Annotated in this window: 58 protein-coding genes and 3 tRNA genes (2 of these 61 running past the window's edge); 21 read left to right on the top strand and 40 right to left on the bottom strand. The window is 67.1% G+C overall.

Annotated features, from left to right (window positions below; translation table 11 throughout):
- The 9 genes from ABIB49_RS01370 to ABIB49_RS01330 form a co-directional block, all read right to left on the bottom strand.
- Positions 1–268 carry the 5' end (the start) of a carbohydrate ABC transporter permease gene (locus ABIB49_RS01370; protein WP_226773412.1) on the bottom strand. The gene continues 620 nt to the left of window position 1, outside the view, so only the first 268 of its 888 coding nucleotides appear in the window; the start codon lies at positions 266–268; the stop codon falls past the left edge of the window.
- Positions 265–1,302 carry a carbohydrate ABC transporter permease gene (locus tag ABIB49_RS01365; protein ID WP_226773413.1) on the bottom strand — a complete coding sequence of 346 codons (1,038 nt, stop codon included), beginning with the start codon at positions 1,300–1,302 and terminating at the stop codon, positions 265–267. The genes ABIB49_RS01370 and ABIB49_RS01365 overlap by 4 nt, the downstream gene beginning before the upstream one ends.
- A 7-nt stretch (positions 1,303–1,309) precedes the next feature.
- A complete protein-coding gene (locus ABIB49_RS01360; RefSeq protein ID WP_253031390.1) occupies positions 1,310–2,599 on the bottom strand; it encodes an ABC transporter substrate-binding protein in 1,290 nt (429 codons plus the stop codon).
- 253 nt (positions 2,600–2,852) lie between these two features.
- On the bottom strand, positions 2,853–3,464 hold the full coding sequence (locus ABIB49_RS01355; RefSeq protein WP_253031391.1) for a hypothetical protein: 612 nt from the start codon (positions 3,462–3,464) through the stop codon (positions 2,853–2,855).
- Positions 3,461–4,135 (bottom strand): DUF6286 domain-containing protein, encoded by a 675-nt coding sequence (locus ABIB49_RS01350; RefSeq protein ID WP_354156590.1) that lies wholly within the window; start codon positions 4,133–4,135, stop codon positions 3,461–3,463. Before ABIB49_RS01350 ends, ABIB49_RS01355 begins: the two co-directional genes overlap by 4 nt.
- Positions 4,132–4,509: a hypothetical protein gene (locus tag ABIB49_RS01345; RefSeq protein ID WP_282359540.1), complete on the bottom strand. Its 378-nt coding sequence runs from the start codon at positions 4,507–4,509 to the stop codon at positions 4,132–4,134. Before ABIB49_RS01345 ends, ABIB49_RS01350 begins: the two co-directional genes overlap by 4 nt.
- Positions 4,506–4,697, bottom strand: a complete 192-nt coding sequence (locus ABIB49_RS01340) for a hypothetical protein (protein WP_226773418.1) — start codon at positions 4,695–4,697, stop codon at positions 4,506–4,508. The genes ABIB49_RS01345 and ABIB49_RS01340 overlap by 4 nt, the downstream gene beginning before the upstream one ends.
- Entirely contained in the window at positions 4,694–5,158 is a 465-nt protein-coding gene (locus ABIB49_RS01335) for an Asp23/Gls24 family envelope stress response protein (protein ID WP_354156589.1), read from the bottom strand. The genes ABIB49_RS01340 and ABIB49_RS01335 overlap by 4 nt, the downstream gene beginning before the upstream one ends.
- A 109-nt stretch (positions 5,159–5,267) precedes the next feature.
- Entirely contained in the window at positions 5,268–5,723 is a 456-nt protein-coding gene (locus tag ABIB49_RS01330; protein ID WP_282359538.1) for a hypothetical protein, read from the bottom strand.
- A 358-nt stretch (positions 5,724–6,081) separates the two neighbouring features.
- Here ABIB49_RS01330 and ABIB49_RS01325 point away from each other — a divergent pair, with 358 nt between their 5' ends.
- From ABIB49_RS01325 to ABIB49_RS01305, 5 genes are all read left to right on the top strand, one after another.
- Positions 6,082–6,408, top strand: a complete 327-nt coding sequence (locus ABIB49_RS01325; RefSeq protein ID WP_282359537.1) for a hypothetical protein — start codon at positions 6,082–6,084, stop codon at positions 6,406–6,408.
- A gap of 668 nt (positions 6,409–7,076) precedes the next feature.
- Positions 7,077–8,258, top strand: coding sequence for an NAD-dependent formate dehydrogenase (locus ABIB49_RS01320; protein ID WP_282359536.1), 1,182 nt, complete (start codon positions 7,077–7,079; stop codon positions 8,256–8,258).
- A gap of 118 nt (positions 8,259–8,376) precedes the next feature.
- Positions 8,377–9,291: a LysR family transcriptional regulator gene (locus ABIB49_RS01315; protein WP_253031397.1), complete on the top strand. Its 915-nt coding sequence runs from the start codon at positions 8,377–8,379 to the stop codon at positions 9,289–9,291.
- A gap of 178 nt (positions 9,292–9,469) precedes the next feature.
- The gene (locus tag ABIB49_RS01310; protein WP_282359534.1) at positions 9,470–9,940 is read left to right on the top strand and encodes an HPP family protein; all 471 of its coding nucleotides are present in this window, start codon (positions 9,470–9,472) and stop codon (positions 9,938–9,940) included.
- Positions 9,941–10,132: 192 nt separating this feature from the next.
- A complete protein-coding gene (locus tag ABIB49_RS01305; protein WP_282359533.1) occupies positions 10,133–10,255 on the top strand; it encodes a hypothetical protein in 123 nt (40 codons plus the stop codon).
- A gap of 303 nt (positions 10,256–10,558) precedes the next feature.
- Here ABIB49_RS01305 and ABIB49_RS01300 read toward each other — a convergent pair.
- From ABIB49_RS01300 to ABIB49_RS01280, 5 genes are all read right to left on the bottom strand, one after another.
- Positions 10,559–10,634: transfer RNA gene (locus ABIB49_RS01300), tRNA-Phe, on the bottom strand.
- Positions 10,635–10,682: 48 nt separating this feature from the next.
- Positions 10,683–10,756 (bottom strand) — tRNA-Asp (locus tag ABIB49_RS01295).
- A gap of 96 nt (positions 10,757–10,852) precedes the next feature.
- Positions 10,853–10,925, bottom strand: a tRNA-Glu gene (locus tag ABIB49_RS01290).
- Between the two features lie 148 nt (positions 10,926–11,073).
- Positions 11,074–11,712 carry an FMN-binding negative transcriptional regulator gene (locus ABIB49_RS01285; RefSeq protein WP_282359532.1) on the bottom strand — a complete coding sequence of 213 codons (639 nt, stop codon included), beginning with the start codon at positions 11,710–11,712 and terminating at the stop codon, positions 11,074–11,076.
- 52 nt (positions 11,713–11,764) lie between these two features.
- Entirely contained in the window at positions 11,765–12,367 is a 603-nt protein-coding gene (locus tag ABIB49_RS01280) for a LysE/ArgO family amino acid transporter (RefSeq protein WP_282359531.1), read from the bottom strand.
- Positions 12,368–12,436: 69 nt separating this feature from the next.
- Here ABIB49_RS01280 and ABIB49_RS01275 point away from each other — a divergent pair, with 69 nt between their 5' ends.
- From ABIB49_RS01275 to ABIB49_RS01260, 4 genes are all read left to right on the top strand, one after another.
- Positions 12,437–13,318 carry an ArgP/LysG family DNA-binding transcriptional regulator gene (locus ABIB49_RS01275; RefSeq protein WP_282359530.1) on the top strand — a complete coding sequence of 294 codons (882 nt, stop codon included), beginning with the start codon at positions 12,437–12,439 and terminating at the stop codon, positions 13,316–13,318.
- Positions 13,319–13,424: 106 nt separating this feature from the next.
- A complete protein-coding gene (locus tag ABIB49_RS01270; protein ID WP_282359529.1) occupies positions 13,425–14,417 on the top strand; it encodes a DMT family transporter in 993 nt (330 codons plus the stop codon).
- Between the two features lie 21 nt (positions 14,418–14,438).
- Entirely contained in the window at positions 14,439–14,900 is a 462-nt protein-coding gene (locus ABIB49_RS01265) for a metallopeptidase family protein (protein ID WP_354156588.1), read from the top strand.
- 279 nt (positions 14,901–15,179) lie between these two features.
- Entirely contained in the window at positions 15,180–16,682 is a 1,503-nt protein-coding gene (locus ABIB49_RS01260; protein WP_354156587.1) for a C40 family peptidase, read from the top strand.
- 37 nt (positions 16,683–16,719) lie between these two features.
- On the opposite strand, the gene ABIB49_RS01255 is transcribed toward ABIB49_RS01260, so the two are convergent.
- The 5 genes from ABIB49_RS01255 to ABIB49_RS01235 all read right to left on the bottom strand — a co-directional run bounded on the left by ABIB49_RS01255 (position 16,720) and on the right by ABIB49_RS01235 (position 21,759).
- Positions 16,720–17,520 (bottom strand): ABC transporter permease, encoded by an 801-nt coding sequence (locus tag ABIB49_RS01255; protein ID WP_282359593.1) that lies wholly within the window; start codon positions 17,518–17,520, stop codon positions 16,720–16,722.
- A 106-nt stretch (positions 17,521–17,626) separates the two neighbouring features.
- Positions 17,627–18,619: an ABC transporter ATP-binding protein gene (locus tag ABIB49_RS01250; RefSeq protein ID WP_253031404.1), complete on the bottom strand. Its 993-nt coding sequence runs from the start codon at positions 18,617–18,619 to the stop codon at positions 17,627–17,629.
- A 19-nt stretch (positions 18,620–18,638) separates the two neighbouring features.
- Positions 18,639–19,802 carry a LolA family protein gene (locus ABIB49_RS01245; protein WP_226773428.1) on the bottom strand — a complete coding sequence of 388 codons (1,164 nt, stop codon included), beginning with the start codon at positions 19,800–19,802 and terminating at the stop codon, positions 18,639–18,641.
- A gap of 123 nt (positions 19,803–19,925) precedes the next feature.
- Complete coding sequence (locus tag ABIB49_RS01240) at positions 19,926–20,663, bottom strand: hypothetical protein (protein WP_226773429.1); 738 nt, start codon at positions 20,661–20,663, stop codon at positions 19,926–19,928.
- Positions 20,664–20,721: 58 nt separating this feature from the next.
- Positions 20,722–21,759, bottom strand: a complete 1,038-nt coding sequence (locus tag ABIB49_RS01235; RefSeq protein WP_226773430.1) for a universal stress protein — start codon at positions 21,757–21,759, stop codon at positions 20,722–20,724.
- 363 nt (positions 21,760–22,122) lie between these two features.
- Between ABIB49_RS01235 and ABIB49_RS01230 the strand changes: the two genes are divergently transcribed.
- Positions 22,123–22,737, top strand: coding sequence for an NAD(P)/FAD-dependent oxidoreductase (locus ABIB49_RS01230; protein ID WP_226773431.1), 615 nt, complete (start codon positions 22,123–22,125; stop codon positions 22,735–22,737).
- A 6-nt stretch (positions 22,738–22,743) separates the two neighbouring features.
- On the opposite strand, the gene ABIB49_RS01225 is transcribed toward ABIB49_RS01230, so the two are convergent.
- Positions 22,744–23,373, bottom strand: coding sequence for a copper resistance CopC family protein (locus tag ABIB49_RS01225; protein ID WP_282359526.1), 630 nt, complete (start codon positions 23,371–23,373; stop codon positions 22,744–22,746).
- A 111-nt stretch (positions 23,374–23,484) separates the two neighbouring features.
- Here ABIB49_RS01225 and ABIB49_RS01220 point away from each other — a divergent pair, with 111 nt between their 5' ends.
- Positions 23,485–24,927: an NCS2 family permease gene (locus ABIB49_RS01220; RefSeq protein ID WP_226773433.1), complete on the top strand. Its 1,443-nt coding sequence runs from the start codon at positions 23,485–23,487 to the stop codon at positions 24,925–24,927.
- Positions 24,928–25,106: 179 nt separating this feature from the next.
- Positions 25,107–26,075 (top strand): formimidoylglutamase, encoded by a 969-nt coding sequence (gene hutG, locus ABIB49_RS01215; protein ID WP_226773434.1) that lies wholly within the window; start codon positions 25,107–25,109, stop codon positions 26,073–26,075.
- Here the strand turns inward: hutG and ABIB49_RS01210 are convergent.
- The 15 genes from ABIB49_RS01210 to ABIB49_RS01140 form a co-directional block, all read right to left on the bottom strand.
- On the bottom strand, positions 26,056–26,955 hold the full coding sequence (locus tag ABIB49_RS01210) for an HAD family hydrolase (protein ID WP_226773435.1): 900 nt from the start codon (positions 26,953–26,955) through the stop codon (positions 26,056–26,058). The two genes, hutG and ABIB49_RS01210, sit on opposite strands and share 20 nt — an antisense overlap.
- Positions 26,952–29,585 carry a phosphoribosyltransferase domain-containing protein gene (locus ABIB49_RS01205; RefSeq protein ID WP_226773436.1) on the bottom strand — a complete coding sequence of 878 codons (2,634 nt, stop codon included), beginning with the start codon at positions 29,583–29,585 and terminating at the stop codon, positions 26,952–26,954. Before ABIB49_RS01205 ends, ABIB49_RS01210 begins: the two co-directional genes overlap by 4 nt.
- A 38-nt stretch (positions 29,586–29,623) precedes the next feature.
- Positions 29,624–30,808 (bottom strand): HpcH/HpaI aldolase/citrate lyase family protein, encoded by a 1,185-nt coding sequence (locus tag ABIB49_RS01200; protein ID WP_226773437.1) that lies wholly within the window; start codon positions 30,806–30,808, stop codon positions 29,624–29,626.
- Between the two features lie 47 nt (positions 30,809–30,855).
- Positions 30,856–31,683 carry a hypothetical protein gene (locus ABIB49_RS01195; RefSeq protein ID WP_283480322.1) on the bottom strand — a complete coding sequence of 276 codons (828 nt, stop codon included), beginning with the start codon at positions 31,681–31,683 and terminating at the stop codon, positions 30,856–30,858.
- Position 31,684: 1 nt separating this feature from the next.
- The gene (locus ABIB49_RS01190; protein WP_283480453.1) at positions 31,685–32,227 is read right to left on the bottom strand and encodes a TerD family protein; all 543 of its coding nucleotides are present in this window, start codon (positions 32,225–32,227) and stop codon (positions 31,685–31,687) included.
- A gap of 8 nt (positions 32,228–32,235) precedes the next feature.
- Positions 32,236–32,763: a hypothetical protein gene (locus tag ABIB49_RS01185; RefSeq protein ID WP_282359523.1), complete on the bottom strand. Its 528-nt coding sequence runs from the start codon at positions 32,761–32,763 to the stop codon at positions 32,236–32,238.
- A 34-nt stretch (positions 32,764–32,797) separates the two neighbouring features.
- Positions 32,798–33,985, bottom strand: coding sequence for a toxic anion resistance protein (locus tag ABIB49_RS01180; protein WP_253031416.1), 1,188 nt, complete (start codon positions 33,983–33,985; stop codon positions 32,798–32,800).
- 29 nt (positions 33,986–34,014) lie between these two features.
- Positions 34,015–34,596: a TerD family protein gene (locus ABIB49_RS01175; RefSeq protein WP_226773441.1), complete on the bottom strand. Its 582-nt coding sequence runs from the start codon at positions 34,594–34,596 to the stop codon at positions 34,015–34,017.
- A 64-nt stretch (positions 34,597–34,660) separates the two neighbouring features.
- Complete coding sequence (locus tag ABIB49_RS01170; RefSeq protein WP_226773442.1) at positions 34,661–35,242, bottom strand: TerD family protein; 582 nt, start codon at positions 35,240–35,242, stop codon at positions 34,661–34,663.
- Positions 35,243–35,278: 36 nt separating this feature from the next.
- A complete protein-coding gene (locus ABIB49_RS01165) occupies positions 35,279–35,869 on the bottom strand; it encodes a TerD family protein (protein WP_226773443.1) in 591 nt (196 codons plus the stop codon).
- A 48-nt stretch (positions 35,870–35,917) separates the two neighbouring features.
- On the bottom strand, positions 35,918–37,030 hold the full coding sequence (locus ABIB49_RS01160) for a DUF475 domain-containing protein (protein WP_226773444.1): 1,113 nt from the start codon (positions 37,028–37,030) through the stop codon (positions 35,918–35,920).
- 189 nt (positions 37,031–37,219) lie between these two features.
- Positions 37,220–37,456: a hypothetical protein gene (locus ABIB49_RS01155; RefSeq protein ID WP_226773445.1), complete on the bottom strand. Its 237-nt coding sequence runs from the start codon at positions 37,454–37,456 to the stop codon at positions 37,220–37,222.
- Between the two features lie 149 nt (positions 37,457–37,605).
- Positions 37,606–39,228, bottom strand: coding sequence for a histidine ammonia-lyase (gene hutH / locus ABIB49_RS01150; protein WP_226773446.1), 1,623 nt, complete (start codon positions 39,226–39,228; stop codon positions 37,606–37,608).
- A complete protein-coding gene (gene hutU / locus ABIB49_RS01145) occupies positions 39,225–40,928 on the bottom strand; it encodes a urocanate hydratase (protein WP_282359522.1) in 1,704 nt (567 codons plus the stop codon). Before hutU ends, hutH begins: the two co-directional genes overlap by 4 nt.
- A 159-nt stretch (positions 40,929–41,087) precedes the next feature.
- Positions 41,088–41,939 (bottom strand): IclR family transcriptional regulator, encoded by an 852-nt coding sequence (locus ABIB49_RS01140; protein ID WP_226773448.1) that lies wholly within the window; start codon positions 41,937–41,939, stop codon positions 41,088–41,090.
- A 401-nt stretch (positions 41,940–42,340) separates the two neighbouring features.
- On the opposite strand from ABIB49_RS01140, the gene ABIB49_RS01135 reads away from it, so the two are divergent.
- Positions 42,341–42,556 (top strand): hypothetical protein, encoded by a 216-nt coding sequence (locus tag ABIB49_RS01135; protein WP_226773449.1) that lies wholly within the window; start codon positions 42,341–42,343, stop codon positions 42,554–42,556.
- A 17-nt stretch (positions 42,557–42,573) separates the two neighbouring features.
- Positions 42,574–42,813 carry a helix-turn-helix domain-containing protein gene (locus tag ABIB49_RS01130; protein ID WP_226773450.1) on the top strand — a complete coding sequence of 80 codons (240 nt, stop codon included), beginning with the start codon at positions 42,574–42,576 and terminating at the stop codon, positions 42,811–42,813.
- Here ABIB49_RS01130 and ABIB49_RS01125 read toward each other — a convergent pair.
- Positions 42,810–43,559: a 3-hydroxybutyrate dehydrogenase gene (locus tag ABIB49_RS01125; protein WP_226775899.1), complete on the bottom strand. Its 750-nt coding sequence runs from the start codon at positions 43,557–43,559 to the stop codon at positions 42,810–42,812. The two genes, ABIB49_RS01130 and ABIB49_RS01125, sit on opposite strands and share 4 nt — an antisense overlap.
- 141 nt (positions 43,560–43,700) lie before the next feature.
- Between ABIB49_RS01125 and ABIB49_RS01120 the strand changes: the two genes are divergently transcribed.
- Positions 43,701–44,618 (top strand): LysR family transcriptional regulator, encoded by a 918-nt coding sequence (locus ABIB49_RS01120; RefSeq protein ID WP_226775898.1) that lies wholly within the window; start codon positions 43,701–43,703, stop codon positions 44,616–44,618.
- A gap of 31 nt (positions 44,619–44,649) precedes the next feature.
- Here ABIB49_RS01120 and ABIB49_RS01115 read toward each other — a convergent pair whose 3' ends face one another.
- Positions 44,650–45,570 carry a spermidine synthase gene (locus ABIB49_RS01115; RefSeq protein WP_226775897.1) on the bottom strand — a complete coding sequence of 307 codons (921 nt, stop codon included), beginning with the start codon at positions 45,568–45,570 and terminating at the stop codon, positions 44,650–44,652.
- 212 nt (positions 45,571–45,782) lie between these two features.
- Between ABIB49_RS01115 and ABIB49_RS01110 the strand changes: the two genes are divergently transcribed.
- The 5 genes from ABIB49_RS01110 to ABIB49_RS01090 all read left to right on the top strand — a co-directional run bounded on the left by ABIB49_RS01110 (position 45,783) and on the right by ABIB49_RS01090 (position 50,078).
- Positions 45,783–46,613, top strand: coding sequence for a hypothetical protein (locus tag ABIB49_RS01110; protein WP_226775896.1), 831 nt, complete (start codon positions 45,783–45,785; stop codon positions 46,611–46,613).
- A gap of 8 nt (positions 46,614–46,621) precedes the next feature.
- Positions 46,622–47,023, top strand: coding sequence for a phage holin family protein (locus ABIB49_RS01105; protein WP_282359520.1), 402 nt, complete (start codon positions 46,622–46,624; stop codon positions 47,021–47,023).
- 18 nt (positions 47,024–47,041) lie between these two features.
- Complete coding sequence (locus ABIB49_RS01100) at positions 47,042–47,650, top strand: DUF3618 domain-containing protein (RefSeq protein ID WP_226775894.1); 609 nt, start codon at positions 47,042–47,044, stop codon at positions 47,648–47,650.
- 84 nt (positions 47,651–47,734) lie between these two features.
- On the top strand, positions 47,735–48,907 hold the full coding sequence (locus ABIB49_RS01095) for a YihY/virulence factor BrkB family protein (protein WP_226775893.1): 1,173 nt from the start codon (positions 47,735–47,737) through the stop codon (positions 48,905–48,907).
- Between the two features lie 163 nt (positions 48,908–49,070).
- Positions 49,071–50,078, top strand: coding sequence for a zinc-dependent alcohol dehydrogenase family protein (locus ABIB49_RS01090; protein WP_226775892.1), 1,008 nt, complete (start codon positions 49,071–49,073; stop codon positions 50,076–50,078).
- Here the strand turns inward: ABIB49_RS01090 and ABIB49_RS01085 are convergent.
- Entirely contained in the window at positions 50,070–53,276 is a 3,207-nt protein-coding gene (locus tag ABIB49_RS01085; RefSeq protein WP_354156586.1) for an HAD family hydrolase, read from the bottom strand. The two genes, ABIB49_RS01090 and ABIB49_RS01085, sit on opposite strands and share 9 nt — an antisense overlap.
- A 78-nt stretch (positions 53,277–53,354) precedes the next feature.
- A complete protein-coding gene (locus tag ABIB49_RS01080) occupies positions 53,355–53,939 on the bottom strand; it encodes a polysaccharide deacetylase family protein (RefSeq protein ID WP_354156585.1) in 585 nt (194 codons plus the stop codon).
- 154 nt (positions 53,940–54,093) lie between these two features.
- On the opposite strand from ABIB49_RS01080, the gene ABIB49_RS01075 reads away from it, so the two are divergent.
- Positions 54,094–54,387 carry a hypothetical protein gene (locus ABIB49_RS01075; protein ID WP_354156584.1) on the top strand — a complete coding sequence of 98 codons (294 nt, stop codon included), beginning with the start codon at positions 54,094–54,096 and terminating at the stop codon, positions 54,385–54,387.
- A gap of 26 nt (positions 54,388–54,413) precedes the next feature.
- On the opposite strand, the gene ABIB49_RS01070 is transcribed toward ABIB49_RS01075, so the two are convergent.
- A protein-coding gene (locus ABIB49_RS01070) for an SDR family oxidoreductase (RefSeq protein ID WP_354156583.1) crosses the window boundary here: on the bottom strand, positions 54,414–54,473 show its final stretch. Its footprint extends 1,056 nt past the window's final position; the window shows 60 of its 1,116 coding nt (coding positions 1,057–1,116); its start codon lies off the right edge, out of view; its stop codon occupies positions 54,414–54,416.

The following is a 54,473-nucleotide window of genomic DNA, read 5'->3' as shown; positions in this document are numbered from 1 at the left end:
GCAGTGCCTGGCCGAAATGGTTCCCGAATGACGTGTCGAACGCCGTTTGGAAGTTGTCCAGCGTCACGTGCGTCGGCAGCAGGGAGGTGTCGTAGGTGTAGCCGACGTCGCGGAACGCCGTGACGACCATCCAGTAGGCCGGCGCCAGGCACCAGATGAGGATAACGGCCGCACTGATATATGTGCGCCCCTGGGTCCACTTCTCGCGGTTTTGCGCGGTCTTCCGGCCCCGGTCCTGCTCTGCGCGGAGTTCGGTCGCGGCTGTCATTTCTTCCCCTTAGCTGCGCCGGTTTGCTGCTCCACCACATTCGCTCCGAGGAAGCGTACAAAGATGAAAGCCACAAGAAAGATGATGATAAATGTGATGGTGGACAGGGCCGCCGCAGCGTTGAAGCCTTGCCTGATCTGGTTGATCACCAGGATGGAGAGTGTGGTGGTGTTGTTCGCTCCGCCGGTGAGGATGTACGGGAGGTCGAACATCCGCAGCGCGTCCAGGGTTCGGAACAGGATGGCCACCATCAGCGCCGGCTTCACCAGCGGCAGTGTGATCATCCGGAACCGTTGCCAGGCGCTGGCACCGTCGACCTTCGCGGCCTCGTAAACGTCGGCGGGGATCATCTGCAGGCCCGCGAGAATCAACAGCGCCATAAAGGGAGTCGTCTTCCAGACGTCCGCGATAATAACAGCCCATCTGGCCGGCCATTCGCTCCCGGTCCACAGGATCGTGGTGTTGAAGAGTTTGTTGCCGATGCCTTCGAAGGCGAAGATGAACAGCCACAGCTTTGCCGTAACGGCGGTGGGAATGGCCCACGGTACCAGGACTGCCGCACGCACCAGGCTGCGGCCTTTGAAGGCCCGGGCCATGATGATGGCCATCCAGAAGCCGAGCACCGTTTCCAGTGCCACAGTCACGACGGTGAAGAAAAAGGTTGTGCTGGTTGCGGACCAGAACTGCGCACCAAGCGTTCCCGGCGGGCAGGCCACGGTTCCGCCGCCGCCGGCAGCGCACTGCTGGAAAAGCCAGTTCACATAGTTGGAGAAGCCTGCCGGCCCGCCGGCGGTGAAAAGACCCGTAGCGGGGTCCAGTCCGGCATCTTTCTGGAATGACATGACCATGGCACTGATGATCGGGTACACGATCACGATTCCCAATGCCACAACAGTCGGCGCGAGGAGCCAGGATGCCCAGCGCCCCTGCGTCGCGATCCGGTTGTCCTCGCCTACACCCTTGGCCGCGGGCGGGACCGGGGCCCCGCCCGACGCCGGTGTCTTGACCGGCGTCGGGCCTGCTTCGGTTGTCATGATGGACCTACTGTCCCGCGCTGGCGGACTCTATGGACTTCTGCATATCAGACAGGGCCGCATCCACGGTCTTCTCGCCCTTGATGGCAGCGTACGCATTGTCCTGGATGGCCTTGGTGACGGCCGGGTAGAACGGCGTGACGGGGCGGGGCACTGCGTTCTCGATCGACGTCTTCAGCACCGGCAAGTACGGGAGTTTGGCGACGAGTTCCTCATCGTCGTAGAGCGCGCCGAGAACGGGGGCAAGCGAGCCCTGGGTGGCAAAGAACTTCTGGCTCTCTTCAGAGGTGAGGAACTTCAGGAAATCCAGGGCCGTGGCCTTGTTCTTGGAGTAGACGCTGACAGCGGCGCTGTGGCCGCCCAGCGACGAGGCGCCGGGGCCGTCCTTGCCCGGGAGGGCAGCCATGCCCAGGACATCCTTGACTTTCGAGGACCCTTCAGTGGTGGCGAGGTTGTACACGTAGGGCCAGTTGCGAAGGAACAGCAGCTTGCCGTCCTGGAACGCCTGCCGGCTCTCCTCCTCCTGGAAGGTGATGGCTTCCTTCGGGATTTGACCGTCGGCGTAGGCCTTGGCCAGGTTTCCGAGGCCGGCTTTTGCTTCCGGCGTGTTCAGGCTGGGCTTGCCGTCCTTGTCCAATACCGAACCGCCCGCGGAGTTGATGGCCTCGGAGGCGTTGACGGTCAGTCCCTCGTACTTCTTGAACTGGCCCGAGTAGCAGCCCATGTTGTTGGCCGTCGCGATGGAGCACATGCTCATCATCTCGTCCCAGGTCTTCGGCGGCGTGGGAACCAGGTCCTTGCGGTAGTAGAGGATGCCGCCGTCGGATGATTCCGGTGCCGCGTAGAGCGTGCCCTTATAGGAGGCGGAGTCGACGGTTGGCTTCAGCATGGCGCCGGTATCGAGCGCCATTTTGTCCTTCAGCGGCTGCAGCCAGCCCTTGGCCGCAAATTCGGCCGTCCAGACGACGTCGACGCTCGCGACGTCGTAGCCGGTGTTCTTGGCCTGGAAGTTCTGGACAAGGTCGTCGTGCTGCTGGTCGGCGTTGTCGGTCTGCTCCTTGAACGTGACCTGTTCATTCGGGTGCGCCGCGTTCCACTTCTCGAGCAACGGACGGACCACGTTGCTGTTGTCCTTGCCCTGGACGTAGGTGATGGGGCCCCGACTGTCGAGGCCCTGCGACGCGGCGTCGCCGGCGGGCGATCCGCCGCCGCTATTACCGCCCCCGCCACAAGCGGAGAGGGTGAGGGCCAGGACGCCTGCTGTGGCTACGGGAACTAGGAACTTCGGGGTTTTCATGCTGGGTCTCCTCGCTGAGTACCGGACAGAAATCGGCAGTGCTTTGACGTGTCGAGAATCACAGTAATCAACAAGCGGGGCCAAATGCAAGCGTTTACACATACCTTTATGGAAAGGTGATGGTTGTGCTTGCGGCGAAGCCGCGCAACCCAGCAGCCGCGCAACAGTGGCGGTCGCGGAACAGCGGAGGTCACGGACCCCGCTTAGGGTTCGCCCCACTTCCGCCGCCGTGGCGGCGCCCGCACGGCCCGGGTCAGCGGACCCGTTCCGCCCGTCCGAACCGCGACCGGGCACCCGAGGCGATATGAATAAGCACCGGGGTGCTTTTGCCGAGTGCAGCGTCGAGCGCTTCCACGAGGCCGGAGACCTCTGCTGCCAGCCGGTGCGGGGCCACGCCCTGGCGGGGCTGGACCCTGATTCTCAGGGCCGGTTCGCCGCGGAATTCGTAGGTCGCGACGGTGGCGCCGGCCAGGTCCGCACGGTCCGCCAGTGCCGCCCGGAGCGCCTGCTCGGCGACGCCACTGCCGATCCTGACGCTCCCGGGCACCGCGCCCGGATCCTGTTCGGACACGAGCAGGTTGGCGCGGCCTTTCCCCTGCTGCGCGGCCCAGGTCACCATGGCGACGATCACCAGCAGCAGTGCGAGCACCACCACAATCCAGAGCCAGCTCTCCTGGCTCCCCGGAACGCGGGTGCTGTCCAGGAGATTACGCCAGGAACTCCAGACTCCTGCCGCCCAACTGTGCCACCACACGCCCACGGCCGGCACGCTCGCCAGCAGGATGAGCAGAACGCCGAGGGCCAGAAGTTTGAGGCCGAGGACGGCGAGGAGGATCCGGTTGAGGATCCGCGGGGATCCAGTCATGCGCCGATCACCCCGGCCTGGGCTATATTGACTCGAACTTCAGGAAACGGGGACAGCCGCATGTCCCGCAGCTCATCCTGGACAGCGGCGAGAAGCATCTCGGGTTTCAGCGGGACTCCGGAGGTGGGACGGACGTTGACTTGGACCTGCTGACGGGACACCGTCACCATCACCTGCTGCTGACTTACGTTGGCGGCCACCCGTGCGCGGCGCGCCAGTGCGGAGGCAATCACCTCGTCGTCCACAACGACGGCGGCACGGCCGTCCCGCAGAAGGTGCCGCGCCCGGCGTCCCGGCAGGATGGCGTTTAGGAAAAAGAACAAACCCGCCATCACCAACACCGCGCCGGCCACGCCAAGCAGCAGCGGCGGAATCCCGCTCGGGAGCGCCACCGCCTGTTCCGCCGCAGTCTGGGGATCCACAAGCCACGCGGGCTGTCCGATGGCCCGGACCGCGGTTTCGAGGAGGGCAAAAACGCACAGGGCAATAACCAGGGCTGCGGCGATGATCGAGGCAACGGCGCGTGAGGAGTGGGTCTCGCGCGTGAGGATCTGCTGGACGCCCTTGGCGCCGGCCCCTGCAGGTGCCGTGTTCCCGGCCGACGGGGCGTCGGCCGGAGCGGGCGGGATGTTGCGCCCGCTCCCAGCAGCATGATCGGAGGTATGGCTCACCGGACCCGCCCCCCTTCCCTCATGCTGGCGCCGCTGATCCGGATGTCAACCCGGCTCAGCCGGGCACCGCTCAGCTCGGTCACCCGGCGGAGAATCTCGGCTTTGGCAGCCACGGCACGATCCCAGACGGAACCGCCAAAACCCGCGACCCGCCCGGCGTCCCGCAGCACCGCGGTCAGCGGCGGGACGGTGATGGGCGCGACGACGGACAGCGCCAGCAACCCGTTATCGTCAGACCATGCGGCGCGGACCTCCTGCGGGGTGACGCCGAGGGCTTCGGCCGCGGCGGTCTGCGCCACGCTGGTGAGCGCCTGGTTGCTGATCCTGGTGTGTCCGGACCGCACCGTACCGTTCGGCCCGGCAGCGGCACTCATGAGGAAGAACGCCGGCCTGTGAGGGCGTCAAGCACGCTACGCAGGTCCAGTTTCCCTTCCGCGGCGCGGCCCAGCAGGGCGCCGATTCCCATGAACAACAAGGCGCCGAGAAAGCCCCAGACGCCGAACTGAAAGGACATAAACGCGACGAACGCGCCGACTGCGATCCCCGCAACTGTCAGATTCACTGGATTGCCTCCGTTGCCGCCCGGGCCTCGGCCGGGGATCCGGATTTCGCCGGGCCAGGCACGTAGACGTCATTGATGTCGATGTTAACTTCGATGACCTGAAGACCAACGAGCTTCTCGACCGCCGAGTACACGGCGGCGCGGATCTGGTCCGCCAAGGCGTGAAGGGATGCGCCGTAGAGCGCTACCAAATCGATGTCGACGGCCACTTGGGTATCGCCCACTTCAGCGCGGACACCGGCGGCATGGTCAGCACTGCCGACGGCGTCGCGGAAAGCCCCCAGCGCCCGGGACGGACCCGATCCCAAGGAATACACGCCGGGGACTGCGCGGGCGGCAATGCCCGCGACCTTCGCCACAGCGGTCTCGGATATGACGGTGCGGCCACCACCGGGCATCGGCACCTCGGCGGACATCCCGGCCACCGCTGCGGCTGCGGGCTGAGAATTCTGGTATTCCATGCGGCACTTCCCCTTCCTCTTTGTGACCACCCTAGTCCCTGGCCCCGACAAGGCGACCGCTTCGGGGCCAGGGTCGGCCGGGAGGTTAGGAACCGGTGCCGGATTCCTGCTATTTGCAGTTGGCGGTGAGCCAGCTCTGCACCGGCGCCATGGCGTCCTGCAGTTTCCCGCTGGAAAAAACTGTCTGGTCCGTGATTCCAGCGATGGCCACTTGGCTGAGGATGGTGAAGTCGGCCTTGATGCTCTCGGGTGCCCGCTTGGCGGTGCTGCTCAGTTCTGTCTTGGTCTGTTCCAGCTCGGCGGCAGTGCCCTGTGCGGCCGCAAGAGGCAGCAGGGTGGAGCCGGTGGCCTGCTCGGAAATCGCGGCGCAAGCCTCGCCCGCCGTAGCAAAGTCGCCCCAGGGGCTGGAGGAGCTGCTGGGACTCGCCGTTGCCGACGACGGCGCGGCGCTGGCAGCCGCGGACGACGGCGCGCTCCCGGCGTCCGGCGCAGAACAGCCGGTGAGGGCCAGTGCGGCCAGGAAAGTGCAAGTGGTCAGAGCTCGTGCAGTATTCTTCAAGATCACGTGTAGGAATCACTTTTCGGTTGAGATTGCACCACCGGCCCGATCAGGCTGCCGGCGGTCGTAGCGTTCTTTCCCCAGCGTGCGAGTCTAGCCGTGCTGGCGGGCGGCCCCACATCTCGACGAGTCGGTCCCGGGGTTTGCCGCCGAAAGCAGCCTTGGCGCACAATTTGACCTCCGCTAAATTCTGATGAAATTGCGGTCTGCGATGCCCCGCAGTGGTGAAGTACTGAGACCTGGCCGCTTGCTGCGCGCTCCTTATCCGGCGGTCCGCGCGCTGCACTAGTTGGACAGGAGGCGCAGAAGCCTCATGGGAGGCTGTTTGTCGCTGCGGTCTTCACCCGGCGTGCGGTCCAAGCTCATGCTGATTACTGGCGTAGTATGCCGCGGCCATGTCCTGCTTGGAGCGGCCCTGAGAGGCGACGCGTTCGAGCCGCGCGGCGGCCGCCTCGGCACCGTGGAGCCGAAGACCGTGTTCCCGGGCGGCCTCGAGGACGAAGTGTGCGTCCTCGAGGGAGGTTTCGACGGCGAAGGACGCCGGTTCCAGCCGGTCGTCGAGGATCAGACCGGCTTTGGTTCGCAGGAATGGCAGATCGAGGCCCGTCCCGCAGGTTTCCCCTCGCCTTGGCGGGCGTGGCCGTCGCCAAGGGAGAGCATGGCCACCGGGTACGTTGACGGGCAGGTATAGCGTGGCCCCCGCCCTCACTTCCGGCGTGTCCATGTTGCCGCGGTGGGTGGACGGTGTCACAGCCAGGCGGACCTCCCGCTCCCCGGGCGACGCCTAACCTGCCGCGCATCGGATCCAGCGGCAGGTTCAGCACGTAGTCGGACCGGCGCGCACGGAATGTTGCGGTCCAGGATTCGAGGTCGATGTTATGGAACCAGACGCGCTCTTCGAGCGGCGAGGAGAGCATCGCGGTCTCGTGGGTTGGAGTCAACACCCCGAACAGCGGGAAGGTGCTGCCTAAGCTCATCCGGCGACTGCCCCTTCCTGGCCCGTTCCCCTGGCCGGCCAAGTGCTTCATGACGGCCGTGCGCTGACCCAGCGGAACTCCCATCCCTCAAAGGTCTCCGCGGCCGGCCTTCCCGGAACTATTTCCATGCAGCGATCCGCCCACGCGGAGTTCTCCAATGAGCCAACGTCTAGTGACGCCACGGTCCGGCTAATGTCCTCGAACCTGGGCGCGGATGCAGACTCCCGGGCCCCGGGCTCAACAGCACGTCGACGGCCAGCGGCGCTAAATCATTCGGCGGGGCCGAACGGCTGGTCGAAGGTGCCTCATGGACGCCGAACAAGTGCGGTCATAGTGTGAAAACACAGCGTGAAAATCACGCGGTGAAAACGAAAGAAGTGTTATGGCCAAGGTTTTGCTCGTCCTCTACCCGGATCCCGTGAACGGCTACCCCACCTTCCCGGAAGACTACGCGCGGGACACCGTCGCGGCGTTGACCGACTACCCCAACGGCCAGACCCTCCCTACGCCCGAGGCCATCGACTTCACTCCGGGCGAGCTGCTCGGATCGGTTTCCGGCGAGCTGGGCCTGCGCAAGTATCTCGAGGCCGCCGGCCACGAACTCGTTGTCATCAGCGACAAGGACGGCGCCGACTCCGACTTCGACCGCGAGCTGGTCGACGCCGACGTCATCATCTCCCAGCCTTTCTGGCCCGCATACCTGACCCCGGAGCGAATCGATAAGGCCAAGAACCTCAAGATCGCCATCACCGCCGGCATCGGCAGCGACCACGTTGACCTCAAAGCCGCCAACGAGCACGGCATCACGGTCGCCGAGGTCACCTACTCCAACAGCCTCGCCGTCGCTGAACACACGGTCATGCAGGTGCTGGTCCTTGTCCGCGACTTCGTGCGCCAGCACCAGATCGCGGTGGAGGGCGGCTGGAACATCGCCGACGCAGTGGAGCGCTCCTATGACCTCGAAGGCATGGACGTTGGCATCTTCGCCGCCGGCCGTATCGGCCGCGCCGTCATCGAGCGCCTGGCTCCGTTCGGTGTGCACCTGCACTACACGGACCGTTTCCGGCTGCCCGCGGAGTACGAGGAGAAGTACAACCTGGTGTTCCACGAGAACATCGAGGGCCTCGTCAAGAACATCGACGTCCTCACCGTGCATGCACCGCTGACCGATGAGACTGCAGGGCTCCTGGACGCGGAGCTGCTGTCCACCATGCGCCGCGGCGCCTACATCGTCAACCCGGCCCGCGGCGCAATCGCCGACCGCGACGCGATCGTCAACGCCCTGGAGTCCGGCCAGCTGGCCGGCTACGCCGGCGACGTGTGGGCGCCCCAGCCGGCCCCGGCCGACCACCCGTGGCGCACCATGCCGAACAACGCGATGACCACGCACACCTCCGGCACATCCCTGCCCGCGCAGGCCAAGTACGCCGCCGGCACGCGCGAGATCCTCGAGGACTTCTTCGCAGGGCGCTCCATCCGCACGGAGTACCTCATCGTCGAAGGCGGCACCTACGCCGGCACCGGAGCGCATTCCTACGCCAAGCAGGCAGAACCGGCCCGGTAGGGTCGATGCGGAGGCCGCTTGCCGCTCACCGCGGCGGACGGCACCGCGAAACCGGCGACCAGGCGCCCGGGCACCGGTAACACGGCCCCGGTCCCGGCCGCCTAACAGACGGGATGTTATGCTCCTGACCCAGCTTGGATACTTCGTGGCCCTGGCGCGCGAGGCGCACTTTGGGCGGGCAGCCGCGGCTTGCTTCGTCTCACCGTCAACACTCTCCGAGTCCGTGCGCAAGCTGGAGGTAGAGCTCGGGGTGCCGCTGGTGCGCCGTGGACACGCATACGAGGGGCTTACCCCCGAAGGGGAGCTCGCGCTGCCGTGGGCGCGGCGCGTCGTGGCGGACCAGGCAGCGCTGACCGGGGAGCTCTCCGCGGCCCGCGGGAAGCTCACCGGCACTGCGCGGATCGGCACGATCCCGTCCGGGATCGCTGCCGCCACGCAAGTGGTGTCTGCGCTAACGGAGGCCCACCCACTGTTGCGCTCAACAGTGCGGACCGGCCTGAGCAGCGAAGACGTCGTGGCCCGGCTGCGCGCTTTCGAGCTGGATGCCGGGATCATTCACCCCTCGGCCGCGGACGGCCTGGACCTGGTGGCGGCGGACCTGCCGGACGCTACCAGTGTCGTGGTTGCCTCGCCGGGAATGTTCGACGAGGCGTTGGACGCCGTGAGCGGCACGATGCTGACTTCCGTGCAGTTGGGGCTCCTGGCGCCGGGAATGCGGGCGCGCCAGCTTGCCGATGAAGCGTGGCGGGAAGCCGGCCTGGACGTGCGGCCCGCCGCTGAAGCGGACTCCATCGACGCACTGCTCGGACTCGTCGGGTCCGGGATGTGGGCCGTGGTGGTGCCCGAGTCTGCCGTGGCCACCCGGCGCAAAGACCCGTCGATTCACGTCCTGCCGCTGAGGGATCCCACCATCTCCACACCATTGTCCGTAGTGCGACTGGCCACCAAACCGGTGCCGGCGCTTATGCGCGCACTGGACGACGCCGCGCGGGCCGTGGTGGCCCGGCCGCGTCCATCTTCACCACTTTCGTAGCCGGACCGGGATTGCCGGGGCCGGTGCCCCATCGCGATCTGAAAGGTCCCCCATCATGTCACCCGTCTATTCCTCACCCCAGAAAGCACAGCCGGGGACAAGGCTGTCCGACCCGCCATCCCCATCCGCCTCGTCCCACGGAACGAGGTGGGCCCGCACCTGGGCCTCCTCCCGACGCATGATGACGCCGACGCAGCCGCGCGCGCCTTGGTCTGCGATCCTGGTGGCGGCTTTGGGCGGGGCACTGACCATCACGGTGCTATCGCTCACCGGGGACGCCGTCGGAACGCCCATTCTCATTGCGGCCTTCGGCTCGTCCTGCGTCCTGGTCTTTCTCCTGCCCGACGCCCCGCTGTCGCAACCCATCAACGTGGTCGGCGGCCACATGGTCTCGGCGCTGTGCGGCGTCGTCGCGCATGCTTTCCTTCCCACCGCGTGGTGGAGCCTGGGCCTGTCCGTCGGCGCGGCCATGGCGGCAATGGCAGCGCTGCGCATCATCCACCCGCCCGCCGGGGGCACCCCTATCGCGATCCTGTTGGCCCACGAGGGGTGGGGCTACCTGCTCACACCAGTCCTGGCGGGTTCGCTCATCCTCACGGCATGCGCCCTGCTCTACCGCGTGCTGCTCCGGGCTCGCGCCGCAAGATAGGCGCATCGACTGCACCGCCAACCTCGTATGCCGGCTTTCCTGCCCTGTGGCCGGTGGCGGCGTTGGGTGACCCAGGGGAGCCCGGCGCGCCCCGCCGCACACATGAGCCGGGCCCCGCTGCGCAAGGTCCTCCACGGCATCGGGCCCGGTCCGTCTTCATGGAAAGCTCCGAGGTCCTCCAGGAAGTCCGCCATGTCCAGACATCGAGGCTCGTGGACGGCGATCCGCGAGGACAGGTTCCAGGAGACAGCGGCTGCGGCCAAGGCCCTGCTGGAAGAAGCCAACGACGGACGAGCCACAGACAATGCACCCTGACGGGCCTCTCCATCATCGAAGGGCCCGTCACCATGTATCGCGTCACGGTCTGCAAACCCGGGCGCGGCCCCTGAACCCGAAAGAGCGACCGGCCGGCCCACCATTCCGTTGTTTCCGACGCCGATGATGCGTTTGCGCGATCCGACAACCACACAACGCGAGACCCGGGACCGGCGCACCTTCGCCCGTGACACGCCCGGCATTTACACACGTTTTGTCCGCTAACCCGGTAGCCCGGGGTTAGCGGCATCCGCGGCGTTAAAGAAGAAAAGCACCAGTTCCAAAAGAACTGATGCTTCCCAGTGGTGGCTCCGACCGGCGTCGATCCGGTGACCTTTCGATTTTCAGTCGAACGCTCTACCAACTGAGCTACAGAGCCTAGGTGACATGTCACCATGATGGCCGGAATTTCTTCTGACCATCAGAGCGACCCTGACGGGACTTGAACCCGCGACCTCCGCCGTGACAGGGCGGCGCGCTAACCAACTGCGCTACAGGGCCTTGCTATTTTCTTGCTTCTCTGCAGTATCGCTACTGCAATTTTTCAAGGCTCTTAGCCTACCAGACTTTCCCATCCGGCCTGACCAGTTCCTTGCGTACCCCCAACGGGATTCGAACCCGTGCCGCCGCCGTGAAAGGGCGGTGTCCTAGGCCGCTAGACGATGGGGGCCAAGACTCAATTCGGCTCATCAGGGCAAAAATAAAGGGCCGAAGCCGTTCGTTTTTGTCCTTTCGAGTTGCTCCGAACTGGACTATAAAACTATAAGGGCAGACGCCCGGAATTTCCAAAAATCCCTAACCGCCCGACTGCGGAGTGCTCAGCTGCGCTGGATTGCCTCCTGCTGCGCCCGCTCGACATCGCCGGCCGATTCCAGGTCGCCCCTGGCGCGCAGGCCGGTGATGACGCCGTCAACATCGGCAGCCGGCCGGTTCTGGCTGAGCTTCCGTTTCGCTTCAACCCTCGTGATGAGAAGTTCGACGCCGACAATTGCCCGGAGCTGGCCGGCGATGAAGCGGGCGGGCGCGTCGTCCACCGACCAGGGGTCCGCCGAGGCTGCTTCATGCAGTGCGGTCAGCCGCCGGACCAGGTCCTCCACCCAGGCGGGGTCGTCATGGATGACGAGCCGGCCGTAGACGTGCGCGGTGGTGTAGTTCCACGTTGGCACCACCCTGCCGTGTTCGGCCTTGGACGGGTACCAGGACGGGGAAATGTAGGCATCGGCCCGCTGGATGATGACCAGGGATTCGCCCAGGGCCGGCTGCAGCCACTGGTCGTTGTTGCGGGCGACGTGGCCCAGCAGCGCCCCGTGCTCACCCGCCTCCGGGTCATAGACGAACGGCAGCAGCGTCGCGAGCAGTCCACTCTCCGTTGATGTCACCAGGTTGGCTGCCCCGGGGTTCGAGAGCAGCTCCTTGATGGCAAGCCGGTCGGCGGCGAAATGCGCGGGGACGTACATGGGGAATTCCTTGGGGTGTTGAGCGATGTGCAATGCGGAACGGCTGACAGCTTCAGACTACGAGCATGACAGCCAGGGTGACCATGACCAAGGCGATGCCGCCGTCGAGCACGCGCCAACTGCCGGGCCGGGCGAACACCGGCGCGAGGAACCGGGCACCGGCGCCGAGAGCGGCAAACCACACGATGCTGCCCAGCCCGGCCCCGGCAGCAAACCACCACCGCCCGTCCGGTCCGTGGGTGCCGGCCAGGGACCCCAGCAGCAGGACGGTGTCCAGGTAGACGTGGGGGTTGAGCCAGGTCAGGGCGAGGCAGGTTCCCAGCGCGGCCGCCCAGGTTCCCTTCTGCCCGGCCCCAGGCAGGGATGCCCCCGTTCCGCGGATGGCCCGCATTGCAGCCATCGCCCCGTACGCCAGGAGGAAGGCGGCACCCGCCCAGCGCACGACCTCGAGGACCGCGGGCGCCCGCTCGATGACCACGCCCACCCCGGCCACACCCAGAATGATCAGCACGAGGTCGGACAGGGCACAGACGGCAACAACCAGCACGACGTGCGAGCGCTGGACGCCCTGCCGGAGCACAAAGGCGTTCTGGGCACCGATGGCGACGATGAGGGACAGTCCGCTGGCGAGGCCCGAAAGGAGGGAGAGGATCATGGGTTCCACGCTAGAAGGCACCGGAACATGAAACCAGTTAATAATTGTTGGCCAACATAAGATGGGCTAATGATTGATATCCATCCCGACCAGGCCCGGACCCTGGCCGCCATTGTGGCCCACGGAAGCTTCGAGGCCGCCGCCAGCCACCTGCGCGTCACGGCGTCGGCGGTGAGCCAGCGCGTCCGCGCCCTCGAAGTGGCCGTCGGCCGGCCGGTGCTGAAACGGACCCGCCCCGTGGAACTCACGTCCTCCGGCCACGCGGTGGTGCGCTTCGCCCGGCAGCTGGACATGCTCGCTGCCGATCTGGCCGAAGAGCTGCAGCCCGGTGCGCAGCCCGCCAGCGTCCGGCTGACCCTCGTCATCAACAGCGATTCCCTGCACACCTGGGCGCTGCCCGGGCTGGCGGCCGTGGCGGACAGGGTCCAGCTGGAGATTCTGCGCGAGGACCAGGACTACTCCCTGGAGCTCCTCCGCAGCGGTGCCGCGTCCGCGGCCATCACCACCACGGCCAAGGCGACGCCAGGCTGTTCCTCCCGGCGGCTGGGCGTCATGCGCTACCTGCCGGTCTGCACGCCGGACTTCGCCGCCCGGTGGTTTCCCGCCGGGGCAACGCCGGAAACGCTCGCGGCCGCCCCCGTCATCATGTTCGACCGCAAGGACGACCTGCAGGACCGGTACCTGCGGGACGTGGGCACCGTGGGACTCCAGCCGCCGCGGCACTTCGTCCCGGCCGCCCATGAGTTCGGCGAAGCCATCCGTTGGGGGATGGGCTGGGGGCTGCTCCCCGAAATCGAGGTCTCGGCGGAGCTGAAGCGCCGTACGCTCGTGCCTTTGGACCCTGCAGCACATGTGGATGTGCCCCTCCACTGGCAGCAGTGGCGGCACGGATCGACCGCGCTCAACGAGGTCGCTGCGGCCATTTACGCCGCCGCCCGCCCCCTGCGGTGAGCCGCGCCGGCAGCCAGGTCCCGGCCGGCAGCAACTGCCGGGGACTCGGCTGGACGTGGCCGATTTCCGCCAGTCCCGAAGACCCTGGACGCACTAGATTGGCTATATGGCAACAACAGCCCAGACAGGCTCCCCCCAACCGGACAGCGCGCCCACGGACGGCACCGACAGCGTGCCGCCGAACACTCCCGCAGCCCAGCCCTTGAAGCGCGCCCCCGAACCGGGACAGATCAGCCGGCTCGGCATTGCCGCCGTCATCGTCACAGTGGTCCTGTGGGCCTCGGCCTTTGTGGGCATCCGAGCCGTGGGGCCCAGCTTCTCCCCCGGTTCCCTGACCCTCGGCCGGCTGGCGATTGCCGCCGTCGTTCTCGGCCTTGTGGTGTTGCCGCGCCTGCTGAAAAACAGCAAGCTCCCCCGGGGACGCGAATGGTGGCCGATCCTGGCCTACGGCATCATGTGGTTCGGCGGCTACAACGTCGCACTGAACGCCGCAGAACATCTCCTCGACGCCGGCACGGCGGCCCTGCTGATCAACGTCAACCCGATTATGGTCGCCATCATGGCTGGGGTGATCCTCAAGGAAGGCTTCCCGCGCTGGCTGATTATCGGCAGCCTCGTCGCGTTTGGCGGGGTTGCCGTGATCGCGCTCGGCTCCGGTCAGCGGTCGCCGGCGGACGTCACCGGGGTGCTGCTCTGCCTGCTGGCCGCTGCCCTGGCCGCGGTCAGTGTGATCGTGCAGAAGCCCGTGCTGCGGAAGATTCCCGCTGCCCAGGCCACCTGGTTCGGAATCATGGTCGGCGCCGTCTGCTGCCTGCCCTTCAGTGGACAACTGTTTGCCGAACTGCAGGCCGCCCCGCTGCCGGCCACCCTGGGACTCGTTTACCTCGGCGTATTCCCCACCGCGATTGCGTTCACCACCTGGGCCTACGCACTCTCGATGATCGATGCCGGCCGGCTCGCCGCCACCACCTATCTGGTGCCCGGCACCACGATCCTCATTTCCTGGCTGGTGCTCGGCGAGATCCCTACCGTCTGGGGTCTGGTGGGCGGTGCCATCTGCCTCGTGGGGGTTGGGCTGACCCGGCGCAGGTCCCGCTGATTCGGCGCTAGGGTTTCAGCTATGCCAGCTTCCCTGCCGCCAGGCCTGCCAATCATCCCGGACCGACCGGACGGGCCGGACGACGGCGGACACGGCACCGGCCACACCCGCACACCGTTCCCGATGTCCGAGTCGGACTTCGAAGCCGCGGTGAGTGATGCCCTGGACCACATCCCGGCTGAACTCGCCAGGACCATGAACAATGTGGCCATCTTCATCGAGGACGACTACATCCCCCAGCCCGGCGAGGACCCGGACACCGTGCTGCTGGGCTTATACGAGGGCGTGCCGCTGACCGAACGGGACTCGTGGTGGGACGCCGGCTCGCTGCCGGACCGCATCACGATTTACCGCGAGCCGATCCTGGAGATCTGCGAATCCCGCGAGGACGTGATCGAGGAAGTGACTGTGACGGTGGTCCACGAGATCGCGCACCACTTCGGCATCAGCGACGAGCGCCTGCACGAACTCGGCTGGGGCTAGCCCGGCAGCCACCGGCCCACGGCCACAACCGTGCCCTCCCTTGCCCTTGCCCTTGCCCGGGAGGGCCGTCGCGGGACAGCGCTGTGCGCCCACTGTGGCGACACACCCGGCACAATGACAACAAATGACATTGTTGTTGTTTATGTTATTGATGTGACCATTGTTGCCAAAGTGGCAATTGGCACGTAGCCTCGACCGTGCTGGGGATCAGCCGCGGGTTTTCATCTGCCGGAAACCCGGCCCGCCCGCTCCAGCCCGACACTGCAACGAGGTTGACCCATGATTTGGACCGGTTCCGGCCGAAAGACGGCCGCACTGTGCGCCTCAGTTGTACTTCTGGGATCCTTGGCCCTGCCCGCCAACGCCGCCACCCTGCCGCCGGCTTTCCAGGTCCCGGCCTCGCCGGCGGTCCCGTCTCCTGACGAGATCGCAGCCGCGAAAGCCAGTGAAGGCGCGACGGCAGCCCAGGTCACCTCGATTGACCGGCTGCTGGCCGACGCCTCCGCAGCCCAGGACACCAGCCTCGCCGCCTCCCTGCAGGCCAATAACGCTTACGGCGAAGCCCTCGGGGAGCTCCAGATGCGTCGGGACGCCGCCACGGTTGCCGCCGCCAAAGCCTCCGCAGCCGGGATGGAACAGCAGAAAACGCGCAAGCAGATCGGCCAGCTCGCCGGCGACCTCTACCGCAACGGCGGACTCAATCCCGCACTGAGCAGCTTTGTCAGCGGCAGCGGCAACGCCCTGCAGCAGGCCGCAACCCTCGAGGCCGTGACGGCCGGCCGAACCAGGGCCTTCGAATCGGCAGAAACCGCGGCCGCGGCCGCGGAATCGCTGACGGCCGCCGCCGCCGACGCCAACCGGGCCGCCGATGAAGCCGCACGGACGGCGGAGGCACGGAAGCTCGACGCCGAGCATGCCAACGAGGCCCAGCGGACGGCCGTGGCCGAGGCCAAAGCGCAGCGGACCGTGCTGGTGGAACAGCTCGCGGATCTCAAGAACACCACGGTTGCGTTGGAATCGGCCCGGGTGGATGCCCTGGAACGTCAGCGACAGCAGGATCGGCTCGGGGCAGTCACTGCTGCCGCAGCCCCGGCGGCAGGGTCGCAGGCCGCCGTCGGGACCCCCACCACAAACACCTCCGCTGCGGGAAATGCCGCTCCCGGGCTCAACCTCCCGGCTGCCCCGGTCATCAACGTTCCAAACCCGGCTCCGCCAGCCGCCGCGCCGGTCCCAGCACCGGCACCTGCACCTGCGCCAGCCCCGGCACCCGCGCCAGCACCCGTCCCAGCCCCGGCACCCGCACCCGCACCCGCGCCGGCACCCGCGCCAGCACCCGTCCCAGCCCCGGCACCCGCTCCCGCACCCGCGCCGGCACCCGCGCCAGCACCCGCACCCGCGCCGGCACCCGGCGGCTCCAACCAGACCGCGATCTCCGTGGCTCTCGGCAAGGTGGGGTCGCCCTATTTCTACCAGTACGGCGGAACGGGGCCTTATGGCTTCGACTGTTCCGGCCTGGTGCAAAACGCGTTCGCCGCTGCCGGGAAGTACCTGCCCCGCACCGCGTCCCAGCAGTTCGCCCAAGCCCCTGTGCACGTTCCGCTGTCGCAGGCCATCCCCGGAGACCTACTGGTGTGGGGCTCCGCACCGGGGTTTTATCACGTTGCGATCTACCTCGGCGGCGGCCGTGTGGTCCAGGCGCTGAACGAGGACGCCGGGCTTACCGTGACGGACCTGGCCTATATGTCCGGGATGCAGCTGTACCCCGTCGCCGCCCGGTACTGACCCGGGGTCCGCCGTCGCCCGTTTGCCGGCGGGCGTCCTAGGAGAGTACGTCCTTCGTGATGAACCTGCCGTAGGCGAGTGCGCCGAAGACGGCGACGTAGCCACCCTGCAGGAGCACATTCGCCAGGAATGAATCCCACACGACGGGCTGGCGCAGCAGGTCCGCGAAGTCCAGCCAATAGTGGCTGAAGAGCCACGGGTGCAGCCATTCGAGCTGCGGGAGCGCATCCAGGACCTGTGCGAGCACCGAGAGCACCACCGTGGATGCCATCGCCCCCACCGGCACGTCAGTGAGGGTGGACATCAGGAGCCCGATCGCCGAGAGACCCATCAGCGAGACCGTAAGGTAGGCCGCGATCAGCAGCAGGCGCAGCAACGCATCGGCCGCACCGATCGAATCGCCGGAGAGCAGCGTGACCGGTCCCACCGGGAAGAGCAACGCCCCGATTGCGGCCCCGACCAAAGCCACGACCAACGGCGCGGCCACGGCGAAGACGACCGCCCCGGTGTACTTCACGAGCAACAGCCGGACCCGGCCCGCGGGCGCCACCAGCAGGTACCGCAGGGTGCCCAGGCCGGCCTCGCCGGCCACGGTATCCCCCGCCACGACGCCCACGGTCAGCGGCAGGAACAATGGCACGGCGACGAGCATGGCTGTCACGCCGACAAACAGACCGTTCTGGGAAATCCGGTCCAGGAACGCCGGTCCCCGGCCCGGCGGCGCCGCGGAGGACACCCGGACGGCCACGGCGATCAGGACCGGAATTGCCGCGAGCGCACCCAGCATCGCCCAGGTGCGGCGGCGGCGGAAAAGTACCCCGAGTTCCGAGGCGAGCAGCCCATGCCTCCACCGGCCACCGCGATGGGGCGCAGGCTCCGGGCTGTGGTCCGGTGCCGCACGGTTGCTCTCGCCCGGGTCTGCCGCCCCGCCGGGGCCGGGTTCTTTACCGGACAACGTCAAAACCCTCCCCCGTAAGCGCCACAAAGCGTTCTTCCAGACTGACCTGTTCCGTGGCGAAGCCACGCACCCGGACCCCGGCCGCCACCAGCGCGGCGACGATCGCCTCCGGAGCCACGGCTGGATGGCCTGCCGACGCGGGGAACGGCGCATAGATCACCCCGTCACCGCCAGAAGGAGTGCCGGCCGGAAGGTCCGGTTCCGGGCTCAAACCCAGCCGGACCAGCACCTCCGCCGCAGCCCCCGCATCCGGGCTCACGAGCCTGATCCGCGGCTGCCCGCCCTGGCGCAATTCCGCGAGGGTCCCCTGGGCCACCAGACGGCCCGCACTCATAACGGCCGCGTGGGTGCAGATTTGCTCCACTTCTGCCAGCAGGTGGCTGGAGACAAACACCGTGGCTCCGTCAGCCGCCAGTGAGCGCACCAGGCTGCGGACCTCCCTCGTTCCCTGTGGATCCAGCCCGTTCGTGGGTTCATCCAGGATCAGGAGTTCGCGCGGTGCCAGCAGGGCATTGGCGATGCCGAGCCGCTGCTTCATACCCAGCGAATATGCCCTGACTTTCTTGTCCGCCGCGTGCGTCAGGCCCACCCGCTCCAGCGCCGACTGCACGCGGGCCTTCCGGCTGGCGGCGGAAACGCGGGGATCCGCGGCATCGAAGCGGTACAGGTTGTCAGCCCCGGAGAGAAACGGGTAGAAAGCAGGCCCTTCGACCAGGGCACCCACCCGGGGCAGCACACCGTGCAGTTGCCCCGGCATCTCCTGCCCCAGGACCCGGACGGAGCCGGACGTGGCCTCGGCCAGCCCGAGCAGGAGCCGGATGGTGGTGGTCTTCCCTGAGCCGTTGGGACCAAGGAAGCCGAACACAGAGCCCTTGGGCACTGCAAGGTCGACGCTGTCGACGGCCAGTTGCCGCCCGAAGTGCTTGCTCAGACCGGTGGTCTCGATGCTCAGTTCCGGCACCGGCGCGGCGGCGGTCACGCGGCAGTCACCGGATGGTTCACCGCGGCGTGGCGGCGGCCTGCAACCGCTCCAGCGGCACCGAACCGACGAAGATCCGCCCGTCGTCGAGGATCAGTACATTTAGCAGCGACGTCGACACGAGGCGCCCTCCCGGGACGGCGACGGCAAGCTGATCCAACAGTGCTGCGTTGCCGGAACCTGATCCTTCGGGAAGCGAGGGACCGGGCTGCAGCGGGTTGTCGGTCGCCGGGTCCGGGGCCCCGTTTTGTCGCTGGGTCCGGCCCTGCAGCGCCGCGGCGCCCGCCGGGACCTCGAGCACCGACTCCCAGCCGCTGCCGGTGACAGCGGGCCGCGTCGCCTCTTTCGGCTTTGCGGTATCCGACGGCGGTGTGGCGGCGTCGGCGGAATGATCCGGCAGCGGAACTTCTTGCACCGTTGCCCCGGGCGGCGGGGTGAAGTTGAATAGCGAAGCGTCCGGGGCCTCAAGCTTGAGGCTCGTGAAAGCCAGGCTGAAGACCGGTTCGGCCTGTCCCCTGGCCTTCACCTCGACGCGGAGCGGGAGTCCGGTTTCGCCGTCGACGGCGATGGCGACGGAGCCCATCAAAGTGACATCCGAGGTCGGGGTCATCAGGAGGTTGTATGCCGGCCGGCCCGCCACCTGAACGTCCGGACCCACGGTCACCTCAGTACCCGGGTCGACGGTAGCAAGCAGTTTGTCCGCCAGCTCGCTGGGGGTTGCTGCCGGTCCGGGGTCTGCCTGGTGGGCACCCGCATCACCGGCGGGGAGCCGGGTGTGGGCGGCGGTGTTGTCCTTGGAGTTGTAGAACCACAAATCATTGCCGCGCCGGATCGCGTCCCGCTCGGCCATCCGGTCCATGACCTGCACCCGGGCGTTCCCGGGGCCGTCAAGGTAGACGCGTGCCGTGTGGGACCCCGTGAGCAGCTCCAGCCATGCTGCTTCCGGTGCTGCCGCCTCCGGGGCCGACTTCGGAAGCTCGGGAAGGCCGGTCGCGGAGTGTTGTTCCAGTGTTCCGGAGAGGGATTTGCCGGTGGGCTGGGCGATTAGGAGCAATACCTGCTGGGGGGTCTTCTCGGGGAGCCGGTCCCCGGCCTTCGCGGGCAGGGATCCGGCCAGGATCCCGGCCGCGATCACGGCAGGCACCGTCAATGCGGGGATCCATCGCAGCCATTTGCGCGTCATTGTGACGGCGCTCCAACCTTGCAGCTCATGATTCAACTGTACGCCCGGGGTTGTTCGGTTTCACCAGTGCCTGCCGAATTGGTTTGGGTGGACTGCCGCCGCGGCAAAACCCCCGCCGGGCGCTCAGGTCAGCACGTTCAGCGTCAGCTCGACCGCCCCGAGCACAAGCGCGAGCACCGAGGTCCCCAGCCCGGCAACGAGCAGCAGCCCGGGGTGCGCAAGTCCGACAACAACACGCCTGAACCGCGGGCGCCGGCGCAGGAACTTACCCGGCACCAAGGACGAAGCGGGGTCCTGTTTCCAGCCGCGGAGTCGCCGGAGGAACCACGCGCAGCGGACGATAAACGCCAGCCAGAGCACGGAGACCACCAGCGGAACGGCGGCCAGCAGGAGATTAAACCCCACGGCCGTAACCTCCCGCTCGGAGGCGCCGACGAGGGACTGGATAGTGGTGGAAATCGAGGCGCTTATGACCACCGAGACACCCCACACGAGAAATGCGGCCGTGAGGGCCAGGAACCGCACGAAGAAGTGCCCCAGCACGGAATCCTTGCGCCGTTTAAGATGCCGTCGCGGGGTGGCATGCAGCAAGGCGACAGTTGCCAGCACCGTTGGCAGTGCGGCCATTCCGACCAGCACAGACCAGGCCCAGCCAGCGTAGTCGAAGACGTCGTCCGCAACGATCAGCGCTGCCCAGAACCCGGTCCAGGCCCAGCCGGCGGTCAGCGGGCGGCGGACCAGCCAGCCGGGGAGCCAGGGATCGTCTACGCCGGGCCCCGGGATGGGACCCGGCGCCGGCGCGGCCGGGTCTGTCCCGGCGTCGTCCGATATCGGGGGCGGGGAAGCCTGCACGTCACTCACTGCCTAGGCCCGGTCAGCATAAACAACGCCGCGTCCGAGCACCGCTGCCCGCGGCTCCTTAGGAATTTCCGAGAATGGGCCCGAAGTTCACCCGGTCAGCCAGCCGGGGATCCTCCCGGTCAGGGACCACCATAACGGGGCCCTTGGCATGATGGAGGATCCCGTCTGAGGTGGAACCGAGCATCATTCCGGCGAAGCCCCCGCGGCCGCGGGTGCCGACAACCACCAGTTCCACCTGCCGGCTGGCTTGGACGAGGATGTCCACTGGCGAACCGTCGACGAGTTGGGTCTCCACGGTGAGCCGGGGAAAGTGGCTTCTGATCCAGGCAGTACCGGCGTCGAGTTGCGTCCGGATATCGGCGAAAAGCGCCTCGCGGTCCATCGGCGCCGGGACCCAGGCCAGCGACCCGCTGTACTGCGGGACGGCGCAAACCACCCGCAGCGGCGCGGAGAGCCGTTCCGCCTGCGCGGCCGCCTCCATTACCGCCACCCGGGCCTGTTCGGAGCCGTCGACGCCGACCACCACCACGTTTTCGATCGGTACGTGCCCGGACTTCGACTGTTCCGCCAGGACATGCTTGTCGACAGTCGTCTCGCCCAGGCGGTCGGCGCAGACCAGGGGAACCGTGACGGTCGGACATTTGGCGTGCGCCGGCAGCGCACTGCTGACGGATCCGAGCAGCCGTCCGACGAAGCCACCACGGCCGCGGGTGCCGAATACCAGCAGCTCCGCGGTTTCGGACATTTCCAGCAGGACACCGGATGCGTCGCCGTTCTCGACCGAGGCATCGACGTCGATCTGGTACCCGGCGACCTTGTTCACGGCCTGCTTCAGGATGGCCTCCGCGCCTTCGCGGATCACCGAATCGTCCACCGTCGCGTAGCCGCCGTCGAGTCCTGACGCCGCAAAGATCGGCACTGAATAGGCGGTCACGATGTGCAGGGGACGCTTGCGGCGCTGCGCCTCGCGGGCGGCCCACACGAGGGCGCACTTGCTGTGGTCTGAGCCGTCGACGCCGACCACGATCCCCCGCGGAGCCTCGGGCTTTTCGGGGGAATCCCCTGCCGGATCCGGATGCACCTGTTCTGGGCCCATGGGGTCCGCCTCCTCGCGATTCTTGCCTGATGTTGCGGCTATTCTGCCAGACGCGGCCCGGATGCCGCGTCCGCTGCCGACGTGCCCGAAGATTCCGCGGCTGAAACCGCTGATTTCTCCGACTTTTCGCGGTTTGCGGGGCGGAAGAAGCTGCCGGAAGCTCCGGGCGGCGCCTATCTCCTGCTTGGTCTATCCACGGCAGGAAATGTTGGATAGTCTTCGATTCGTTGCTGAACCGAGACTCGTGTTTCAGAACCCGGGACCCGAGGGAGCCGTGGTCGACGCGGTCCGGGAACGCGTCCGGGGCACCTGCCCGGCAACTGGCACGATTCGAAGAGAGGCCCTGCAGTGTCGAGCACGCCAATGTCCGCCGATATCGAACGGACCGCTGCCATTGTGATCGGCACCGGTTTGTCCGGGCTCGCAGTGGCGAGCGAGCTGCAGCGGCGCGGGGTGGCTTCCATCATTGTGGACGGGCTCGATTTGCTGGGTGCCGGCCACCCGGCCAACGCGTCTTCCGTGCAACGTTGCGACGCGGCCGACGCCGCCAGTTTGCAGGAACGCAATGAGATCCTCCGGCACCTGCGGAACTATGCCGCCAGCCACAAGTTGGACGTCCGGACCAATATCCGGGCACTGCAGCTGGACCACCTCGACGCCGACGGGCCCACCCCGCGGTGGGCTGTCCGCACGCCCGGCGGGATCCTGCTCGCGGACCATCTCGTCCTGACCCGCTGTGCCCACAGCCAGCTGCGCAGGATGCTTTCCGAGCTCGGCGTGTCGGCCGGGCAAACCCTGACGGCGGCCATGCACGCCCTCGGGATGTACCTGGTGGGGGTGGGCGAACTCATCACGCCGACCCCGAAGGAAGTCCTGCGTCAGGCGAAGGTGGTGGGCCAGGCGATCTCGGCCAAGGTCTACCCCGAGGGTTTTTCCTCGCTGGTGCCCGGCAGCTACGCCCTGGCGGCGCCGGCATAGGCAGTCTTAGTTCCCGGTTTCGCTCCGGTCGGCCGCCTGGCTGCTGACAGTCTCACCCTGCTCGTCACGGCCGGCCAGCCGGCGCTTGGCCATCAGGGCCAAGGCCACCACAATGCCGATGGCAGTCCCCACGAAGATCACAATGCTCCAGGGGAACGGCTCGGCAGAACCGACCGGCTGCTCCGGCGCCGTTGTGACGCCCGGCGCGGCGGTTCCCATCGTGGGGACTGCGGCCGCCGACGTCGAGCCCGCTGCTCCCGCCGTGGCCGTAAAGGTGAAGGTGCCTTCAATGGGGTGGCCGTCCGAGCTGGCGACCCGCCATGCCACGGTGTACGGCCCGGCAGGGGCGCCGGGCTTGAGCCGCTGCGAGGCGACGTTGTCCACGATCTCGACGGCCCCGTCGGCCCAGTTGGCGCCGTCGCCGGTGTTCACAACGATCTGTGCACCCAATCCCAGCGGATTCTTGCTAAACGTCACCGACACCTGCGCTGGCGGCGTGGCCACCGTGGCGCCGGCGGCCGGGCTGGTGGACTCGGCAACGTCGTGGGCCGATGCCGGCGCAACCGCGCCCAGCAGGACGGCGGCGAAGATTGCGGTGCCCAGCAGGGCGCTCAGAAACTGTCGGATGAGGCGCATGGAAAAGGCTGCTCCTAGTGTTGGGTTCCTTACAGACTAGGCGAAATGGGCCAGACGCTGCGTGCCCGCCTAATAAGATTCAGGTAACCATCCACATCCCCCGGAGGACCAATGCTTAAGCAGGGCTCTGCACTCGACCGGTATTTCATGATCTCCGCACGGGGGTCGAACTTCTCGCGCGAGATCCGCGGCGGGTTCGCCACGTTCTTCGCCATGAGCTACATCGTGGTTTTGAACCCGCTGATCCTCTCGGGACCCGATTCCTCCGGCGCCACCCTCGGCTTCCCGGCGGTCGCGGCCGTCACCGCCTTTGTGGCCGGCATCCTGACCATCCTGATGGGAGCCTGGGCCAAGCATCCCTTCGCGCTCGCGACGGGCCTCGGCGTCAACGCCTTTGTGGCCGTCACCGTCGCCACGAACCCGGGCCTGACCTGGCCGGACATGATGGGCCTGGTGGTCCTCTCCGGCGTCACCATGCTGATCCTGGTCCTGACCGGCTTCCGGACCGCCGTGTTCAAGGCCGTCCCGGAAGGGTTGAAGACCGCAATTGTGGTGGGCATCGGCCTGTTCATCGCCCTGATCGGCCTGGTTAACGCCGGCTTCGTCCGGCGCATCCCGGACGTCGCAGGCACCACGGTCCCCGTCGGCCTCGGCTTCGACGGCAAACTGCTGGGCTGGCCCACGCTGGTGTTCGTCGTCGGACTGGTCCTCACCATCGGCCTCGTGGTCCGCAAGGTCAAGGGCGCCATCCTGATCGGCATCGTCACCTCCACGGTCCTGTCCGTGATCCTGGAATTCACGCTCCATATTGGACCCAGCTTCGACGGCAAGAACTTCAACCCGCAGGGCTGGTCCCTTGTGGCGCCCAAGTTCACCGAATGGGCCGCGCCGGACCTGTCCCTGATCGGCAAGGCCAACCCCTTCGGCGCCTTCGAACACCTCGGCTTCGTCGCAGCGACCCTGCTGGCCTTCGTAATCCTGCTGAGCATCTTCTTCGACGCGATGGGCACCATGGTGGGCCTGGCCACCGAAGCCGGCACCATCGACAAGGACGGCAACATCCCCAATGTGGACCGTGTGCTGCAGATTGATGCCCTGGGCGCGATAATCGGCGGCGGCGCCTCCGTCTCCTCGAACCAGATCTACGTGGAATCCGGCGCAGGCATTGGCGAAGGTGCCCGCACCGGCCTGGCCTCGATCGTCACCGGCCTGCTGTTCCTGGTCGCGATGTTCTTCACCCCGCTGATCAACCTGGTGCCGTTCGAAGCGGTGGCCCCGGCGCTCGTCGTTGTGGGCTTTATGATGGTCTCCCAGGTCGGCAAGATCGACTGGCAGGACTGGGGCATCGCGATCCCGGCGTTCCTGACCTTCACGCTGATGCCGTTTACCTACTCCATCGCCAACGGCCTCGGCGCCGGCTTTATCTCCTTTGTGCTGATCCGGCTGGTCCAGGGCCGCGGCCGCGAAGTGCACCCGCTGATGTGGGCCGTCGCCGCGGCGTTCCTGCTGTTCTTTGGGATCGGCCCGATCGAGGCTGCGCTGGGCATCCACTAAGGAACCCCCGCACCTCCTCGCCTACCCGCCCGCCGAGATGGCATTTCGTGGCAGTGTCCCCCGGGAACATTGCCACGAAATGCCATCTCGGCGCCGTTAAACGTGCAGGTTCCGGGATTTCGGACAGCACGGCGGCGGCGCGGCTGGTTTTTCGGCCCCGGCTGCGGTGAGCTAGGGGCATGGTTCCTCCCCTGCCCGCCGTTAATGTCCCCCCACAGCCCTGGACCGGGCGGTTCGACGGGGACGGCCCCGAGGACCGGCGCTGGTGGCAGGCCGTCACCCCGTATGCCCCGCGTCCTGTCCAGGCAGCATCAGGGCGCCCCGCGTCCGCGCGTCCGGCGGTGATTCTTGGTTTCGGCAGCGACGCCGGGGTCCGCCGGAACAAGGGCCGGACCGGGGCAGCGTCGGCCCCCGCCGCGATCCGCTCCGCGCTCGGTCCGCTCGCTTTCCACCTGGGCCGGGACGTCCACGACGCCGGCGACGTTACGGTGACCGGGGACGCCCTGGAGGCCGGACAGGCCCGTGCCGGGGCCGCCATCACCGGCTTGCTCGATGACGGGCAGTTGCCCGTGGTGCTCGGCGGCGGGCACGAGACCGCGTTTGCGAGCTACTTGGGCGTGGCCGGCTCCGCTGCGGTGCGCGGCGGCCTGCGTGTTGGCGTCCTGAACCTCGATGCCCACTTCGACCTCCGCGACGAGGCCCGGCCGAGCTCCGGCACCCCGTTCCTGCAGATGGCCCGGACGGAAGCCGCCGCGGGGCGGGAACTGAGGTACGCCGTCCTCGGAATCTCCGAGCCGAACAACACCAGGGCGCTCTTCCGGACCGCCGCGGAACTCGGCGTCGAGTATCTGCTTGACGAGGACTGCTCAGCCGGGAATGCCCAGACCTTTGTGGCGGCCTTTTTGGCGCAGCTGGACGCCCTGTACCTGACGATCGACCTGGACGTCCTCCCGGCATCGGTGGCGCCCGGGGTCAGCGCCCCTGCGGCGTACGGGGTACCGTTGCCTGTGATCAGCGCGGTGTGCCGCCAGGTGGGGGCGAGCGGGAAGCTCCTGCACCTGGATGTCGCGGAACTGAACCCGGATTTCGACATTGACGGCCGCACCGCGAAGGTGGCCGCGCGGCTGATTAATACACTGCTGCGGTAGGCGCTTCGCGGACTTCCGCGGGGGCGTCCGGTGTCCGCTGAAGCATCCGTTCCAGCACCCCGCTGATGTGCCGGAGGATCTCCTCGCCCGCCAGCACCCCGGACGCCGCGGTCACTGTCAGGTTCGCGCGGGTAAATCCGTCCGAGTCCAGCTCACCGTGTGCCGGACGGACGGCCAGGTCCGCCATTTCCAGGAGTCCGGCATCGAGCCGGGAGTCGCCGGCCGCGATGACGATCCCGCCACCGTTCCGGCGCCGCACTTCGGCGACGGCGGCTTCCTTGGTGATCGGGACCGGCACGCAGTACAGCTTGCGGCCCTGCAGGGACGTAGTCCAGCCCCGGTCAAGACACCAGGCCGCCAGTTCTTCCAGATAACCGGCAGAAAGCGCGTCCCGGTCGACGATCGAATAGGCAAAAAGATCCTCCGCCGTCCGCACCCGCAGGATCCCGGAAACGGCCGCCGCGCCGGTCAGATGTTCCAGGACCTCGCCCAAGGGGGCGCACTGTCCCCGGATCGAGCGCTGGATATGGGCGGACCAGTCAGGGTCAGGCTGCCCGTGGTCCAACAGCACGGCCCCGTTTGTCGTCACGGCATACCCGCTGCCGCTGCCGGGCAGCCGGACCCGGGCGAACTGGGCCTGGGTGCGGGTAGTGACCGGGACAAAGTGGCTGCGCTCCACAATCCCCGCCAGCAGATCCTCGGCCGCCCGCGTCATAAATGACAGCGGCGCCGCGTTATAAACTTCCGAAACCACCATCCGCGGCGCCGCGTCGTCGGCGCCGGGGAGCGCCATCGAGTTCGCCGAGTAGATCAGGGTCCGGTCAAGGTCGCTCGCCACAATGGCTGTTGCCCGCGGCTGCGGATGGATTGACGGACTCATACGTCGATCACACTCTTTCCGTCGGCACCGGTAGCGCCAGGGGTATGGATGGGATGGATCAGGCCGACGCAGCTGTACGGCAGCCCCGGCACTTCCACCACCTCGACTCCCCGCTGGTGCGCAAGGTGCAGCACATGGCCGATGTCGGCCGCCGCGTCCGGGCGCACAAGGACCTTCCAGGGCACGCGCCGGAGCAGCACACGCGTGGTCTCCCCGACTCCCGGCTTAACGAGGTTCACGTTGTTGATTCCGAAATCCCTGCTGATGCGCTCGACGGCGGACCATCCCGACCAGTCGGGCTCCGGGAGCTCTTCCACCCTGGCCGGTGCTGCGGATGCCGCCGCCAGCACGTCGTCCCGGACCGCTGGGAAGTGCGCCGTGACGGCGTCCAGGAACGTGGTGGACACGTCGCTGGACGCGAGGTGGGCGTAGAACTTCGCCCCGTGGAAATCGCCGGGGCCGATCAGTTCCCGGTTAAAGACGGTGCGTGAAACGAGCCCGGAGACTGTGGAATTCAGGCAGGCCGAGGGAACCAGGTAGTCCTCCCGGGTGCCAAAAATCCGGACACAGTGCCCCGGATCCGCCAGGACCGCCAGATCCGGCCGGAAGGAAGCGGCGTCTGTTTTCCGAAAGAGCGCGACGGCGTCCGCCAGTTCGCGGGCGATCGCGCCTTTGCCGGTCCAGCCGTCGACGAACATGATCTGTTCCGGCTGGTGCCGTGCGGCGAGGTAGCCGAGCGCCGTTTGATCCATGCCGAGCCCGCGCACGATGCTGACCGCATAGTGCGGGAGGTCGAGGCCATGGATGTCCCGGGCCCAACGCTTCATCAGGATCCCCACGGGTGTTCCGGCCCGGGCCAGCGAGACCAGTACCGGGGCGTTGCCGCGCAGCCTCAGGACCTGCTCCGTAAGGGCCCCGACGGCGTGCGCGAGCCTGGCCGCCGAGCTCTCCAGCGCCTGATGGAACAACACCGCGTATTCAGCCGAAGGCTCGTACTCCTGCGGCAACGATTCCGCGTAGCTGGCCTTGCCGGACTGGATGGCCGCTTCGCGCTCCGCCGTCGGCGCCTCCAGCCGTGCGAAACTCAGATCCTTCAGCAGCCACTGCACGTCGCTGGCCGCGTACGAGCCGAAGCCGGGGCCGGCAAGCGGCGCCGGAAACTGCTCCTGGCGGGGAAGCAGCACCAGCCTGACGTCGGAGCCGGCGCCGGCCACGGCCTCCGCGATCCGTCCGGGGGCTGTGAGCCCGTCGACGGGCGTGCCAGGCTCAGCCATGATGACTACCGTGTCGAAGCGTCCCCCGGGGTGCGCGAAGTTGTAGGCGAACCGGGGCCCGGGGCCGTCCGGCGGCCCGTCGCCGCTGTCAAAAGCCAGGGCTGATCGGATCGCGTAGCCCGGTTCGTCCATGGCCGCGACCGGGCTCCTGGTACTGGTCGAGTACCGGACGTCAACGCCGGGGAGCAGTTGCTGCAGCCGGAGCGCCACGGCCAGCGGCAATGCCATGAATTCCTCCGTGGCAAGCACCAGCAGCCGTTCCCCCGGCCCGGCGCCCGCGCCAAGGTCCGCTGCGAGGGCCGTTGCGATGTCGCCTGCCTGCCGGGCATCCGGCCTGCCGGCAACGCCGAAGCGTCCGCTCCTGACCGGCGGGACGACGTCGTTCAGGTCCAGTTGCCGGATCTTCCCGATGCTGCAGACGGCGGGTTCCGGGACCGGGGCCGTTCGGATCAGTTCAGCCGCGTCGGCCGCCAGTGTCGCCGGCAGCCGGATGCTGCCGTGAGCCAGGGCGACGGCGCTGACGGCGCAGCCCAATTCCCCGGCCAGCTCCGCAAGCCGCGTCCTGGCGGCCGCTGAACGCAGGTCAACCAGCGAGGCGACGACGTAGCGGCTGTGCGGGGCCTTGCGGTGCAGCTCCCGGATGGTGTTGATGATCGTCTCGCCGGTGCTGAGCTCGTCATCGACCAGGACCACCGTCCCGGCCAGGTCCAGGGCGGCGTGGCTGGTTGGCAGGAGCCGGTGCGAGGTGGCATGGGAATGCGATTCCTCGAAGACGCCGTAGGGCGCCGGGGCGAGGCTGTCCCCGGCGAGCCGGGTGGAGTGGATGTAATAGCTGTCCAGCTGCTCTGCCACCAGCTGCCCCAGCCCGGTGGCGGTCTCTGCGTAGCCGATCGTGGCCACGCCGGTAAACACCGCCCGTTCCGCTTCCAGCTGGTCGCAGAGATCCATGGCGGCAGCGGTCCTGGCCCGCCGCGTTTGCTGTTGCTGCCGGGCGTCCACGTCCGGGGACGGGGCCTCGCCGGAGGGCGCCGGGGCCGGGGCCAGGAGTCCTGCCAGCGCTGCGGCAGCGTGGTCGATGGCTGCCCGCAGCGGCCCGGCCGTCCCGGTGCCGCCGCCGCGGGCGCTGCCAGCTGCGCCCGGGGCGTCCGCCTGCAGTTCCGCCCGGACCAGGAGACCGAGCAGGCGGCCGGCCGCCGTCGTGATCCCGGGTTCGGTGGGCACGTGCTTGGCGAGCACACGGGATACGAGCAGGTGGGCACGTTTGGGGTTGCGCCGAAGAGCCAGCCCCACCAGGGTTGGCACCGGCAGCAGGCTGTCCGGTGCGGTTTCGATGTGGACGGCCAGTGCGTCGCGCACATAGCTTCCATGCCAGGAACCTTCGGTCCGCCGCGCGCTCATCGCATGCTCGCTTCGAGCAGGTCCACAAACGTGACACCGGGCCTGGCGACTCCGAACGCACGGGCGCGCAGCAACGTCCGCTCGGCCCAGGCCCGGTGCGGCTTCGCTTCGTTCATTTTGTTGCCGTACGACGAGGCCTTGGCGCCGCCGCCGGGGTCTCCGGCAATGTCCAGGGCGTCAAGGTACTCCTCATGGCTCACCACGGACAGGGAGTGGACCACTGGCACATGGCTCGGATGGATCACTGTCTTGCCCAGCAGCCCGTTGGCCTGGTCCAATTCGATCTCGCGGATGAGTCCGTCGAGGTTCTCCGTCAGGAGCCGCTTCCGGAGTTCTCCCTCGTTGGCGGCCTCAAAGGGGGTGGAGCGCAGCTGCGGCCGCAGCACCCGTTCCGTGTTGACGAAGTGCTCCCACACGGGACCGGAGATGACCCAGCCGTCCTCCGGCCGGCCGAAGATGTTAACGATGTCGCCGATGACGCTGGCCACGACCTTCACGTGATAGATCGTCAGGTCACGGGAGCGCCGCAGCCCGAAAGCACTTGACATGTCCGTTGCGCCGATACGGATGCAGAGGACCGACGCGCGGAACTCGTTGACGAGCGCCAGGTTGTCCGTCAGCACACGGACCCGCGATTCCAGGTGGGTGGTAGCCGGGTCCTCGATGATCGGCATGGCCAGCAGCGGGGGCCGCTGCGGATCCCCGGCGCGGCCGGAATCCCGGTTTAACTGCTGCAGCGCTTCCATAAAGGCCCGCGCCCGCCCGGTTTCGTTCTCAAATTTGGGCAGCACAAACCCGTAGACGGCGCACAGCGCCGCACCGGCCCGGCGCCCCACATCCAGCAGTTGCTCCGGTGTCCGGCAGCGGATGAAGATCAGCGGCAGCTCGTCCGGCCGGTCCGTGGCAGCAAGCTCGGTCAGCGCGGCCAGGAGATTCTCCTCGGCCGCCGGCACCTCCCCGTCCGGCACGGCGTCCTCCAGGCAAATGACTGTACTCACGCAGCCTGCCGCTGTCTGCTTGCGGATTCCGCCGGCCAGGTCCTTCCGGGTGGCCGGCGTGTAGAGGGTGGCCCCCAGGGCCACGGCCAGCAGTCCGGGATCCGATGCCCGGTCCAGCGCCTCGGGCCGCACATGGAACAGCCGCTCCTTGACGGACTCTGCCAACGCTCTGAAATGCTGCATAATCCCCTTAGTGATAGCTGCGGGTGTGGTGCCGGTCCGGCGCCGCACTAGTGTCGCAGAACGCGCTCATCCAGCGGTAACGTCATGCTGAAGCCGAACCAGGTCCACACGGCCAAATCGGATGCATCGGCCGGAACGAACTCGGCACGCAGTTCAAGGACCGCGCCGATGCGGGCGAGGTAGAGCACCGTCCGGAGCCCGGCGTCGTTCCTCGGCGCAACCGCCGCAGCCGCCCCGTCGAAGACGCCGATGGTGAGCGGGGTCTCGCCCGCAATGAACAAGGCCCGGCGGAGCTGCCGCACGTGGCGCAGGGCCACCACCCCGGCCCCGTCCTGGAGACCGGCCAAGGGACGGTTCCCGGGCGTAGTGACCGAGGTTCCCGCCCGGTGCCCGCCACTGTGGTGCGCCCCGGTGGTGAAGTGTTCATCCTCCCACGCGACCGAGCGGGCCCCGGTCACCAGAAGCGAGCCGATCGCTGACTGCCGGGCATTCAGGCGCACGACCGGGTGTGCCTGGTCCAGTTGTCGGAGCTCACCGAAGGCGGGTGCAGGGAAGGGCTGCCCGGGCTTCGGAACGCTGGACTGTGTCGCCGTCGCGGGGCGGTCCTTCGCCGGCGGGGCACCGCCGGGCCGGAGCTCAAGCCCTGCACCCGCAGCCGGGGCGCCGGCACCTTGCCGGCCGCCGCCGTGCGCGGCCGGAACAGCAGCCGGGGCCCTGGTCCCGCGGGTTCCGAGACTCAGGCTGGCCGCTGCCGCTGCCGGTTCAGCGGACGGTTCAGCGGCCGGCGCCACCGCCTGCTGCCGCGTGGCCTGGGGCCTTTGCCTGCGGCTGAGATAGTCAAGGTCCGCCCTGGGGGCGTTGCGGTCCCGGACCACGTTAGAGCTTCAGCCGGAAGTCGGCGGCAACTGCCGCAAGCCCGGTTTCGTAGCCCTGGCCCACGGCCCGGAATTTCCAGCCTCCGGCGTGCCGGTACAGCTCGCCAAGGATCATGGCGTTGATTTTGTCCAGGTTGACAGGCGGAACCTGGAAGCGGAGCAGCTCACGGTCCTTCTCGTCGGCGATCCGAAGATAGGTGTTCCTGACGGCGCCGAAGGTGCCGGGCCCGCGAACATCCGGGTCGATGTAGATCAGTACCGCAATTTTGCTGACGGCCTCGGGTACCCGGTTGAGGTCTACGTCGATCTGCTCCTGGTCCTCTGTGCCGGCAAACGCGATGCTGCCCTCGGGACTGGCGAGCTGGTTGAAGAACACAAGATGCTCATCCGAGACAGCATGCCCGTCCGGTCCACACATAATGATCATGGGGACCGGTTCGGATTGCGGACCGCGGCTGGGCACCGTGTCCCAGCCGATCCCCAGCAGCACCGTCCCCAGGCCCGGGTTCTCTGCAGTGAGGGCGGCGTTGCTGCCCGCGACCATTGAAGCCACTAGTGTCCTTCCAAGCGAAGACCGTCGACGTTGAATTTATCCCTGAGGAACTGGCCGTGAACGGCGAGTTCCGTGACGGCCCCCGTCCGGACCTGGTTGTCCAGGTTGCCGACGGTGGCGTACAGCGTGTCCAGCTGGTCGAGCAGCACAGCGGTGTCGGCGGAACCAGTCTCCCGCGCCGACGCCGACAGCTTCAGGTAGGCGCGCAGCGGGGACGGCAGGTAATCGGTGATGATCGCGTTCAGCAGCACCCGTTGTTCGGTGGAGGCCCCGGAGCTGACAATGTAGCCGATCAGCGCGTTCAGGGTGTCCAGTAGCAGCAGGATTTGGGAGACCACCAAAGTGGGCAGTTCGGCGCCCCTGCCCAGCACCGTCCGGCGCAGATCGTGCAGTGCCGCCTCCGTGACGGCCAGCTCGTCCGCCGCAGGATCAGGGGCTGCGGACTCCGCACCGGGCAAGCCGGCGTCGGCAGCGGAACGGGGACCCGATCCGCTGCCGAACAGTGAGCCTAAGAATTTTGCGACCATAGCCCGTAAGCCTATTGCTCAGGACTGGCGGCCGCTAATTCCCCTCCTGCTGGCGGACCCGGTCCAGGTACGGACGGGCGCGCTCCAGGCCCGATTCAAGGGCATGGACTGTGCCTTCCATACTCTTGTTGGCTTGGGACCGGAAGGTGTCGATCGCGTCCATGGTTTGGAATACGTTGTCGAACGCCTTCTGCAGGGTTTCGACGCTGACACCGGAACTCGCGGCCTGCTGGTGGATGCGGCCGGTCTGATCCTTGAGCATCTCGCTGGTCTTGAGGATCATGTTGTTAGTTGTGGTGTTGATCGCATCGATCTGGTCCAGGACCATCTTCTGGTTGGCCAGGGCCTGGGCCACAATAACTGCTGTCCGCAGCGCCGAGATGGTTGTGGTGCGGGCCCGTTCCACGCCCTTGATCAGCTCGGTGTTGTTTTTGCGGATCATGTCGATGGCCAGGTAGCCCTGGACCGATACCGCCAACTGCGTAAGGATGTCCTGGTGCCGCTGCCGGATGGGGAACAAAACATCCGAATCGAGCTTGCCGGCCTCGTCCAGCTGGCCCGACACTTTCATTTCATCGACCTTGGCAGCGGTGGCTGCGTCCAAAGCCTTCGCGAAAACGGCGTACTCGCTCAGGCCCTGCATGGTCTCCCAGAGCTGGGTTTTTTCCTGCGCCAGGGAGGCATTGTCTTTCAGCAGCGAGTCCTGCCCTGCCATCAGCGACTTGATGATCTTGTCCAGCTGGGTCTGGGCCGACTCATACTTCTGGAAGTATTTGGCCAGTTTGTTCCCGCCGGGAATGATGCCGAGAATTTTGCGGCCAACACTCAAATCGCTGTGGTTCGGTGTGAGATCCTCCACTGTGGAGCGGAGTTCGCCGAGTGTGGACGCCACCTGGACCTGGGCACTGCTGCCCGATTTTTTGGCGCCGGCCAGGGACGTGGACGACCGTTCCAGCAGGCGGCTGGAGGTATTTGCGGACGCCACCAGCTCCGCGCCGGCGAGCCGGTTGATGCCGTCGATCTTGCTGGTGTATTCGGGGCTGTGCGGGTTCATCGCCGCGATCTCGCCGATAAAAGCGCGCGCCTGGGCGTTGATCTCCTGCTGGCGTTCGGCGGGAACCGGCACCATCCCCGGCGCGTCGTCTTCCTTGACGATGCTCAGGGGTTCAGGGGCGTTCAGTACCAGCGCAGCGGACGTAGCTTCCGGGGGTGTGAGTTGCATGCGTATCGTTCTCCTTCTGTGGTCGCAGGTCAGCCGAGCTGGACGCCGAAATCGGCGGCAACACCTGCAAGGCCGGTGGCGTAGCCTTGGCCCACCGCTTTGAACTTCCATTCACCGTTGTTTCGGTAGAGCTCGGAGAAGATCATGCAGGTCTCCGGCGCTGCATCTTCGCTGAGGTCATAACGCACGACTTCCGCGTCGGTCTCCTGGTTCACGACCCGGCAATAGGCGGCGCGCACCTGGCCGAAGTTCTGGCGGCGGGTCTCTGCCTGGTCAATCGAGACCACAAAGACGATGCGCTCAACATCAGCGGCCACACCGGAGAGCTGGACCGCTATGACCTCGTCGTCGCCGTCGCCCTCGCCGGAACGGTTGTCCCCCTGGTGGACTACCGAGCCGTCGGCTGCTGCCGGCTGGTTGTAGAAGATGAAATCCGCGGAACTGCGGACCTTTCCGTCGGCGCCGAGCAGGAGCGCGGAGGCATCCAGGTCGAACGCATCGCCTGTGGTCGTCCGGGGATCCCAGCCCAGCCCGATCAGAACCTTGTTCAGCCCCGGATCGGTCTTGGTGAGCGAGAGGTTACTGCCTTTGGTAAGGGTCAAGCCAGCCATACTTTTTCTCCTCGTTCGGTCTGTGTGGTGGTGCTGACGGGCCCGGCTACGCGGGCCCCAGGTGCTAGTCCAGTACGATGCCGAAGTCCGTGGCGACACCGTGAAGGCCGGCAGCATAGCCCTGCCCCACGGCGCGGAACTTCCATTCACCGTTGTTGCGGTAGATCTCGGCGAAGACCATACACGTTTCGGCGGCAGCATCCTCGGTGAGGTCGTAGCGGACCACTTCGTTGTCGGTCTCCTGGTTCACGACCCGGCAGAAAGCGTCGCGCACCTGCCCGAAATTCTGGCGGCGGACCTCGGCCTGGTCGATTGAAACGACAATGACGATCTTCTGGATTTCCGGTGAAACGGCATCAAGATCGATCAGTACCTGCTCGTCGTCACCGTCGCCCTCACCGGTGCGGTTATCGCCCTGGTGAACGACCGATCCGTCGGCGGACGAGAGCTGGTTGTAGAAGATGAAATCGTCATTGGAACGGACCTTGCCGTCAGCCCGGACAAGCAGCGCCGAGGCGTCCAGGTCAAACTGTTCCCCGGCCGTTGTCCGCGGGTCCCAGCCGAGGCCGATCATGGCCTTGCGAAGCCCGGGGTCCGCTTTTGTCAATGAAAGATTGCTTCCCTTGCTCAGGGTCAGGCTAGCCACGTGGTGCTCCTTAGGTGCTCTGGTACTGAACGGGAATCAGAGGGCGGCGGCAGCGGCGCCGAGGACCTCGCCGGCGGTCCTGCCGTTGGCGGGGGCGCCGATGGCCGTGAAGTTCCAAACACTGCCGTTGCGCGAGAGCTTGGACATAACCATTGCCGTGTTCGGTCCCGACTCCGTGAGGGCGTAGCGGGCGACCTCCGGGCTACCGGCTACCGAGTCGTCGATCACGCGGCAGAACGCATTTTCGACCATATTGAAGGTCTGCTGGCTGTAGCTCGTGATGACAAAAACAATGTGCGCGACCGCCGGGGAGACCCCGGGCAGGTTCACCATCAGGGTCTCATCGTCGCCCTCGCCGGCGCCGGTGAGGTTGTCACCGGTGTGGCGGATGGCGCCGTCCTTGCTGGTGAGCTGGTTGAAAAACACCGTGTCGAGGTGAGTGCCCGCGGCGTCGAACATAAGGGCCGACGCGTCCAGGTCGATCTCGACGGTTTTGGTGCCGCCGAAGAAGCCCCGCTTCGCCGGAACCGCGGAATCCCACCCGAGCCCCAACCGGACGTTGGTCAGGGATTCACCGTTCTGCTTCGTCAGGGACAGTGACTGGCCTTTTTTCAAACTCAAACCCATTGCCGTACTCGCTTTCCTTGGTGGTGGTTGTGGATCCTGAAGCGTGGACTAGCTGCCCGCGTCAGTTGGTTGCAGGCTGCCGTGCTCGCCGGCAGCGGTGGCGCGCCGATTGCGCCGGATCGAGCCTGCGAACGCGGCGCCGATGAAGACCACCCCGATCAGGCCGGTGACGACTTCGTTGATCGGGACCACGATGGTGACCAGCAGGATGACCGCCAGCGCACCAATGGCCCAGTGCGCGCCGTGGTCGAGGTATTCGAACTCATCAAGGGTGCCTTGCCGGACCAGGAAGACTGTGAGGGAACGGACGAACATCGCGCCGATGAAGCCGAGTCCGAGGGCAATGATGATCGGATCCGAGGTGATGGCGAAGGCGCCGATGACTCCGTCGAAGGAGAACGAGGCGTCAATGACTTCCAGGTAAAGGAAAAGCATAAAGGCGGCCTTGCCAGCCACTTTGGCGGCACCGGTGGGCCCGGAATGGACCACGGCGTTGGCGTCGTCCGCGTCTACATCGCCGTCCTGGTCGACGTCGAACAAGTTGCCGAGGCCGTTCACCAGGAAGTAGGTGATGAGGCCCAGCAGCCCGGACAGCAGCACAATTCCCTGCTTGTCTCCCGAGGCCGCGCCGGCGATTGCCAGGGCAACCAATCCGGTAATAAGGGACGCGCCTTCAAGCTTGCCCAGCCGGGCCAGCGGAATCTCCAGGAACTTGATCCACTTGATCTCACGATGAGCCATGATGAAGTCCAGGAACAGCATCAGCAGGAACATACCGCCGAAAGCCGCGATCTGCGGGTGCGCCTCGTGCAGCACGTAACCGTAGGTGCCGGGCACCGTGGGATCGCCCTTTTCCATCGCGAGGCTAACAGCCTCCACCGGGTTCAGTTGCGCGGTGACGCCCACGATTAGGAGCGGGAACAAGATCCGCATGCCAAAGACTGCGATGATGATGCCCACGCTGAGGAACATTTTCTGCCAGAACGGGTTCATCCGCTCGAGGATGCGGGCGTTGACAACTGCATTGTCAAAGCTCAGGCTGATCTCCAGGACACCCAGAATGAGGCAGAGAATCAGGGCTTGGGGGCCGCCATAGAGAAAGGCGACCACCAACGCAATGCTGGTGATCGCAAACGACCAACCGAAAGTCTTCAAAAACACGCTGGAACAACTCCTGGACCGATGGTCCCGTCGATCCGAGAACGACGGGAAGGCGAAAATGTCCCGGAAGCTATCCCCAAGACTTCGTGCCCCTATCTTAGCCGCCGGGTCTGCCCCTATCCAGCGTGTCCTCCCGCAGCGCAATGGCGCCGGCACTCAGCTTTCTGCGCGGACAAGCACGAGACGCGGCTAACTACGCCGGACCTGAACGCCGTCGGATTTTAAGAAGAGCTGGGCCTCGGACGGGTCCGCCGCGAGCAGCCAGAAAACACTGCCGCTTAATGAGACTTCCTCGATTTCACCGGCCGCCAAAATCTGCGCGTTTTTGATGACTTCGACCCGGTCACCGGCTTGCAGGCTCCGCCAATCGGAAACCGTACTGGCCGATGCCAGGCGCCTGGTCATAACCGTCCCGCGTGCTTTCATGAACGTCTACCCCTTTGTATTGGTTCGTGCTCACAACTTCATTGTTGTGATTTCCCCTTTGTACTACACTTCCCGGGCCCCCGCCCGCCGTGTTGCCGTCTATTTCGGGGGCGCCGGAAAATGTCACCCGTCCTGCACTTTGTTTGCTTTCAGGCAAGATTCCCCACCGCGGATTCGGCGGCCGCCCGGACCTTGCCCGAGGCAACAAGGTGATCTGCCGCCTCCAGTTCCGGCGAGAGGAAACGGTCCGTACCCGGGCCGTCGACCACGTCGCGCACGGCCGCGATCACGGCCGCCGCCGCGGGGCCGGGACTCAGCTGGCCGCCGGAGAGCTGGCTGCGGATGTCCAGCGCCCGCGTTGACGTCACCAGCTCGATCGCCAGCACCCGGCGCAGGTTCTCCACCGCACGGCGGAGCTTGCGGGCCGCGTGCCAGCCCATCGACACGTGGTCCTCCTGCATCGCGGAGCTCGGGATCGAGTCCACCGACGCCGGTACGGCCAGCCGTTTGTTGTCCGAGACCAGCCCGGCCTGGGTGTACTGGGCGATCATCAGGCCGGAATCAACGCCGGGGTCAGCGGCCAGGAAAGCAGGCAGCCCGTGCGAGCGGGCCGGATCCAGCATCCGGTCCGTGCGGCGCTCGGCGATCGAACTCAGGTCCGCGACGACGATGGCCAGGAAGTCCAGTACGTAGGCCACCGGGGCGCCATGGAAGTTGCCGTTGGAGCTGACCCGGCCGTCGGGCAGCACCACCGGGTTGTCGATCGCCGCGGCCAGTTCACGGGAGGCGACAAGTGCGGCGTGGTCCACGGTGTCGCGGGCGGCGCCGGCCACCTGGGGTGCGCAGCGCAGCGAGTATGCGTCCTGGACCTTGGTGTCGTTGATCCGGTGCGAGGCCACGATCGGGGAATCGGACAGCACCCGGAGCATGTTGTCCGCGGCGGCGGCCTGGCCCGGATGCGGCCGCAGCGCGGCGTGCAGCTCGGGCAGGAACACCTGGTCCGTGCCCAGCAACGCCTCGACACTGAGTGCTGCCGTAATGTCCGCCGTCGTGAGCAATTGCCGGAGGTCCGCGATGGCCATCAGCAGCATGCCCAACATACCTTCGGTGCCGTTGACCAGGGCCAGGCCTTCCTTCTCGGCCAGGGTGACCGGTTCAATCCCGTGCGCGGCGAGGAGTTCAGCAACCGGACGGCCGCCCTTGGCTCCGTACAGCTCGCCGTCGGGACCCATCGCTTCGCCTTCACCCATCAGGACCAGGGCGCAGTGCGAGAGCGGCGCAAGGTCACCCGAGCAGCCAAGGGAGCCGAATTCGCGGACCACCGGGGTAATGCTGGCGTTCAGCACATCCACCATGGTCTGCAGCACCACGGGGCGAACGCCCGTCCGGCCGGAGGCGAGGGTCTTGGCGCGCAGGAACATAATGCCGCGCACCACCTCCCGCTCTACGGCCGGGCCCATACCGGCGGCGTGGCTGCGGATCAGCGACTTCTGCAGCTGGGTGCGCAGCTCGTTCGGGATGTGCCGGTTGGCCAGGGCGCCGAAGCCGGTAGAGATGCCATAGGCCGGAGTTCCGCTGTGCGCGAGGTTGTCGATGTGGGCGCGGACCTTGGCGACGGCGTCGAGGGCTTCCCGGGAGATCACCACGTGGGCGCCGTGGCGGGCGACGGCGACAACATCCTCGGGGGTGACACCGCTGGAGCCGAGGGTGACGGTGAGTGGTTCGTGGGTGGAGACTTGCGAGGTTCGGGAGTTCGTGGGGAGGATCGTCACTTTGTGGTTCCTTCGTTCATCGGGATGCGGACGCCGCGCTCGGCGGCAACCTCGACGGCGCGGTCGTAGCCGGCATCGACGTGGCGGATCACGCCCATCCCGGGGTCGTTGGTGAGCAGGCGTTCGAGCTTCTGCGCGGCGAGGTCCGTGCCGTCCGCGACGGAAACCTGCCCCGCGTGGATGGAGCGGCCGATGCCAACGCCGCCGCCGTGGTGGATGGAGACCCAGGTGGCACCGGAGGCGGTGTTGAGCAGGGCGTTCAGCAACGGCCAGTCGGCGATCGCGTCGGAGCCGTCGGCCATCGCCTCGGTCTCGCGGTACGGGGAGGCGACGGAGCCGGAGTCGAGGTGGTCGCGCCCGATCACAATCGGCGCCTTGACCTTGCCCTCTTTGACCAGTTGGTTGAACAGCAGCCCAGCCTTGGCGCGGTCGCCGTAGCCCAGCCAGCAAATGCGCGCCGGCAGGCCCTCGAATTCGACCCGTTCCTGCGCCGCGTCGATCCAGCGGTGCAGGTGCTTGTTCTCCGGGAAGAGTTCCTTGATGGCCGCATCCGTGACCGCAATGTCCTCGGGGTCGCCGGAGAGCGCCACCCAGCGGAAGGGGCCAAGGCCCTCGCAGAACAGCGGCCGGATGTAGGCCGGGACGAAGCCGGGGAATTCGAAGGCCCGGTTGTAGCCGCCCTTGCGGGCCTCGTCGCGGATGGAGTTGCCGTAGTCGAAGACCTCGGCGCCGGCGTCCTGGAATTCGACCATGGCCGCCACGTGCCTGGCCATCGAGACTTGGGCCTTTTTGGTGAAGCCTTCCGGGTCGGCCGCGGCCTCGCGGTGCCATTCCTCCACCGTGACACCCTCGGGCAGGTAGCTCAGGGGGTCATGGGCGGAGGTCTGGTCCGTGACGATGTCGACCGTGAGCTCGCCGGCACGTTGGCGGCGCAGGAGCTCCGGAAAGACCTCGGCGGCGTTGCCGACGTAGCCGACGGACCAGCCGCGGCGTTCCTCCTTGGCTTTGAGCACCTTGGCGATCGCGGCGTCGAGGTCGGTTTCCACCTCGTCGAGGTAGCGCTTGCCGGCCCGGCGTCGGAGGTGGCTTTCGTCGACGTCGACAATCAGGCAGGCGCCGTCGTTCAGGGTGACGGCGAGCGGCTGCGCGCCGCCCATGCCGCCGCAGCCGCCGGTGAGGGTCAGGGTGCCGGCGAGGGTGCCGTCCTCGTCCCCGGTGAGCTTGCGGGCGATCGCCGCGAAGGTCTCGAAGGTGCCCTGCAGGATGCCCTGGGTGCCGATGTAAATCCAGGATCCGGCGGTCATCTGGCCGTACATCATCAGGCCCTCGGCCTCGAGCCGGCGGAATTCGGGCCAGGTGGCCCAGTCACCGACGAGGTTGGAGTTGGCCAGCAGCACGCGCGGGGCCCATTCGTTGGTGCGGAAAACGCCGACCGGCTTGCCGGACTGGACCAGCAAAGTCTCGTCCTTTTCCATGGTTTCCAGGGTGCGGGTGATGGCGTCGAACGCGGCCCAGGAGCGGACGGCGCGGCCGGTACCGCCGTAAACTACGAGGTCGTCCGGGCGTTCGGCCACCTCGGGGTCCAGGTTGTTCATCAGCATGCGCAGCGGGGCTTCGGTCTGCCAGGACTTGGCGGTGAGCTCGGTGCCGCGGGCTGCTTTGACCGGGCGGGCACCGGTGGTGAAATCGGCGGGTGCCATCAGGGGCTCCTTTGTTCTGTTGCTGGTTTGGGGATGAGGTTCTGTATCAACTAAAGCTTGTCCGGAGCCCCGGAAACAGGGGGTATCAGCGGGAGCTGTCCGGGATCCCAGACCCAACTAGCTCGCAGTTATTGTCGTTTTGGGCGCTCAAAACGACACCTACTGCGAGCTAGTTGGGCCGGGGCGGCCGTGGATCCGGACTGAGAGCTCGTCCGCGACCTTCCGCACCCTGGCGGCCAGGGCCGGCCACTGGTCCGCCGGCAGTTTGTCCTCCAGGAACGTCACGGCAACGGCGGCCGTCGGCCAGCCCACGTGGTCGGTGACCGCGGCGGCGATCGAACCGAAGTCCGGTGTGACTTCCCCGTGCTCGGTGGCGTAGCCGCGCTGCCGGACCTGGTCCAGATGCGAGGACAGTGCCGAGTACTTCATGATGGGCGATTCCGTCTCGTGCCGGGCGCTGAAGGCCGCGGCGTTCGGGTACAGCGCCCGGACCTGGGACTTGGGCAGCGCTGCGAGAATGGCGCGCCCGCTCGCGGTGAGGTGGCTCGGCAGCCGGACCCCGACGTCGGTCACCAGCGACGGGCGGTTCTTCGCCCGTTCCTCGACGATGTAGAGCACATCGCGGCCGTGCAACACGGCCAGGTGCGCACTCTCGCCGATCACGTCCACCAGCGAGGCGAGCATCGGCCGGCCTAACCGGGACAGCGGCTCCTGCCGCGAATACGCCGAACTGAGTTCGAAGGCACTGATGCCCAGCCCGTAGCGCTGCTCCTCATGCAGATGCATCACAAAGCCATTGGCCTCCATCACACCCAGCAGGTGGTAGACGCTGGAGCGCGGCAGGCCCAGCGCGGTGGCTATGTTTGACGCCGCCATCGGCCCCCGCCTGGAGGCGAGCAGCTTGAGGATGCGGAGGGTGTTTTCCGCGGCCGGAACCTTGGAGACCGACTTCGAGGTGGTGTCGCTGGCCGGTGCGGCGCTGGCTGTTGTGGTGCTGGTGGGGGCTGGCATGGATCCTCATTTACGTTGCACGGTGTCCGGTATCCCGTACTTAAGCATGCCCCCGGGAGGGCGCCCCGCACAGCCCAAGCCCGCTGCAGTGTCTGGTATGCCGGACATCCAGTGAGCTGCCCGCCGGGATCCCGGGCCGGCTCCCGGCATTGCGGTTGACAAGTAGTCGGCGCTGCAACCCAAGTGGTGCCAGCTTCGGTAGGGGTAGAAGTTACTCGTGTGACGAAAGGGACTGAAGGTTACATTGGCTGCACGGCGGCACCGGACCGGCCGGAACGCTGGCTGGGGAGCCCTGCCGCGGCCGGCCCGGGCTCGCCGTATCTCCGAATGGCACGCCTACCGAGGGAGTGGTTCAGATGGTTTTCCCCGCATCTCCACACACACAACGCCAAAGACGCACCATGGCCGGTTTTCTCTCCGGAAAAGTGGGCCGGGCAGGAACTCCACGGATTCCGTTCCGGGTGGGACAGGTCCTGATTGGCGATGATCCCTTCAACGGCCGGCACCTGGGCAAAGTGGCTGTCATCGAGGCTCCCTACGTGGGCCTCCGGACAACCGGCAATTCCCCCGATGACGTGGTCTTCTACGATTACCGCCAACTCCAGAGCCCCGACTAGTGGACAGGCCAGAAGAAATGAGCGCAGCGAACGTGTCCTCGCACTTCCTGACCATCGCGGAAGTCGCGGCGGCCATGCGGGTCTCCAAAATGACCGTGTACCGGCTGGTGAAGTCACATGCCATCGCGGCGGTGCGGGTGGGCCGGTCCTTCCGGGTTCCCGAGGACGCCGTCAACGACTACATCCGCCGCTCCACAGAACCGGCCACGCCGCGACCGGACAGCGACACCGGCGAGGACCCGTCGGCTGCGCACTAGCGGGCCGACCAGCCGCCGTCCATCGTGTAGCTCGCTCCGGTGACCATACCGGCGCCGTCGGAGGACAGCCAAGCGACGAGGGAGGCGACCTCCTCCGGTTCCACCAGCCGCTTGATGGCGGCCTCGGTCAGCATGATGTTGGCGAGGACCTCGGACTCCGGGATCCCGTGCACCTTGGCCTGGTCTGCAATCTGGGACTCGACCAGCGGCGTCCGGACATAGCCGGGGTTGATGCAGTTGGAAGTGACGCCATGCTGGCCGCCTTCGAGCGCGGTGACCTTGCTCAGGCCTTCGAGACCGTGTTTGGCGGAGACGTAGGCACTCTTGAACGGCGAGGCGCGGAGCCCGTGCACTGACGACAGGTTGATGATCCGGCCGAAGTTGTTCGCGTACATGTGCGGCAGCGCTGCCCGGATCAGCAGGAAGGGCGCCTCCAGCATCAACGTGATGATGCGCCGGAAGTCTGCCGGGTCGAAGTCCTCAATCGGGCTGATCCGCTGGATGCCGGCGTTGTTGACAAGGATGTCGCAGTCCAGGCTGACGGTCTCAAGCGCCTCGACGTCGAGCAGATTGACCGCCCAGGAGGTGCCGCCCACCTCGTCGGCGAGCGCTGCTGCGCCGGCCTCATCCAGATCCGCGATCACCACTTTCGCACCGCGTGCTGCGAGGGCGCGGACGCTGGCGGCTCCGATTCCGCCGGCTCCGCCGGTCACCAGCGCTTTGCGCCCGTTCAAGCTGCTCTCCATGTCTGCACTCCTCAGTTTCGCGGTCGTCAACGGCCCAGAGGAGGCGCGAGGCACGTCACTGAGCAGCTTCACTGAGTATTGCCGCACAAAGTGGGCGATTCAATGGTCAAACAAGCACGTCTTATGTGCAGAATTGCAGATATGAATGCAAACCCTGACGACTTGCTGGTGCTCCTAGCCGTCTCCCGCTCCGCGAAGTTCACCACTGCAGCCCAAGCCCTCGGGCTGAACCATACGACGGTCTCGCGCCGGATCGCTGCCCTGGAGAAGGCTTTGGGCGGGCGGGTGCTCTCGCGTGCCTCCGGCGGCTGGGAGCTGACGGATCTGGGTGCGGAAGCAGTGCAGGTCGCCGAGCGGGTGGAGGCTGCGATCCGCACACTCGAACAGCCGGGACGGGCCCCGGACCCGATCACAGGCGTCGTCCGGATGACCGCGACTGACGGCTTCAGCGCTTACATTGCGGCCCCGGCCGTGGCGAGGCTGCGCCGGGACCATCCGGGACTCAGCGTCGAGATCATCACAGTGACCCGGCGGGCACTCCAGCAGCGTTCCGGGCTGGACATCGAAGTCGTGGTGGGCGAACCGCAGGTGCACCGGGCCGCGGCCGCCAGGCTGGGTGAGTACATGCTCGGCATGTACGCCTCCCGCGGCTACCTCGCTGAATACGGCACGCCCACAACTATCGAGGAACTGACCGCCCATTCACTGGTGTATTTCGTCGATTCCATGCTCCAGGTGGACGATCTTGACGCACCGCGGCGGCTGGTGCCGACCATGCGGGACGGGCTGAGCTCCACCAACGTCTTTGTCCACGTGGAGGCGACCCGTGCCGGTGCCGGCATCGGCTTCCTGCCCTGTTTTGCGGCCGACCTGCACCCGGACCTGGTCCGCCTGCTGCCGGCGCAGTTCGCCGAACTGCTGCCGTACTGGATGGTGCTGCGGCCTGACTCCATGCGCCGGCCCGCCGTCGCCGCCGTGGTGCAGGCGCTTCGGGAGCAGACGACAGCGCACCATGAGTCGCTGATGGGCCGGGGACGGATGTCGCCCGCGGCCCCGTAGGCGCCGCGCCGTCCCCGCCGCAGCAGGACCGCTAAGAAGCAGCCTGCGACGGCGGGTCCGCGGCCGGAGGGTCGTGACGGACTGACGCGCCGGCGGCAAACGCCCGAACCTTGGCGTCGTTCCAGATATGGGCAGGCACCCCGCCGCCCAGCAGGCGTCGAGCCAGCCCGGGATCGTCGTCGAACGGCACATCGCTTCCGGCCATGATCATATTCCCGAAGCGCCTGCCCTTAAGCATGGCCGGATCGGCGATGATCACTGTGTACTTAAAAGCGTCAGCGATCGTCGCCGCGTCCTCGCGGGCATTCCGAAGGTCCGGCGCGTCACCCGAGTTGACCACGTACATCCCACCGGGTGCCAGGACGCCCCGGGCGTACTCGTTGAACTCCCTGGTAGTAAGTGGGCGCGGCGTCAGCGAGCCGGCGAAAACGTCCCTGATGATCAGGTCCCGGGTCTGCGGCGTCAGGCTTTCGGTAACCGCGCGGGCCTCCCCCACCCGGAGTCGCATCAGCGGGGCCTTCGGCAGGTCGAACCAGCCCCGGACATACCCGGCCAGTTTGCCGTCGAGCTCCACCACCACCTGGCGCGCGTCCGGGTAGGCCGCGTGGAAGTAGCGCGCCAGCGAGCACGCTCCGCCGCCAAGGTGCAGGGCACGCAGTTTGGGCCGGGAATCCCGGGCCCAGCGGGATTCCACCAGGGCCGAGATCCAGCGCATGTACTCGAAGTCAAGGAACAAGGGATCGGCCAGATCGATGTGCGAGCTCATCACACCATTGATCCGCAACAGCCAGCCGTTGGAGTTGTCCTGGTCCGCGATCAGCTCGCAGTCACCGGTGTCGATGTAATAGACGCCTTCTACCGGCCCGTCGGGGCGGGTTCCCTTCGGGAGTTCCACCACCCCAGCCGTCCTTTCGGTGCTGCTTCGGCCAGCAGCCCGGCCCCGCTTCGCCATCAGCTGTGCACCGTTTTGCTCATGATTCAAGCGTAGTTCACCGCTCTGCGCGGCCGTCACCATGAGCCGGAGGCGGCGGGCGCACGCCGATCCGTCATCACAAAAGAAATAAAGCAAAGGGTACTTACTATTAGGTAGTAATCATGCTTAGTATTTACTCCCCAGCAATTGCTGGTTTGTGATCAGCAGCCGATCGTGAAAAGAGCGCGAAGATGACAGAGAACCACTGGCCCCAGGGCGGCAGCAACGGCACTCCTGCGGCTACCCAGCAGACGGCCCTCCGGCCGGAATCCACGTTCCCGCCGCCGTCCAACGGGTCCGCAAAGACCGACGCCGCCAAGGATGAGGCGGCGGATGTGAAGCGCCAGGCCGCGGATTCGGCCCGGAACGTGTCCGAGACGGCCAAGACGGAAGCAGCCACTGTTGCCGCCGAGGTGAAGACGAACGCCCGGGATCTCCTGCAGCAGGCGAAGTCGGACCTCACGGATCAGGCCGGCACGCAGCAGCAGAAGGTAGCCGCGGGCCTGCACTCCATTTCCACCGAACTGCACACCATGGCCGCAGCTTCCGAACAGCCCGGCGTCGCCACCGACCTGGTGCGCCAGGCCGCCGAACGCTCCTCGGCCGTCGCCGGGTGGCTCGATGGCCGCGATCCGGGCTCGCTGCTGACCGAGGTGAAGTCCTTTGCCCGCGAGCGGCCCGGCACCTTCCTGCTCCTGGCGGCCGGAGCCGGCGTGCTGGCCGGCCGGCTCAGCCGCAGCCTCAGCGCCGGCGCACCGGAACCGGCCGCCGCCGGTGCCACCGCAAACCCCGGCACCAGGGTCCCGGACACCGGCAGGGCAGTCCCGCCGCCGCCCGTGCAGCTGCCCGCCCCGGAAACCACGACGGCGGGCTTCGCGGACACGTACCCGCCGGCTCCCGCCGGGAATGACCCGTTCGGTGACACCGCCCGGCAGGACCGCTGGGCCTCCGAGCCTGTCGTGACTGAGCCGCTCCGGCAGGATCCGCTCCGCGATGACCCCTTTGACGGCGGCCGTCGATGACCAGCGACATGCCTCAGACCGCCGCGCACGCCAAAGCTGAATCCTCGTCCTTGGGTGACCTCCTGGGCGAGGTAACGCGGGACATGTCCACCCTGATGCGGCAGGAAGTGGAGCTGGCCAAGGTCGAGCTCAAACAGTCAGCGGCCCGCGCCGGCAAGGGCGGCGGGATGCTGGCCGGTGCCGGCGTCGCGGGCCACTTCGTCCTGCTATTCCTGTCCCTGGCGCTTTGGTGGGCGCTCGGGACGCTCCTGGGACTGGGCTGGTCCGGCGTCGTCGTCGCCGTCATCTGGGGAATCATCGCCGCAGCCCTGGCAGCCACGGGCCGCAAGGAACTCAACGCCATCAGGGGCTTGCCCCAGACCGTCGCTACGCTGCAGGAAATCCCTCCCACGCTCAAACCCACCCCCTAGATCCAGCGAGGAAACACGATGAGTGAAAACCCGGATGCCATCCGAGCAGATATTGAAGCAACCCGCGCACGGCTGGGCACGAACGTCGATGCCGTAGCGGACAAGGTCACACCGTCGCACATCGTCCAGCGGCAGACCGACAGGGTCAAAGCGAACGTCAAGGACGCCGTCTTCGGAGTGAAGGAAAAAGTCATGGGCGCTGCCGACCACACCGCCGGCAACGTCCACACCGCCGCCGGAAACACGGGTGCGCACCTCGGCAACGCCGGGGCAGCGATGGGGGGCGCCCCCGCGCAGGTCAAAACGAGGACCCGGGGCAACCCGCTCGCGGCGGGCCTGATTGCCTTCGGCGCGGGCCTGTTGGCCTCCGCCCTGATCCCGGCCAGCCAGAAGGAACGCGAAGCTGCTGATGCCCTCAAGACAGCGGCCGAGCCGTTCACCACCGAACTGACCGAGGCCGCCAAACACATGGCCGAGGGACTGAAAGAGCCCGCCCAGGCTGCGATGGAAAGCGTCAAGGCCAGCGCTGCAGATGCCACCGAGGCCGTCAAAGCCGAGGGCCAAGGCGCGGTCGCGGACGTCAAAGAGCGGACCGCAGAGGCCAAGGACACCGTCCAGCAGGCCTGATCCCGCGAGAACCCGGCCGGCCGACCTGCGCTCACGCGCCGGACGGCCGGCCGATGCGCTTAACCCGACAAAGGAAAAAATCCCATGACCCAAAACCCTGCCACGGCAGAAAATAGCAGCATAAACGACGCCGAAACCCAGGAGAGCAGCACAGCCAAGGCCCGCACGGCGCCCGCTCCGGACGATTCGCGCAAGCCGGACAGCCCCACGGACGTCACCAAACCGTCGTGGAAGTTCATCGCGAAGAAAACGCTGCGGGAATTCACCAAGGACCAGTGCCCCGACCTCGCCGCGGCCCTGACGTACTACTCGGTCCTCTCAGTTTTTCCGGCGCTCTTGGCGCTGGTGTCCTTGCTGGGGATTTTTGGGCAAGCCGAAAAGACCACCGCCGCGTTCCTGGAGATCGCCCGGGGATTCGCGCCTGCTGAAACCGTGGAAGCGATCCGCCAGCCAATCGAGCAGCTCAGCAGCTCCTCCGCCGCCGGACTCACCCTGGTGATCGGACTTCTTACCGCTCTCTGGTCCGCATCCGGGTATGTCGGGGCGTTCGGGCGGGCCATGAACCGGATCTACGAAATCGACGAGGGCCGGCCGTTCATCAAACTCCGGGGCACGATGCTCGCCGTCACGATCGCCACCGTGCTGATTGTTGTACTGCTGGCGGCCATGCTCGTCCTCAGCGGCCCCGTGGCCGAGTCCATCGGCAGCGCCATTGGTTTGGGCGGTGCCGTCCTGACAGCGTGGAACATCCTCAAATGGCCCGTCATTTTGTTGCTTGTGGTGCTTGCGATCGCCATCCTCTACTACGCGACCCCAAACGTAAAGCAGCCCAAATTCCGCTGGATGAGCCTGGGCTCGCTGATCGCCCTGGTGATCTTCCTGCTGGCATCCTTGGCCTTCGCGTTCTACGTTGCCAACTTCAGCAGCTACAACCGGACCTACGGCGCGATCGGCGGCGTCATCATCTCGCTGCTCTGGCTCTGGATCCTGAACCTGTCACTGCTCTTCGGCGCCGAATTCGACGCCGAAATGGAACGCGGCCGCCAACTGCAGGCCGGGATTGAGGCTGAGGAAACCATCCAGCTGCCACCCCGGGACACCAAGCAGAGTGACAAGCTGCAGGCGCGTGAAGAGGAGGACATCAAACGGGGCCGCGAACTCCGTGAACAGCACAGCACAGCGGGCGCGGGGGCCGTCCCGGGTCGCACTGCCGCTACCGAGGGGGATCGGCCCAACCCGCGGGACCAAAGCCCCTAGCCCGCTCCGACCCATTGAGTTCTACTGGGCGCAGTACCGACCGGAGGCGGACACGGCTGACCTGAACAAAGCGCGCGGCAATGCCTTGACTGTGCGCTGACCATGCTTCACCGGACCAATCCTTCAGAGGGGAGCTGGAGGTGACTTGGAGAGGAGGACGCCCGTGCGAGCATGGCGGGTAGGGCAGCCCGGGCCGATGAGGACAGGCCCCCTTGTGCAAGCCGAGTGCCCCGACCCCAAACCGGGCCCCGGGGAGGTATTGCTGCGGGTAAGGGTGTGTGGAGTCTGCCGCACGGACCTGCACCTGGCTGAGGGCGATCTCGCCCCGCGCCGGCCCGGTGTCATCCCCGGCCACGAGGTCGTTGGGGATGTCATTAAGTGCGGGGACGGCGCCACGCGGTTCTCACCGGGAAACCGGGTCGGCGTCCCTTGGCTTGGCGGGACCTGCGGCTCCTGCCGTTTTTGCCTGCGCGGAGATGAAAACCTCTGCCTCTCCCCCGTGTTCACCGGCTGGGACCGCGACGGCGGTTACGCCGAACTCATCACGGTGGCCGAAGACTTCGCCTACCGGCTCCCGTCGGGCTTCTCGGATGAGGAGGCCGCGCCGTTGCTGTGCGCGGGGATCATCGGCTACCGGGCGCTCTGCCGGGCCGATCTGCCCATCGGCGGTCGGCTGGGGATCTACGGTTTCGGCGGATCCGCGCATTTGGCGGCCCAGATTGCCCTTTTCCAGGGCGCGCGTGTGTATGTAATGACCCGATCCAAGGAGGCCCGGACCCTCGCCCTGGAGCTCGGCGCGACCTTCGCCGGCGGCGCCGATGAGCAGCCGCCGGATCCGCTGGACTCGGCGATCCTGTTCGCCCCGGCCGGCGGCCTGGTTCCGGTAGCACTGCGCGCCCTGGACCGTGGCGGCACCCTCGCTGTTGCCGGCATCCATCTAAGTGATATTCCGGCGCTGAACTATGCCACGGACTTGTTCCAGGAACGCCAGCTGCGCAGCGTCACAGCCAACACCCGGGCCGACGGCGAGGAGTTCCTGCGCGTCGCCGCGGAGATCCCGCTCCGGCCCACCACAGTGGCCTACCCGTTTGAGGCCGCGGACCGGGCGCTGCTGGATCTGTCCGAGGACCGGGTCACCGGAGCGGCGGTGCTCCGGATGGACTCAACGTAGCCGGCCAGTGGCGGGCAGGCCGGATCGGTCGTCCGCGCGCAGGAATTCGTGTTCCTGGCCCGGCTGGATCAGGACGCTGCGGGCGCCCACCCGCACCAGCACCGGGGCCGCGTCGCCAGGCGCTGCCGATACCCTGAGACGGTCGCGCTCCAGGTGAACGGCGAGCATCTGGTCCCGGTAGCGGACCTGGAAGTCCACGCGGCTGAGCTCGACGGGCAGCCGGGGGACGAAGTCGAGGGCATCGCGCGTAATCTGCAGCCCGGCAAAACTGCGCTGCACTACGTCGATCGTGCCGGCCATGGCGCCGAGATGGATGCCGCAGCGGGTAGTTCCGCCTTGGGTGTCATCCAGGTCCGCGTCCAGCGCCTCCCGGAACGTTTCCCACGCCCGCTCGGGATTCCGCTGCGCCAGCACCGAGGCGTGGGCCACCCGGCTGAGCGTTGATCCGTGCGCTGTCCTGGCCAGGTAGAAGTCCACAGTGGCTGCCATCTGCGCTGCGGTAACGGTATAGTCCATCCGGGCCAGGAACCGGATCAGCTGGTCCTCGCCCAGGACGTAAAGCAGCATCAGGACGTCGGCTTGTTTGGCCAGCCGGTAGTGGTTGGTGCTGTCCCCTTCCGCCTCCAGGATCAGGTCCAGCCGCTCGATGAGCCCGTAGCTTCGGCGGTAGTGGTCCCAGTCAAGTTCCCGGAGCGCGGCGTAGCCGTCGAACTGGCTGATGACGCCGTCGTCGTGGAACGGAACGAACATGCGGCGGCTGAGGTGTTCCCAGGCCGTCATCTCGGCGGCGGTGACCAGCAGCCTGGTCCGCAGTTCGTCCATGTCGAATCCACGCACGGAATGCATCATCCAGACGGCTTGGTCGAACACCCAGGCCGCCATCACGTTGGTGTACGCATTGTCGTTCAGCCCGCCGCCCGGGTCACCCGGGTTGCCGGTATGGTATTCATCCGGGCCCATAACTCCCCGGAGGTGGAAGCGGTCTTCGACCGGGTCGAATTCCGCCATGGACGCGAACAGCCGGGCGACTTCCACGATGATTTCCGCCCCATGCCCGGTGAGCCACCCGCGGTCCTGGGTGGCCTCGAAGTACTGCCAGGCGTTGTAGGCGACAGCGAGGCCGACATGGCGCTGGAGCCGCGAATAGTCCTTCATCCAGTGCCCGGACCGCAGGTTGAACAACAGCTTCGGCGTCTGTTCAGTGCCGTCACTGCCGCTTTGCCATGGGAACAGGGCCCCCTTAAGTCCCGCGTCCCGCGCCGCGTCCCGGGCCGCGCCGAGCCGCCTCCAGCGGTAATCGAGGAGCTCGCGGGCGAGGGCGGGCAGCCTCGAATTCAGCAGTGGGAGGACAAAAAGCTCATCCCAGAAGACGTGCCCCCGGTACCCTTCGCCGTGCAGCCCGCGGGCCGGTACACCGGCGTCGACTTCGGCGGTGTGGGTGGTGAGGGTCTGCAACAGGTGGAAGACGTGCAGGTTCAGGATCAGCTGGGCCTGCGAGCTGGCGTCGAACTCTATGACAAAGGGTTGGAGCAGGACGGCCCATGCGGCGTCGTGCTCGGCCTGCAGCGCCGTGAAACCGCCCGAGGCGCGGGCCAGGACGGCCCGGGCCGCCGTTCGGGGAGATGCGATGGCGTGATCGCGCGAGGAGGTCACGGCCACGGTCTTGAGGATCGTCAGCGGCGCACCCGCTGTCACAAAAACTTCGAAGCGGTGCGTGTGCAGCCCATTCAGCTGTTCGGGAATCCCTGCCCCGGGCGGCCCGTCGGACCCGGCGATTTCCGTCCGGAGCGCCAGGGCGATCCCGATTCCGCTGGTGACGGTCCGGACCTCCACTGTGAGTTCGGCGGCACCCGGGCCGTCCCCGGCCGCCGTAACCCGGACGGACCCCAGGTGCCGCTTGGACAGCGCCGCGTCCTCGGGGACGTTGGAGTTGGTGACCCCGGTGTCACAGCCGCTGCGAACGCTGACGCCGCCGTCCCAGCCGACGGCCGTGACGACCGTTTCCATCGCGGCCAGGTGCGGGACGGCCATTGACACCAAGCGGCGCTGCACCAGCAGAAGCTGCCGGCCGGCGTTGTCCTCCAGAAGCGCCTCCCGGGTCAGCACCGCCCGCTTCAGGTCCAGGGTGCGGCGCTCGCTGCGGAGCGAAAGTCCGCCTTCGGACCACCATGGCCCTTCGTCGATCCGGAGGTCCAGCGGCAGCCAGTCCGGAATGTTGACCATGTGTTCGTCGACAGTTTCCTGGTCCGCCACAACGCTGCGCAGGCTGTTGTAGACGCCGGCGAGATAGCTGCCGGGATAGTGCACGGCCCCGGCCCGGTGTTCGGGGGCGGCGCCCCGCGTGGCCAGGTAGCCGTTGCCCAGGGTGGTGAGGGCTTCGCGGTGGCCCTCATGCACCGGGTCGAAGCCTTCGTAGACCAGCAGCCACGGGTGTGTGATGACGAGTCCAATGTCCAGTTGGCTGACATCCTCGACGACGACGTCGGCGCCCGCCTCTTCCAGCGGGCCCCGGCGCCCGGACCGGTCGATGCCAACGACCAGCCCAAAGCCGCCGCGCCGGCCGGCTTCAACCCCGGCCGCTGATTCCTCGATGACCATGGCCCGGGCGGGCGGGATCCCGAGCCGCCGCACCGCTTCCAACGGCAGCGCGGGGGCCGGCTTGCCCGCAACGTCGCGGTCCAGGGCCGTCTGACCGTCGACGACGTGGTCGAAGAAGTCCCCGAGGCCGGCGGCGGCCAGCAGCGCGCCGGCGTTTCTGGCGCAGGTGGCAAGCACCACCGGAATTCTCCCCGCTTTCAGCCGGCCGAGGAGGTCCACTGTGCCCGGGAACGCCCGGACCGGTTGGTCACCGAGCAGCTTTTCGAACAGTTCGTTCTGGTGTGCGGCGAGCCCGAAGACGGTCCATTCCCCGGAGCCATCTGAGGGGTTGCCGTCCGGGACTGCCCCTCCGCGGGAGGCCAGGAAAGAGGTTACCGCGTCTTCCCACGTCCGGCCGGCCACGAGGTCCAGGTAGTCGTCGGTGCAGAACGGATCCCGGCGGGTCCCGGCTGGAAGCCTCGGGTCCTGGAGGACTGCGTCGAAGAGTTGCTTCCATGCCGCCGAGCGAAGACCGGCGGTGTCGGTGACCACCCCGTCCAGGTCAAAGATCACGGCATCGACGGGCGCAAGGGCTGCGGCTAGGGTGGGCGACTCCGTCATTCCTCAGTCGTATCAGGCCTGCGGCAACTGCGACAGTGGCCTTGTACCGCTATTCCGCCCCGCCGGCCCGAATAGCCCTCAGCCAAGCAGCGAATCGAGGGTGGTAAAGCCATAACCGGCCTGGCGGATCCGATCGATGATCCCGGGCAGCGCATCGGCGTCCAGGGTGGTCCCGTCGTCGGGATTGGAACCGATGTGCATCAGCACGATCTCCCCGGGTTGAAGGCCGGCGAGTGTCCGGTCAGCCACGATGCGCGCCGAGATCCCGCCGCTGCTGCCCTTCCAGCCCAGGGTGTCCACGCTCCAGCGGACGGCCAGGTAGCCGTAGGCGTTCACGGCAGCGATGGTCCGGGCATCGCGTTCACCGAAGGGAAAGCGGAACAAGGGACGGGGGTCAGCTCCGCCGGCCAGGATGGCCTGCTGCGCCAGAACCAGCTGGTCCCCGATCGCGGCGTCGGGGAGCCCGGTAAAACCAGGGTGGGTCATCGAATGGTTCCCCACCCGGTGGCCGCCCGCGACGATCGCCGCGACACCCGCCGGGTTGCCGGCCGCCCAGTTGCCGGTCAGGAAAAACGTGCCGCGAACGCCTGTGGTGGCCAGTGTCTGCAGGATGCTGGGCAACCCTGCGCCGTTGGCTCCGGCGTCGAAAGTCAGCGCCACCACTGCACCCACTCCCGGGACTACCTCCAGATCGCGGCCGGCGAGCGCGGCGGGGAACGGGACCGGGGGCGGCTCGGGCGCCGGGGGCGGGGGCGGTTCGGGCGCAGGCGCCGGGGGCGGTTCGGGCGCAGGCGCCGGGGGCGGTTCGGGCGCAGGGATGGCAGGCACCGGTACCGGCCCGGCCGGAGCCGTTTCGCTGGGGGTGCGGACCGGAACGTCCGACGGCGACGAACCCGGCGTCGGGCTGCCCGCCGGCTCCTCCGACGGGCCGGCGGTGTCCACAGGTGACGATGCCGGAGCTGACGACGCCGGCGGCGGTGTTGTCGGGGCAGCCGCCGGCGGGTTGGCTCTCAACACAACTGCAAGCACAACGGCGGCGGCCACCAAGAACACCGCAGCGGCGGCCACCAGCCACCGGCGTCGGCCGGAAAGGTTCGGCCTCATGCTTTAACTGTGGCACCGCCGGCGACAGCCGTACTAGGGCTGAAAGGCCCGGGCAGGCGGGGACGCTGCCGGTATCAGCCGGTCGGCCCGGTA

The organism is Arthrobacter sp. UYCu512, from assembly GCF_040547075.1.
GTDB lineage: Bacteria > Actinomycetota > Actinomycetes > Actinomycetales > Micrococcaceae > Arthrobacter.
Note: the sequence above shows the minus strand (reverse complement) of the source record. Positions and strands in the feature narration are given on the sequence as shown.

What these genes read in the sequence shown, in the direction of transcription:
- ABIB49_RS01165 (WP_226773443.1), bottom strand. Translation starts at nt 35,869, where the DNA reads ATGGGTTTGAGTTTGAAAAAAGGCCAGTCACTGTCCCTGACGAAGCAG.
- ABIB49_RS01235 (WP_226773430.1), bottom strand. Translation starts at nt 21,759, where the DNA reads ATGGGCCCAGAACAGGTGCATCCGGATCCGGCAGGGGATTCCCCCGAA.
- ABIB49_RS01155 (WP_226773445.1), bottom strand. Translation starts at nt 37,456, where the DNA reads ATGAAAGCACGCGGGACGGTTATGACCAGGCGCCTGGCATCGGCCAGT.
- ABIB49_RS01355 (WP_253031391.1), bottom strand. Translation starts at nt 3,464, where the DNA reads ATGACTGGATCCCCGCGGATCCTCAACCGGATCCTCCTCGCCGTCCTC.
- ABIB49_RS01220 (WP_226773433.1), top strand. Translation starts at nt 23,485, where the DNA reads ATGCTTAAGCAGGGCTCTGCACTCGACCGGTATTTCATGATCTCCGCA.
- ABIB49_RS01310 (WP_282359534.1), top strand. Translation starts at nt 9,470, where the DNA reads ATGATGACGCCGACGCAGCCGCGCGCGCCTTGGTCTGCGATCCTGGTG.
- ABIB49_RS01095 (WP_226775893.1), top strand. Translation starts at nt 47,735, where the DNA reads ATGACCCAAAACCCTGCCACGGCAGAAAATAGCAGCATAAACGACGCC.
- ABIB49_RS01270 (WP_282359529.1), top strand. Translation starts at nt 13,425, where the DNA reads ATGGCAACAACAGCCCAGACAGGCTCCCCCCAACCGGACAGCGCGCCC.
- ABIB49_RS01265 (WP_354156588.1), top strand. Translation starts at nt 14,439, where the DNA reads ATGCCAGCTTCCCTGCCGCCAGGCCTGCCAATCATCCCGGACCGACCG.
- ABIB49_RS01135 (WP_226773449.1), top strand. Translation starts at nt 42,341, where the DNA reads ATGGCCGGTTTTCTCTCCGGAAAAGTGGGCCGGGCAGGAACTCCACGG.
- ABIB49_RS01365 (WP_226773413.1), bottom strand. Translation starts at nt 1,302, where the DNA reads ATGACAACCGAAGCAGGCCCGACGCCGGTCAAGACACCGGCGTCGGGC.
- ABIB49_RS01085 (WP_354156586.1), bottom strand. Translation starts at nt 53,276, where the DNA reads ATGACGGAGTCGCCCACCCTAGCCGCAGCCCTTGCGCCCGTCGATGCC.
- ABIB49_RS01360 (WP_253031390.1), bottom strand. Translation starts at nt 2,599, where the DNA reads ATGAAAACCCCGAAGTTCCTAGTTCCCGTAGCCACAGCAGGCGTCCTG.
- ABIB49_RS01100 (WP_226775894.1), top strand. Translation starts at nt 47,042, where the DNA reads ATGAGTGAAAACCCGGATGCCATCCGAGCAGATATTGAAGCAACCCGC.
- ABIB49_RS01125 (WP_226775899.1), bottom strand. Translation starts at nt 43,559, where the DNA reads ATGGAGAGCAGCTTGAACGGGCGCAAAGCGCTGGTGACCGGCGGAGCC.
- hutU (WP_282359522.1), bottom strand. Translation starts at nt 40,928, where the DNA reads ATGGCACCCGCCGATTTCACCACCGGTGCCCGCCCGGTCAAAGCAGCC.
- ABIB49_RS01315 (WP_253031397.1), top strand. Translation starts at nt 8,377, where the DNA reads ATGCTCCTGACCCAGCTTGGATACTTCGTGGCCCTGGCGCGCGAGGCG.
- ABIB49_RS01200 (WP_226773437.1), bottom strand. Translation starts at nt 30,808, where the DNA reads ATGCAGCATTTCAGAGCGTTGGCAGAGTCCGTCAAGGAGCGGCTGTTC.
- ABIB49_RS01115 (WP_226775897.1), bottom strand. Translation starts at nt 45,570, where the DNA reads ATGGCGAAGCGGGGCCGGGCTGCTGGCCGAAGCAGCACCGAAAGGACG.
- ABIB49_RS01305 (WP_282359533.1), top strand. Translation starts at nt 10,133, where the DNA reads ATGTCCAGACATCGAGGCTCGTGGACGGCGATCCGCGAGGACAGGTTC.
- ABIB49_RS01075 (WP_354156584.1), top strand. Translation starts at nt 54,094, where the DNA reads ATGGCAGGCACCGGTACCGGCCCGGCCGGAGCCGTTTCGCTGGGGGTG.
- ABIB49_RS01105 (WP_282359520.1), top strand. Translation starts at nt 46,622, where the DNA reads ATGCCTCAGACCGCCGCGCACGCCAAAGCTGAATCCTCGTCCTTGGGT.
- ABIB49_RS01325 (WP_282359537.1), top strand. Translation starts at nt 6,082, where the DNA reads ATGCTGATTACTGGCGTAGTATGCCGCGGCCATGTCCTGCTTGGAGCG.
- ABIB49_RS01110 (WP_226775896.1), top strand. Translation starts at nt 45,783, where the DNA reads ATGACAGAGAACCACTGGCCCCAGGGCGGCAGCAACGGCACTCCTGCG.
- ABIB49_RS01285 (WP_282359532.1), bottom strand. Translation starts at nt 11,712, where the DNA reads ATGTACGTCCCCGCGCATTTCGCCGCCGACCGGCTTGCCATCAAGGAG.
- ABIB49_RS01345 (WP_282359540.1), bottom strand. Translation starts at nt 4,509, where the DNA reads ATGAGTGCCGCTGCCGGGCCGAACGGTACGGTGCGGTCCGGACACACC.
- ABIB49_RS01140 (WP_226773448.1), bottom strand. Translation starts at nt 41,939, where the DNA reads ATGCCAGCCCCCACCAGCACCACAACAGCCAGCGCCGCACCGGCCAGC.
- ABIB49_RS01120 (WP_226775898.1), top strand. Translation starts at nt 43,701, where the DNA reads ATGAATGCAAACCCTGACGACTTGCTGGTGCTCCTAGCCGTCTCCCGC.
- ABIB49_RS01175 (WP_226773441.1), bottom strand. Translation starts at nt 34,596, where the DNA reads ATGGCTGGCTTGACCCTTACCAAAGGCAGTAACCTCTCGCTCACCAAG.
- ABIB49_RS01225 (WP_282359526.1), bottom strand. Translation starts at nt 23,373, where the DNA reads ATGCGCCTCATCCGACAGTTTCTGAGCGCCCTGCTGGGCACCGCAATC.
- ABIB49_RS01275 (WP_282359530.1), top strand. Translation starts at nt 12,437, where the DNA reads ATGATTGATATCCATCCCGACCAGGCCCGGACCCTGGCCGCCATTGTG.
- ABIB49_RS01130 (WP_226773450.1), top strand. Translation starts at nt 42,574, where the DNA reads ATGAGCGCAGCGAACGTGTCCTCGCACTTCCTGACCATCGCGGAAGTC.
- ABIB49_RS01210 (WP_226773435.1), bottom strand. Translation starts at nt 26,955, where the DNA reads ATGAGTCCGTCAATCCATCCGCAGCCGCGGGCAACAGCCATTGTGGCG.
- ABIB49_RS01190 (WP_283480453.1), bottom strand. Translation starts at nt 32,227, where the DNA reads ATGGTCGCGGGCAGCAACGCCGCCCTCACTGCAGAGAACCCGGGCCTG.
- ABIB49_RS01280 (WP_282359531.1), bottom strand. Translation starts at nt 12,367, where the DNA reads ATGATCCTCTCCCTCCTTTCGGGCCTCGCCAGCGGACTGTCCCTCATC.
- hutG (WP_226773434.1), top strand. Translation starts at nt 25,107, where the DNA reads ATGGTTCCTCCCCTGCCCGCCGTTAATGTCCCCCCACAGCCCTGGACC.
- ABIB49_RS01180 (WP_253031416.1), bottom strand. Translation starts at nt 33,985, where the DNA reads ATGCAACTCACACCCCCGGAAGCTACGTCCGCTGCGCTGGTACTGAAC.
- ABIB49_RS01260 (WP_354156587.1), top strand. Translation starts at nt 15,180, where the DNA reads ATGATTTGGACCGGTTCCGGCCGAAAGACGGCCGCACTGTGCGCCTCA.
- ABIB49_RS01335 (WP_354156589.1), bottom strand. Translation starts at nt 5,158, where the DNA reads ATGGAATACCAGAATTCTCAGCCCGCAGCCGCAGCGGTGGCCGGGATG.
- ABIB49_RS01185 (WP_282359523.1), bottom strand. Translation starts at nt 32,763, where the DNA reads ATGGTCGCAAAATTCTTAGGCTCACTGTTCGGCAGCGGATCGGGTCCC.
- ABIB49_RS01320 (WP_282359536.1), top strand. Translation starts at nt 7,077, where the DNA reads ATGGCCAAGGTTTTGCTCGTCCTCTACCCGGATCCCGTGAACGGCTAC.
- ABIB49_RS01230 (WP_226773431.1), top strand. Translation starts at nt 22,123, where the DNA reads ATGTCCGCCGATATCGAACGGACCGCTGCCATTGTGATCGGCACCGGT.
- ABIB49_RS01245 (WP_226773428.1), bottom strand. Translation starts at nt 19,802, where the DNA reads ATGACGCGCAAATGGCTGCGATGGATCCCCGCATTGACGGTGCCTGCC.